This is a genomic window from Burkholderia sp. COPS, from assembly GCF_019425585.1.
Lineage (GTDB): Bacteria > Pseudomonadota > Gammaproteobacteria > Burkholderiales > Burkholderiaceae > Burkholderia > Burkholderia cepacia.
Genome location: NZ_WIXR01000035.1, coordinates 1 through 56,280 on the forward strand (window position 1 = coordinate 1; position 56,280 = coordinate 56,280).

The 56,280-nt window shown below is 67.5% G+C and carries 53 protein-coding genes and 2 tRNA genes (1 of these 55 only partly in view); 30 read left to right on the plus strand and 25 right to left on the minus strand.

All coding sequences use genetic code 11. The features are described 5' to 3' along the window. A partial coding sequence (locus tag FOZ70_RS26800; RefSeq protein WP_219707208.1) for a hypothetical protein occupies nt 1-267 on the minus strand: 267 nt, incomplete at its 3' end. A gap of 18 nt (nt 268-285) precedes the next feature. Between FOZ70_RS26800 and FOZ70_RS26805 the strand changes: the two genes are divergently transcribed. The 3 genes from FOZ70_RS26805 to FOZ70_RS26815 are packed head-to-tail and all read left to right on the plus strand — an operon-like array spanning nt 286 to nt 2,518. After that, nucleotides 286-1,068, plus strand: coding sequence for an amino acid ABC transporter substrate-binding protein (locus FOZ70_RS26805; RefSeq protein WP_059812464.1), 783 nt, complete (start codon nt 286-288; stop codon nt 1,066-1,068). A gap of 14 nt (nt 1,069-1,082) precedes the next feature. Next, complete coding sequence (locus FOZ70_RS26810) at nt 1,083-1,763, plus strand: amino acid ABC transporter permease (protein WP_027788824.1); 681 nt, start codon at nt 1,083-1,085, stop codon at nt 1,761-1,763. Continuing rightward, nucleotides 1,760-2,518 (plus strand): amino acid ABC transporter ATP-binding protein, encoded by a 759-nt coding sequence (locus FOZ70_RS26815; RefSeq protein ID WP_059554777.1) that lies wholly within the window; start codon nt 1,760-1,762, stop codon nt 2,516-2,518. Before FOZ70_RS26810 ends, FOZ70_RS26815 begins: the two co-directional genes overlap by 4 nt. A gap of 37 nt (nt 2,519-2,555) precedes the next feature. Here the strand turns inward: FOZ70_RS26815 and FOZ70_RS26820 are convergent, their stop codons facing one another. Continuing rightward, nucleotides 2,556-3,371 carry an alpha/beta hydrolase gene (locus FOZ70_RS26820; RefSeq protein ID WP_219707209.1) on the minus strand — a complete coding sequence of 272 codons (816 nt, stop codon included), beginning with the start codon at nt 3,369-3,371 and terminating at the stop codon, nt 2,556-2,558. Between the two features lie 81 nt (nt 3,372-3,452). Here FOZ70_RS26820 and FOZ70_RS26825 point away from each other — a divergent pair, with 81 nt between their 5' ends. Then, the gene (locus FOZ70_RS26825) at nt 3,453-4,067 is read left to right on the plus strand and encodes a CGNR zinc finger domain-containing protein (RefSeq protein WP_219707210.1); all 615 of its coding nucleotides are present in this window, start codon (nt 3,453-3,455) and stop codon (nt 4,065-4,067) included. A gap of 54 nt (nt 4,068-4,121) precedes the next feature. On the opposite strand, the gene FOZ70_RS26830 is transcribed toward FOZ70_RS26825, so the two are convergent. Both FOZ70_RS26830 and FOZ70_RS26835 read right to left on the minus strand, forming a co-directional pair. Then, on the minus strand, nt 4,122-5,027 hold the full coding sequence (locus FOZ70_RS26830) for a DUF3592 domain-containing protein (RefSeq protein ID WP_021158339.1): 906 nt from the start codon (nt 5,025-5,027) through the stop codon (nt 4,122-4,124). Between the two features lie 364 nt (nt 5,028-5,391). Then, nucleotides 5,392-5,467, minus strand: a tRNA-Lys gene (locus tag FOZ70_RS26835). A gap of 190 nt (nt 5,468-5,657) precedes the next feature. Here FOZ70_RS26835 and FOZ70_RS26840 point away from each other — a divergent pair. After that, a complete protein-coding gene (locus tag FOZ70_RS26840) occupies nt 5,658-6,062 on the plus strand; it encodes a PaaI family thioesterase (RefSeq protein WP_027785770.1) in 405 nt (134 codons plus the stop codon). An 8-nt stretch (nt 6,063-6,070) separates the two neighbouring features. Then, complete coding sequence (locus FOZ70_RS26845; protein ID WP_219707212.1) at nt 6,071-6,937, plus strand: patatin-like phospholipase family protein; 867 nt, start codon at nt 6,071-6,073, stop codon at nt 6,935-6,937. Nucleotides 6,938-6,984: 47 nt separating this feature from the next. Here FOZ70_RS26845 and FOZ70_RS26850 read toward each other — a convergent pair whose 3' ends face one another. Next, nucleotides 6,985-7,998 (minus strand): D-2-hydroxyacid dehydrogenase family protein, encoded by a 1,014-nt coding sequence (locus tag FOZ70_RS26850; RefSeq protein WP_021159860.1) that lies wholly within the window; start codon nt 7,996-7,998, stop codon nt 6,985-6,987. Between the two features lie 426 nt (nt 7,999-8,424). On the opposite strand from FOZ70_RS26850, the gene FOZ70_RS26855 reads away from it, so the two are divergent. After that, complete coding sequence (locus FOZ70_RS26855; protein WP_021159861.1) at nt 8,425-9,474, plus strand: LysR family transcriptional regulator; 1,050 nt, start codon at nt 8,425-8,427, stop codon at nt 9,472-9,474. A 139-nt stretch (nt 9,475-9,613) separates the two neighbouring features. Here the strand turns inward: FOZ70_RS26855 and FOZ70_RS26860 are convergent, their stop codons facing one another. The 3 genes from FOZ70_RS26860 to dprA all read right to left on the minus strand — a co-directional run bounded on the left by FOZ70_RS26860 (nt 9,614) and on the right by dprA (nt 14,177). Then, nucleotides 9,614-12,238 (minus strand): DNA topoisomerase III, encoded by a 2,625-nt coding sequence (locus FOZ70_RS26860; RefSeq protein ID WP_219707213.1) that lies wholly within the window; start codon nt 12,236-12,238, stop codon nt 9,614-9,616. 193 nt (nt 12,239-12,431) lie between these two features. Further along, nucleotides 12,432-12,812, minus strand: a complete 381-nt coding sequence (locus FOZ70_RS26865) for a thioredoxin family protein (RefSeq protein WP_021159864.1) — start codon at nt 12,810-12,812, stop codon at nt 12,432-12,434. A gap of 36 nt (nt 12,813-12,848) precedes the next feature. Further along, nucleotides 12,849-14,177 (minus strand): DNA-processing protein DprA, encoded by a 1,329-nt coding sequence (gene dprA, locus FOZ70_RS26870; RefSeq protein ID WP_258025734.1) that lies wholly within the window; start codon nt 14,175-14,177, stop codon nt 12,849-12,851. Between the two features lie 185 nt (nt 14,178-14,362). On the opposite strand from dprA, the gene def reads away from it, so the two are divergent. From def to FOZ70_RS26940, 14 genes are all read left to right on the plus strand, one after another. Continuing rightward, nucleotides 14,363-14,866 carry a peptide deformylase gene (gene def, locus FOZ70_RS26875; protein ID WP_011353573.1) on the plus strand — a complete coding sequence of 168 codons (504 nt, stop codon included), beginning with the start codon at nt 14,363-14,365 and terminating at the stop codon, nt 14,864-14,866. 34 nt (nt 14,867-14,900) lie between these two features. Then, nucleotides 14,901-15,884 (plus strand): methionyl-tRNA formyltransferase, encoded by a 984-nt coding sequence (fmt, locus tag FOZ70_RS26880; protein ID WP_059483960.1) that lies wholly within the window; start codon nt 14,901-14,903, stop codon nt 15,882-15,884. A gap of 120 nt (nt 15,885-16,004) precedes the next feature. Beyond that, on the plus strand, nt 16,005-16,640 hold the full coding sequence (locus tag FOZ70_RS26885; protein WP_021163983.1) for a LysE family translocator: 636 nt from the start codon (nt 16,005-16,007) through the stop codon (nt 16,638-16,640). A gap of 100 nt (nt 16,641-16,740) precedes the next feature. Continuing rightward, the gene (gene htpX / locus FOZ70_RS26890; protein WP_006485774.1) at nt 16,741-17,598 is read left to right on the plus strand and encodes a zinc metalloprotease HtpX; all 858 of its coding nucleotides are present in this window, start codon (nt 16,741-16,743) and stop codon (nt 17,596-17,598) included. 220 nt (nt 17,599-17,818) lie between these two features. Further along, on the plus strand, nt 17,819-19,210 hold the full coding sequence (gene rsmB, locus FOZ70_RS26895; protein WP_219707215.1) for a 16S rRNA (cytosine(967)-C(5))-methyltransferase RsmB: 1,392 nt from the start codon (nt 17,819-17,821) through the stop codon (nt 19,208-19,210). Further along, the gene (locus FOZ70_RS26900) at nt 19,207-19,797 is read left to right on the plus strand and encodes a DUF4390 domain-containing protein (protein ID WP_021163980.1); all 591 of its coding nucleotides are present in this window, start codon (nt 19,207-19,209) and stop codon (nt 19,795-19,797) included. Before rsmB ends, FOZ70_RS26900 begins: the two co-directional genes overlap by 4 nt. After that, nucleotides 19,787-22,201 (plus strand): sensor histidine kinase EsaS, encoded by a 2,415-nt coding sequence (esaS, locus tag FOZ70_RS26905; protein WP_042978240.1) that lies wholly within the window; start codon nt 19,787-19,789, stop codon nt 22,199-22,201. The genes FOZ70_RS26900 and esaS overlap by 11 nt, the downstream gene beginning before the upstream one ends. Then, entirely contained in the window at nt 22,202-22,903 is a 702-nt protein-coding gene (gene esaR / locus FOZ70_RS26910) for a response regulator transcription factor EsaR (protein WP_021163978.1), read from the plus strand. Between the two features lie 60 nt (nt 22,904-22,963). Continuing rightward, a tRNA-Phe gene (locus FOZ70_RS26915) sits at nt 22,964-23,039 on the plus strand. 350 nt (nt 23,040-23,389) lie between these two features. Then, nucleotides 23,390-24,124, plus strand: a complete 735-nt coding sequence (gene queC / locus FOZ70_RS26920; RefSeq protein WP_219707216.1) for a 7-cyano-7-deazaguanine synthase QueC — start codon at nt 23,390-23,392, stop codon at nt 24,122-24,124. 75 nt (nt 24,125-24,199) lie between these two features. Next, nucleotides 24,200-24,832: a 7-carboxy-7-deazaguanine synthase gene (gene queE / locus FOZ70_RS26925; RefSeq protein ID WP_219707217.1), complete on the plus strand. Its 633-nt coding sequence runs from the start codon at nt 24,200-24,202 to the stop codon at nt 24,830-24,832. Nucleotides 24,833-24,850: 18 nt separating this feature from the next. Further along, on the plus strand, nt 24,851-25,303 hold the full coding sequence (queD, locus tag FOZ70_RS26930; protein ID WP_021163975.1) for a 6-carboxytetrahydropterin synthase QueD: 453 nt from the start codon (nt 24,851-24,853) through the stop codon (nt 25,301-25,303). A gap of 293 nt (nt 25,304-25,596) precedes the next feature. Next, nucleotides 25,597-26,382, plus strand: a complete 786-nt coding sequence (locus FOZ70_RS26935) for an aldolase/citrate lyase family protein (protein WP_021163974.1) — start codon at nt 25,597-25,599, stop codon at nt 26,380-26,382. Then, a complete protein-coding gene (locus tag FOZ70_RS26940; RefSeq protein WP_059483958.1) occupies nt 26,379-27,182 on the plus strand; it encodes a tetratricopeptide repeat protein in 804 nt (267 codons plus the stop codon). The genes FOZ70_RS26935 and FOZ70_RS26940 overlap by 4 nt, the downstream gene beginning before the upstream one ends. A gap of 108 nt (nt 27,183-27,290) precedes the next feature. Here the strand turns inward: FOZ70_RS26940 and rodA are convergent, their stop codons facing one another. The 5 genes from rodA to FOZ70_RS26965 all read right to left on the minus strand — a co-directional run bounded on the left by rodA (nt 27,291) and on the right by FOZ70_RS26965 (nt 33,597). After that, complete coding sequence (rodA, locus tag FOZ70_RS26945) at nt 27,291-28,439, minus strand: rod shape-determining protein RodA (RefSeq protein ID WP_021163972.1); 1,149 nt, start codon at nt 28,437-28,439, stop codon at nt 27,291-27,293. An 11-nt stretch (nt 28,440-28,450) separates the two neighbouring features. After that, nucleotides 28,451-30,733 carry a penicillin-binding protein 2 gene (mrdA, locus tag FOZ70_RS26950; protein WP_048025629.1) on the minus strand — a complete coding sequence of 761 codons (2,283 nt, stop codon included), beginning with the start codon at nt 30,731-30,733 and terminating at the stop codon, nt 28,451-28,453. A gap of 108 nt (nt 30,734-30,841) precedes the next feature. Next, entirely contained in the window at nt 30,842-31,354 is a 513-nt protein-coding gene (gene mreD / locus FOZ70_RS26955) for a rod shape-determining protein MreD (protein ID WP_219707218.1), read from the minus strand. After that, on the minus strand, nt 31,351-32,427 hold the full coding sequence (gene mreC / locus FOZ70_RS26960) for a rod shape-determining protein MreC (protein ID WP_219707219.1): 1,077 nt from the start codon (nt 32,425-32,427) through the stop codon (nt 31,351-31,353). The genes mreD and mreC overlap by 4 nt, the downstream gene beginning before the upstream one ends. A gap of 126 nt (nt 32,428-32,553) precedes the next feature. Next, on the minus strand, nt 32,554-33,597 hold the full coding sequence (locus tag FOZ70_RS26965; protein WP_004189550.1) for a rod shape-determining protein: 1,044 nt from the start codon (nt 33,595-33,597) through the stop codon (nt 32,554-32,556). 367 nt (nt 33,598-33,964) lie between these two features. Here FOZ70_RS26965 and gatC point away from each other — a divergent pair, with 367 nt between their 5' ends. The 5 genes from gatC (at nt 33,965) to FOZ70_RS26990 (ending at nt 39,072) form a co-directional block, all read left to right on the plus strand. Beyond that, nucleotides 33,965-34,264 carry an Asp-tRNA(Asn)/Glu-tRNA(Gln) amidotransferase subunit GatC gene (gene gatC, locus FOZ70_RS26970; protein ID WP_021158568.1) on the plus strand — a complete coding sequence of 100 codons (300 nt, stop codon included), beginning with the start codon at nt 33,965-33,967 and terminating at the stop codon, nt 34,262-34,264. Between the two features lie 65 nt (nt 34,265-34,329). Continuing rightward, complete coding sequence (gene gatA, locus FOZ70_RS26975; protein ID WP_111998599.1) at nt 34,330-35,820, plus strand: Asp-tRNA(Asn)/Glu-tRNA(Gln) amidotransferase subunit GatA; 1,491 nt, start codon at nt 34,330-34,332, stop codon at nt 35,818-35,820. A gap of 4 nt (nt 35,821-35,824) precedes the next feature. Then, the gene (gene gatB, locus FOZ70_RS26980) at nt 35,825-37,300 is read left to right on the plus strand and encodes an Asp-tRNA(Asn)/Glu-tRNA(Gln) amidotransferase subunit GatB (RefSeq protein WP_021158566.1); all 1,476 of its coding nucleotides are present in this window, start codon (nt 35,825-35,827) and stop codon (nt 37,298-37,300) included. A 118-nt stretch (nt 37,301-37,418) separates the two neighbouring features. Then, the gene (locus tag FOZ70_RS26985) at nt 37,419-38,258 is read left to right on the plus strand and encodes a polyphosphate kinase 2 family protein (RefSeq protein WP_021158565.1); all 840 of its coding nucleotides are present in this window, start codon (nt 37,419-37,421) and stop codon (nt 38,256-38,258) included. A gap of 40 nt (nt 38,259-38,298) precedes the next feature. Then, the gene (locus tag FOZ70_RS26990; protein ID WP_021158564.1) at nt 38,299-39,072 is read left to right on the plus strand and encodes an exodeoxyribonuclease III; all 774 of its coding nucleotides are present in this window, start codon (nt 38,299-38,301) and stop codon (nt 39,070-39,072) included. Between the two features lie 128 nt (nt 39,073-39,200). On the opposite strand, the gene FOZ70_RS26995 is transcribed toward FOZ70_RS26990, so the two are convergent. After that, nucleotides 39,201-40,253 carry an NAD(P)-dependent alcohol dehydrogenase gene (locus FOZ70_RS26995; RefSeq protein ID WP_021158563.1) on the minus strand — a complete coding sequence of 351 codons (1,053 nt, stop codon included), beginning with the start codon at nt 40,251-40,253 and terminating at the stop codon, nt 39,201-39,203. A 228-nt stretch (nt 40,254-40,481) separates the two neighbouring features. On the opposite strand from FOZ70_RS26995, the gene FOZ70_RS27000 reads away from it, so the two are divergent. Continuing rightward, nucleotides 40,482-41,426: an AraC family transcriptional regulator gene (locus tag FOZ70_RS27000; protein WP_059496616.1), complete on the plus strand. Its 945-nt coding sequence runs from the start codon at nt 40,482-40,484 to the stop codon at nt 41,424-41,426. A gap of 9 nt (nt 41,427-41,435) precedes the next feature. On the opposite strand, the gene FOZ70_RS27005 is transcribed toward FOZ70_RS27000, so the two are convergent. The 8 genes from FOZ70_RS27005 to argB form a co-directional block, all read right to left on the minus strand. Beyond that, complete coding sequence (locus FOZ70_RS27005) at nt 41,436-42,512, minus strand: M48 family metallopeptidase (protein WP_059649491.1); 1,077 nt, start codon at nt 42,510-42,512, stop codon at nt 41,436-41,438. Continuing rightward, the gene (locus FOZ70_RS27010) at nt 42,502-43,923 is read right to left on the minus strand and encodes an AmpG family muropeptide MFS transporter (protein WP_021156286.1); all 1,422 of its coding nucleotides are present in this window, start codon (nt 43,921-43,923) and stop codon (nt 42,502-42,504) included. Before FOZ70_RS27010 ends, FOZ70_RS27005 begins: the two co-directional genes overlap by 11 nt. 119 nt (nt 43,924-44,042) lie before the next feature. Then, nucleotides 44,043-44,651 carry a methionine biosynthesis protein MetW gene (gene metW, locus FOZ70_RS27015; RefSeq protein WP_021156285.1) on the minus strand — a complete coding sequence of 203 codons (609 nt, stop codon included), beginning with the start codon at nt 44,649-44,651 and terminating at the stop codon, nt 44,043-44,045. Continuing rightward, complete coding sequence (locus tag FOZ70_RS27020) at nt 44,648-45,793, minus strand: homoserine O-acetyltransferase (RefSeq protein WP_048025622.1); 1,146 nt, start codon at nt 45,791-45,793, stop codon at nt 44,648-44,650. The genes metW and FOZ70_RS27020 overlap by 4 nt, the downstream gene beginning before the upstream one ends. Nucleotides 45,794-46,067: 274 nt before the next feature. Further along, the gene (locus FOZ70_RS27025) at nt 46,068-49,055 is read right to left on the minus strand and encodes an autotransporter outer membrane beta-barrel domain-containing protein (protein WP_346656414.1); all 2,988 of its coding nucleotides are present in this window, start codon (nt 49,053-49,055) and stop codon (nt 46,068-46,070) included. 133 nt (nt 49,056-49,188) lie between these two features. Next, nucleotides 49,189-49,857 carry a nucleoid occlusion factor SlmA gene (gene slmA, locus FOZ70_RS27030; RefSeq protein WP_048244654.1) on the minus strand — a complete coding sequence of 223 codons (669 nt, stop codon included), beginning with the start codon at nt 49,855-49,857 and terminating at the stop codon, nt 49,189-49,191. Further along, nucleotides 49,824-50,615 (minus strand): pyrimidine 5'-nucleotidase, encoded by a 792-nt coding sequence (locus FOZ70_RS27035; protein WP_021156281.1) that lies wholly within the window; start codon nt 50,613-50,615, stop codon nt 49,824-49,826. The genes slmA and FOZ70_RS27035 overlap by 34 nt, the downstream gene beginning before the upstream one ends. Then, nucleotides 50,612-51,511 carry an acetylglutamate kinase gene (gene argB / locus FOZ70_RS27040; RefSeq protein ID WP_006490510.1) on the minus strand — a complete coding sequence of 300 codons (900 nt, stop codon included), beginning with the start codon at nt 51,509-51,511 and terminating at the stop codon, nt 50,612-50,614. Before argB ends, FOZ70_RS27035 begins: the two co-directional genes overlap by 4 nt. 318 nt (nt 51,512-51,829) lie before the next feature. Here argB and FOZ70_RS27045 point away from each other — a divergent pair, with 318 nt between their 5' ends. The 3 genes from FOZ70_RS27045 (at nt 51,830) to FOZ70_RS27055 (ending at nt 54,119) form a co-directional block, all read left to right on the plus strand. After that, entirely contained in the window at nt 51,830-52,054 is a 225-nt protein-coding gene (locus FOZ70_RS27045) for a cysteine-rich CWC family protein (protein ID WP_021156280.1), read from the plus strand. A gap of 90 nt (nt 52,055-52,144) precedes the next feature. Continuing rightward, nucleotides 52,145-53,563 carry an ATP-binding protein gene (locus tag FOZ70_RS27050; RefSeq protein ID WP_059586853.1) on the plus strand — a complete coding sequence of 473 codons (1,419 nt, stop codon included), beginning with the start codon at nt 52,145-52,147 and terminating at the stop codon, nt 53,561-53,563. Nucleotides 53,564-53,576: 13 nt separating this feature from the next. Next, a complete protein-coding gene (locus FOZ70_RS27055) occupies nt 53,577-54,119 on the plus strand; it encodes a response regulator transcription factor (RefSeq protein WP_021156278.1) in 543 nt (180 codons plus the stop codon). Nucleotides 54,120-54,141: 22 nt separating this feature from the next. Here the strand turns inward: FOZ70_RS27055 and FOZ70_RS27060 are convergent, their stop codons facing one another. From FOZ70_RS27060 to hslV, 3 genes are all read right to left on the minus strand, one after another. After that, nucleotides 54,142-54,471, minus strand: coding sequence for a hypothetical protein (locus tag FOZ70_RS27060; RefSeq protein ID WP_225723197.1), 330 nt, complete (start codon nt 54,469-54,471; stop codon nt 54,142-54,144). A 211-nt stretch (nt 54,472-54,682) separates the two neighbouring features. Beyond that, a complete protein-coding gene (hslU, locus tag FOZ70_RS27065; protein WP_042972634.1) occupies nt 54,683-56,026 on the minus strand; it encodes an ATP-dependent protease ATPase subunit HslU in 1,344 nt (447 codons plus the stop codon). A 10-nt stretch (nt 56,027-56,036) separates the two neighbouring features. Continuing rightward, nucleotides 56,037-56,280, minus strand: partial view of an ATP-dependent protease subunit HslV gene (gene hslV / locus FOZ70_RS27070; RefSeq protein WP_021156275.1) — the final stretch only. The gene runs 293 nt beyond the window's last position; 244 of the gene's 537 nt are visible here — the last part of the coding sequence; its start codon lies off the right edge, out of view; its stop codon occupies nt 56,037-56,039.

A 56,280-nucleotide genomic window follows, 5' to 3' on the forward strand; every position in this document is an offset into this window, starting at 1 on the left:
TTCGGGGCTGGGGTACAAGGAGGGCGTGCAGGAAGCGATGAAGAGCTTCACGAATACGAAGACGTATTCGCTGCCGTGGTAAGCGTTGTGTAATCCGCGCGCACCGGTTTCGCGGCCGGTGCGCGCGTCAGTCCGAGCGTTGATCGACGCGTTATTCGATCGGCTCATATCGATAGCCGATTTGCGTTTTTGCCGTGCCTCGACGCGTCGGTAGAATTCGCGGACTTCTCGAACGGCACGCGCGTGCCGCGGGATCATTCCCTCCAATCATTCGGGGTCCGCACCATGAAAATCCTTCGCTCCATCCTGGTCGTCGCCATGCTGCAGGCCGTTTCGGTCACGAGCGCACTGGCTGCCGACGACCTGTCGCAGATCAAGTCGTCCGGCGTGTTCCGGGTCGGCACCGAAGGGACGTACGCGCCGTTCACGTACCACGACGAGACCGGCAAGCTGACGGGCTTCGACGTCGACATCGCGACCGCGATCGCGCAGCGTCTCGGCGTGAAACCGCAGTTCGTCGAAGGCAAGTGGGACGGGTTGATCGCCGGCCTCGACGTGAACCGCTACGACGCGGTCGTCAACGAAGTGTCGATCACCGACGCGCGCAAGGCGAAATACGATTTCTCCACGCCGTACATCACGTCGCGCGCGGTGCTGATCGTGCGCGCGGACAACACGACGATCCGCTCGTTCGACGACCTGAAGGGCAAGAAGTCCGCGAACACGCTCACCAGCAATTTCGGCAAGCTCGCGGCCGCGCATGGCGCGGACGTCGTGCCGGTGCAGGGTTTCAACGAATCGATCGACCTGCTGAGCTCGGGCCGCGTCGATGCGACGATCAACGATTCGCTGTCGTACCTCGATTTCCGCAAGCACAAGCCCGACGCGAAACTGAAGATCGCGGCGACCGACACGAGCGGCGCGGGCGACGCGTCCGGCGTGCTGCTGCGCAAGGGCAGCCCCGCGCTGGTGGCCGCGATCGACAAGGCGCTCGCGGACATCAAGGCCGACGGCACCTACGCGAAGATCTCGCAGAAGTATTTCGGCCGCGACGTGTCGCAGCCGTAACGCGAGGCTGAACGATGCCGGCCTGGCTTCACCTGATGGCGGAATCGCTGAAGCCCCTGCTCGTCGCGGGGCTCGTGTTCACGGTTCCGCTCACGCTCGCGTCGTTCGCGATCGGCCTGCTGCTCGCGTTCGGCGCGGCGCTCGTGCGGCTGTTCGGGCCGCGCTGGGCGCAGGCCGCCGTGCGGTTCTACATCTGGCTGTTTCGCGGCTCGCCGCTGCTCGTGCAGCTGTTCGTGATCTTCTACGGCCTGCCGAGCGTCGGCATCGTGCTCGATCCGCTGACGGCCGCCGTGATCGGCTTCTCGCTGAACGTCGGCGCGTACAACGCGGAGGTGATCCGCGGCGTGATCGAATCGATTCCGAAGGGGCAGTGGGAGGCCGCGTACTCGATGGCGATGACGCGCCCGCAGGCGCTGCGCCGCGCGATCCTGCCGCAGGCCGCGCGCGTCGCGCTGCCGGCTTTGTCGAATTCGTTCATTTCGCTGGTGAAGGACACGTCGCTCGCGGCCGTGCTGACCGTGCCGGAGATCTTCCAGGCCGCGCAGCGGATCGCGGCCGTGACCTACGAACCGATGATCCTCTATACGGAGGCCGCGCTGATCTATCTGCTGCTCAGTTCGGTGCTGTCCACGCTGCAGCGTCGCCTCGAAACCCGCTTCGGCCGTCACGCACTGTTCCAGGCGGAGTTGCGATGATCCGGCTCGAACGCATCGACAAGTCGTTCGGCACGCAGCGCGTGTTGCACGGGATCGACCTCGCCTTGCAGCCCGGCAGCGTGACGGCGCTGATCGGGCCGTCCGGCAGCGGCAAGAGCACGCTGCTGCGTTGCGTGAACCTGCTCGAAGTACCCGAGGCAGGTGCGCTGACGGTCGGCGACGCCCGCATCGACTTCTCGCCGGCGCACCGGCCGGCGCGCGACGCCGTGTTCGCGGTGCGTCGACAGACCGGCATGGTGTTCCAGAACTTTCAGCTGTTTCCGCACCTGAGCGTCGTGCAGAACGTGATGGAAGGGCTCGTCACCGTGCAGCGCTGGTCGCGCGAGCGGGCCCGCGAACGCGCGCTCGCGCTGCTCGAGAAGGTCGGCATCGCGAACAAGGCCGACGCGTGGCCCGGCACGCTGTCGGGCGGCCAGCAGCAACGCGTCGCGATCGCACGTGCGCTTGCACCGTCGCCGCAGGTGCTGCTGTGCGACGAGCCGACGTCGGCACTCGATCCGGAGCTGTCCGTCGAAGTCGTCGAGGTGCTGCGCCAGCTCGCGCGCGAAGGCACGACGATGCTGATGGCGACGCACGACCTGCGCCTGGCCGCGTCGATCGCGCACGACGCGGTGTTTCTCGCGGAAGGGCGCGTGGTCGAGGCCGGTGCATCACGCGACCTGTTCGGCGGCCCGCGCGATCCGCGCACCGCGAAGTTCATCTCGACGCTCGCGCAGGGCGTGCCGGTGTTCTGACGCGGCACGCGACAAGCGGCACCCGGTACAGGCGGCGTCAACCTTTCCCGGGCCGGTCGAGCACCGCCGCGACGATCGCTTCCGGCGCATCTTCCTGCACCAGGTGGCCCGCGCGCGGCACCGTGATCAGCTGGCCGCCGGCGATGCGATCGGCCAGCGCCTGCCCCTGTTCGAGCGGAATCCACGCGTCGTCCTCGCCCCACACGATGCGCACCGGAAAGTCCGGCGGCGCGTAACGGGCCTCGGCTTCCTCGATGTAGTGCTGGCGCATCTGCGCGATCTGGCGATAGAACGCGGCCTGGCCGGCTGGCGTGAGCCACGGCGCGCGGTAGATCGACAGCGCGTCGTCGCTCAGCGGCCGGGCGACGGCGTTGCCGAGATAGGCCGACACGAGTGCGTGATGCGCATACGCGGGCAATCCGGTGAAGGCGGCTTCGTGCTGCGCGACGTGGCGCACGAACGGCGAACCCTGCGGCGCGATCGCGACCGGGTTCACGAGCGTGAGATCCGCATAGGCGACGCCGTCGAGGAAGTGCGCGCGCAGCACGGTGGCGCCGCCGTAGTCGTGCGCGAGCACGCGCGGTCGCGAAATGTTCCACTCGTCGAGCATCGCGCCGAACAGCGCGTTCTGGCGGCCGAGCGACACGTCCGCATCCGGCATGTCGGATTGACCGTAGCCGAGCAGGTCGTAGAAGAACACGCGATGACGGCGCGCGAGCCACGGTGCAATCCGCCGCCACACCTGCGACGAAAACGGCGTGCCGTGCACGAGCACGAGCGGCGGCCCTTCGCCGAACGTTCCCCAGGCAATCCGGTGGCCTTCGAAGGTGAAGCGGTTGGCGAGTTCGAGCATCGGCATCTCCGTGCTAACCTGTTTTGGTTGTTAACAGGTTACTCCGGATCGTCCGGGTGTGAAACCGATAGGTGAAAATAAATGGTTACTCGACACGAACCCGTGCGACATGCGCATGAATGGGGGGCAGCCGATTTCGTCGGCGGCCATCCGGCGCTCGACTTCCTCAACACGGTGGCCGACACGGGCAAGACGCGCGACGCGGACAAGTTCGTCGACTGGCCGGCCGTGCATGCGTGGGCGGAGCGCTCGGGGTTGCTGGCGCCGGCCGATCTGGCGCGGCTTCGGCGTCATGCGCGGCAGGACGACGCCGACGCGCTGATCGCGCTGCATCGCTTTCGCGAGGAGGCTTACAGCGCGATCGCGCACCTGACGGCCGGCGGCGGCGGCACTGCCGGCGCGCGCGCGGCGGGCCGGCTCGCCGTTGCGATCCGCGAGGCGATCGGGCGCAGCGCGTTCGATGCGGTCGACGGCCGGTTCGCGTGGCGGCCCGACGCGCGCGTCGCGTCGCGCTGGGTCGACGCGGCCGCACTCGGGTTCGAGCATCTGCTGCGCAGCGACGATTTTGCGCGCGTGCGCCAGTGCGGCCGTTGCACGTGGTTCTTCGTCGATCGCGGGCGCGGCGTCGGGCGGCGCTGGTGCGACATGCGCACCTGCGGGAACCGCGCGAAAGTGGAGGCGTTCAGGGAGCGGTGACGTGCGCGCCGAGCCGGTCGTCTTGCCGCGCGGTGCACGGGCGGCACGCGAACGTCATGGCGCGGTTTCGTGCGGCGGATGTTCCGGCCACAGCGTCGCGGCGATGAACAGCCCGGCCGCGAGGAACGGCGCGCCGATCGCGAACAGGATGGCCGTGAGGCCCCAGTGATCCCAGAAGCGGTCGACCACCGCGCGCTCGGGTGTGACGGGGTCGTACAGCACGTTGACCGCTTCGCCTTCGTGCAGGCCCGGATGCGACGACGCCGAACCCTGCGCGAACCTGATCTGGCGTCCGCTGTCGGTCGTGAACGCGACGATCGCCGAATACAGCGACGTGCGCGCGCGGGGCGAGTGCGCGTTTTTCGCGATCTCGACGACATGGCCGGTGGAACGCGCATAGTGGTGGATGACCTGCCACTGGCGCAGGCCGGCCGCACCGGCGCCGGCGATGAAGCCCGTGCCGATCGCGATCGGAATCAGCACGATCGCGATATCCCAGCGGCTGCGCACGTGCTTGCGGGCGCGGCGGACCGGCGGCGGGGCGGACGACCGGCGGCGGCGCTCGCCGGCGATCAGCAGGCCGCCGATCGCGAACGATGCGATGGCGAGCAGCGCCGGCACGATCGCCGGAAACCAGCGTTGCGCGAAATCGTCGATCAGCGCGGGGCGTTCGGGGTGGCCGGGGTCGAGCCATACCTCGACGTTCTCGCCGATGTCGTAGGCGGGGACGGTCGATGCGGTATTGCCGGCGACTTCGCGGCGCTGGCCGTCGTTCGCGAGGTACGCGACGATCGGCCGGTACGCGCGCATCGCGTCGCTGTCCTGCACGATGCGCACGACCGTGCCCGGTGCGCGGACCAGCTGGCCGGTCGCCTGCCCGGCCGTCACGGCGAGCATGCCGGCCAGTACGAGCAGCACGACGCCGAGCGCCATCGCGACGAGTGCGTCCCTACCCGGCATGACCGGATCCGTTTCGTTGTGCTGCGCACCGCGGATTCCGGCTTGATCGGGGGGATGGCGCGACCCGCCGAACCGGCCGATATCGGCGCAACCAGGCCCTCTGAATGGTCGCGTCCCGTTCACATGCTTCCATGTCTGACGTCCCATGCTCTCTCAGTGCCGGCGGGCGAACGACAGTGCCTGCGCCGGTCGTGTGATATTTGTCGGACGATTCTAGCGGAAACGATGCGGAAGATGGGTGCGCTCGCGTACCGCGAGGGGCGCGCAACGCGAAGCGACGCGGCGTGAATGAAAAACGGCAGGAAAGCGGCAGGTGTAAACGGAAAAGGCCGGTCAGCTTGCGCTGACCGGCCTTTGAAATTCCTGGTGGGGCGTGAGTGACTCGAACACTCGACCTACGGATTAAGAGTCCGCTGCTCTACCAACTGAGCTAACGCCCCCAACAGAAGAAAGATTATGCACGAGCATTTCAGGCTTGGCAAGTCCTTTCTGCAAATTTCCTGAGAATATTTCGTCACGCCAACGGTGGCTGCCGGTCCGATAACGAGCGATCGCAGTTTTCGTGCTCCCGGTATGATGACGCCACACGTGTTGCGCGGCGGTCGCGCAACGCTTTCTGGGCTTTCGAAGATGGACGAAAACGCAGTCCGCGAATTGCTGGATCGCCTGCTGGCCCCCTGGGTCCGCTCGCTCGGTCTGGTCCCCGTGTCGATCGGCGACGACAGCGTCACGCTGCGCCTGCCGTTTTCCGGCGAATTCCGCCATTCCGGCGGTGTGATCTGCGGCCAGGTGTTCACGGCGGCCGCCGATACCGCGATGGTGGTCGCGATCTCGGCCGCGCTCGGCGAGTTCCGGCCGATGACGACCGTATCGTTGAACACGAACTTCATGCGTCCCGTGCGCAAGGGCGACGTGCTCGTCACCGCGCGCGTGCTGCGGATGGGCCGCAATCTCGTATTCGGCGAAGTCGAGCTGTTCGACGAAGACGGCAAGATGGCCGTTCACGCGACGTCGACCTACGCGCTCGTCAGCTGAGCGGCGCGATGTTCGACCAGCTCGTCTTTGCGGGTGGCGGCAATCGCTGCTGGTGGCAGGCCGGCTTCTGGGACGTCGCACAGCCGGCGCTCGGCCTGCGCCCGCGCGTGATCACCGGTATCTCGGCCGGCGCGGCAACTGCCTGCATGCTGTATACACGCGACGCCGCCTGGGTGATGCGCTATTACGAAGAGGCGCTGCGCCACAACCGGAAGAACGCGTACTGGGGCAACCTGTTCGGGCGCGAGCCCGTGTTTCCGCATTACCGGATTTACCGTCAGGCGCTGCTCGACATCTACGGCGAACCGTTCGCGAAGCTTGCCGCGGCGCCGGAGATTCGCATCGGCGTGTCGCATGTGCCGCGCTGGCTCGGTGCGCGCAGCGCAGTCGCCGCCGGTCTCGTCGCGTACAACATCGAGAAGTACGTGCGCAAGACGCTGCACCCGACGCTCGGGCGCACGCTCGGCTTTCGGCCCGAATTCGTGCGTGCGCAGGCCTGCACGCAAGTCGAGGAACTCGCCGACCTGATCCTGCAGTCGTCCTGCACGCCGCCGTTCACGCCGGTGCTGCGCCGCGGCGGCCGGCCGGTGCTCGACGGCGGGATGGTCGACAACGTGCCGGTCGACGCGCTCGACCCGACGCCGGGCGACGTGCTGGTGCTCGTCACGCGGCTGTATCCGCGCCCGCAGATGTTCACGGTCGCGCATGGCGAGCAGCGTCGGCTGTACGTCCAGCCTTCGAGCAAGGTGCCGATTTCGAGTTGGGATTACACGAGCCCGTCGCAGATGCGGCATGCGTACGATCTCGGTCGGCGCGACGGCGAGCATTTCCTTACGCGCGTCGATGCGATGACGGGCGGCCGCGTGGCCGCCTGACGATCGGGAATGGAGGAGCGGGGCTGCGGCGTGCGCAGCCCGCGCGGTCAGCGCTTGCGGATCGGCGTCAGCGCTTCCGGGTTGGCGACGCTCGACATGTCGCCGTCGTCGAACGCGAGGATGTTGCGGAACGCCGCGCTGAAGTAGAGCTCGTAGCTTTCGCGCTCGACGTAGCCGATGTGCGGCGTGCAGATCACGTTTTCCATTCGCAGCAGGCTGTAGCCCTGCAGGATCGGCTCGCTCTCGAACACGTCGATCGCGACCATCCCCGGACGGTTGTGCGACAGCGCGTTGACCAGTGCGTTGTCCTCGAGCAGTTCGGCGCGGCTCGTGTTGACGAGCAGCGACGTCGGCTTCATCCGCATCAGGTCTTCCTGCTTCACGATCCCGCGCGTGTCGTCATGCATGCGCAGGTGCAGCGACAGCACGTCGCTCTGCTCGAACAGCGCTTCGCGGCTTTCGGCGGCCGTATAGCCGTCGGCGCGCGCGGCCTCGAGCGAATGCTCGCGGCCCCAGATCAGCACGTTCATCCCGAACGCCTTGCCGTAGCCGGCGACGAGCCGGCCGATCTTGCCGTAGCCCCAGATGCCGAGCGTCTGGCCGCGCAGTACCTGGCCGAGGCCGAAGTTCGGCGGCATGGCCGACGTCTTCAGGCCCGACTGCTGCCAGGCGCCCTGCTTCAGGTTCGCGACGTACTGAGGAATGCGGCGCTGGGCGGCCATCACGAGCGCCCAGGTCAGCTCGGCGGGGGCGACCGGCGAGCCCGTGCCTTCGAGCACCGCGATGCCGCGGTCGGTACAGGCTTCGAGGTCGATGTGGCTCGACACGCGGCCGGTCTGGCTGATCATGCGCAGGTTCGGCAGCTTTGCGAGCAGTTGCGACGAAATCGGGGTCCGTTCGCGAATCAGCACGAGCGCCTCGACTTCCGCCAGACGGCTGGCGAGTTGTCCCAATCCGCGCACCGTATTGTTGAAGACCTTCACGTCGTGGCCGGCAAGCATCTCGAAGCAGTTCAGCTTGCGGACGGCGTCCTGGTAGTCGTCGAGGATGGCAATTTTCATGATGAGCGGGTGTCGCGCGTTGAAAGCGGCGGCGGCGGCGGCGCACCTCGCGCACCCGTCCCGCCCGGCCGGGGCCGACATGATGCTATGTCAGCCGCCTTCGTGGTGTCTTTTTAACAGGTTGTTACGCTCCGCCGCAATTGGCGGCGGCCTGACCCGGCGCCGCTCGCGGGCAGGGCAGAAGGGTGCGCTGTTGTGTCGCATCAAATACGTCCTTCCTGATTCGGCCGCTTACACGACGAGGTTCACCCAATTGTTGTCCCAATCGGAATAATTGGATCAACTATCCGCAGGGGGCGAGGATTTTTGACTATTTTTATCGTCAACCGGGGCCTTGTTGAGCAACTCTGCATCATTTCCGCTGTCGTAGGAGAATTACGCATTTGCTTCATCTTTTTGAAGTTGTAACAGCGGCAGGAGTCGTTTATGGATCATTTGCAGTCGATGCGCGTGTTCGTCAAGGTTGCAGATCTCGGCAGTTTCGCGCGGGCCGCGAGTGCAATGGATATCTCCAACGCGGTCGCGACGCGTCACGTCGCCGATCTGGAGGGCAGGCTCGGCACGCGTTTGCTGAACCGCACCACGCGCAGCCTTTCCCTGACCGAGTCAGGTCAGGTCTATCTGGAGCGTGCCCGCCAGATCCTCGATGAGCTGGAAGACGTCGAGCAGATGGTCGTCGCACGCAATCACGAGCCGGTCGGCACGCTGCGCATCGTCGCGCCGGTCGTGTTCGGCCTGCATAACCTCGCGCCCGTGTTGCAGTCGTACACGGAGAATTTCCCGAAAGTGGTGCCGGATCTCACGCTGGTCGACCGGCAGGTCGATCTGGTCGAGGAAGGTTTCGATGTCGGCATCGTCGTCACGCGCCAGATGCGCAGCGCGAGCATCGTCACGCGGCGCCTGACCACCGGCTGCATGACCGTGTGCGCAACGCCGAGCTATCTGGAGAAGCACGGCGTGCCGACTCATCCGGAGCATCTCGCCGAGCATCCGAGCCTGAGCCTGCCGACCGAATACTGGGGCGACGAGCGTGTGTTCACGGGGCCGGACGGCGAAGTGCGCGTGCGCCCGACCAACGTGATCGTTGCGAACAACACCGCGATGCTGCGCCAGTTCGCGCTGCTCGGGATGGGTGTCGCGATCCTGCCGAGCTACTTGATCGGCAGCGATATCGCGCGCGGTGCGCTCGTGCGGTTGCTGCCGGATTTCCGGCTGCCGCAGGTCGAGATCAACATCGCTTACCCGAGCCGGCGCCATCTGCCCGCGAAGGTGCGCACGTTCATCGACCACCTCGTCGAGCACTTCAGCCACTCGACCGACGCGACGATGGGTGAGCAATGGGCCGCGCAGAGCTCCGCGCTCGCGCCGATCGGTGTCGAGACGCGTGCCGAGCAACCGGAATCGGCCGACCCGAACCTGTCGCCGCGCCTGCCGCGTTCGCCGCGCACGCGCGTCGCGGCGCCGTCGCCGCTGTAACGGCGCGACGGCCCGGCGTCGGTTACCGCCGGCACAAAGAAAAAACGCGGATCGAGCAGTCGATCCGCGTTTTTTTATGGCTGCCTGCCGAAGCAGGACGCGCCGGGAGAAAGCCCGCCCGGGCGTCCAGTCCAGGCTGTTACGAGCCCGTCTTGCGGGTCGTCGTCTTGCGAGTCGCCGTCTTGGTGGCGGCAGTCTTCGCGGCGGTCTTGCGAGCCGGTGCCGGTTTCTCTTCTGCACCCTCCGTCACGGTTTCGGCATCCTTCGTCGCCGATTTCGCAGTCTTCTTCGCAGCGGCGGCTTTCGGTTCCTTCTTCTCGAACTCGAAGCCGATCTTGCCGTCCGGCTGCTTCACGAGGAACGCCTTGAAGTTGCGGCCGGTGCGCGACGACTTGAAGTTCGGCAGCAGATCCGTGCGGCCGTCGGCCAACAGCTTGCCCATCTGCTCGCGCGAGATTTCCTGCTGCAGGATCACCTTGCCCGAGCGGAAGTCGCACGTCTTCGGGTTGGCCACCGAGTGCTCGCACACGTAGCTCATCCCGTGCTCGAACACGCGGCCCTTGCACTTCGGGCACGCGCCGACCGGTTCCTGCGTGGAGAAGTCGGGCGCCTCGCCTTCCTCGCCGCCCGTATCCTGGCCGAAATCGAACTCGAGCTTGTAGTTCTTCGTCTCGTCATCGAACGAGAGCTTCAGGATCGCCGAGAACGGGCGACCCATCTTGCTGCGGAATCCGGAAAGCGGGCCGATCGTCTTTTCCCGCAGCAGTTCCTCGACTTCCGCGATCTCGAACTGCCGGCTGCCCGGGATCTTCGAGATCGAGAACTCGCACTTCGTGCACGCGAAGCGGCGGTAGTTTTCCTTCACCTGGCCGCCGCAGTTCGGGCACGGCGTCTCGAGCGTCGCGTAATCGCCGGGGATCGTGTCGGAATCGTATTCCTTCGCGCGCTTGACGATCTGCTGCGTCATGCGGGCGATTTCCTGCATGAAGGCGTCGCGCCCGAGGTTGCCGCGCTCCATCTGCGACAGCTTGTATTCCCATTCGCCGGTGAGCTCCGGCGCGGTCAGTTCCTTCACGCCGAGGCCGCGCAGCAGCGTCATCAGCTGGAACGCCTTCGCGGTCGGGATCAGTTCGCGGCCTTCACGCACGAGGTACTTTTCGCCGAGCAGGCCTTCGATGATCGCCGCACGCGTGGCCGGCGTGCCGAGGCCCTTCGCGGCCATGGCTTCGCGCAGTTCGTCGTCCTCGACGAGCTTGCCCGCGCCTTCCATCGCGGACAGCAGCGTCGCTTCCGAATAGCGTGCGGGCGGCTTCGTGACGAGCGCGACGGCGGCGATTTCGTCCGTCTTCACCTTCTCGTCCTTCTGCACCGGCACGAGGTTCGCATCCGCGCCTTCGGCGTCGCGGCCGTACACCTGCAGCCAGCCCGGCTCGACGAGCACCTTGCCCTCGGTCTTGAAGTGATGGCCGGCGACTTCGGTGATCCGCGTCGTGACACGGAATTCGGCGGCCGGGAAGAACACGGCGAGGAAGCGCTTCACGACCATGTCGTACAGCTTCTGCTCCGGCTCGGACAGAGACTTCGGCGCCTGCAGCGTCGGGATGATTGCGAAGTGGTCGCTGATCTTCGAGTTGTCGAAGATGCGCTTGTTCGGCTTCACCCAGCCCTTGTCGAGCACCTGCTTCGCATGCGGCAGGTAGTTGTTGCTCTCCTTGAGCATCTCGAGCGTGGACTGGACCGTCGACAGATAGTCTTCCGGCAGCGCGCGCGCGTCGGTACGCGGGTAGGTCAGCACCTTGTGCTTTTCATACAGCGCCTGCGCGAGACCGAGCGTGTTCTTCGCGGAGAATCCGAAGCGGCTGTTCGCTTCGCGCTGCAGGCTCGTCAGGTCGAACAGCAGCGGCGACAGTTGTGTCGACGGCTTCGATTCCTCCGAGACCGTGCCGACCTGGTCGCGGCACGCGGCGACGATCGTTTCGGCAGCCGGCAGGCTCCACAGGCGGGAGTCGCGCTTTTCCGGATCGAATTCGTCGCGCTTGAATTTCGGGTCGAACCACTTGCCTTCGTAGAAGCCGCCCGCGCACGCGAATTCCGCCTTCACTTCCCAGTAGTCGCGCGGGATGAAGCGGCGGATTTTCTCTTCGCGTTCGACGACGATCGACAGCGTTGGCGTCTGTACGCGGCCAACTGTCGTCAGGAAGAAGCCGCCGCCCTTGCTGTTGAACGCGGTCATCGCGCGGGTGCCGTTGATCCCGACGAGCCAGTCGGCTTCCGAGCGGCAGCGTGCGGCGTCGGCGAGCGGTTGCATGTCGGTGTCGCTGCGCAGGTTCGCGAAGCCGTCGCGGATCGCCTGCGGGGTCATCGACTGCAGCCACAGGCGCTGAACCGGCTGCTTCGCCTTCGCGTGCTGCGCGATCAGTCGGAAAATCAGCTCGCCCTCGCGCCCCGCGTCACATGCGTTGATCAGGCGGTCGACGTCCTTGCGCTTCATCAGCTTCGTGAGCACCTTGAGGCGCGACTCGCTTTTTGCGATCGGGTTCAGGTCGAAATGCGGGGGGATGACGGGCAGATGCGCGAAGCTCCATTTCCCGCGCTTGACCTCGTACTCTTCCGGGGCGGCGATTTCCAGCAAGTGGCCGACAGCGGACGAAAGGACGAAATCGTCGCTCTCGTAATACTCGTCATGCTTGGTAAAGCCGCCCAAAGCGCGTGCGATGTCGTTCGCGACAGAAGGCTTTTCCGCAATGATCAGTGCTTTGGACATGACAGGTGTGTGTTGGTAGACCGGGTTCGCCGGTTGTGGGGCCCTTTAACGACCGCTTTATAGCACACGCCGACGCGACGGCGGCTCGGCGTGCAAAAAGCGGCTCATCATAGAGGGGGCCTGCAACGGCGGCAAGCGCCCGGCGCGGCGGCGCGCGCAAACGGGCGCAAAACCGCCGGGCCGGCTCGCGAATTCAGGCTTCGACGGTCAGGACGTTGCGCAATTTCGGTGCGTGCGGCGCACCGGGTACCGCACTCAGGTCGGACAGCATCCGCTCGACGATTGCCGCATGCGGCAGCACCGTGCCGAAGAAACGTGCGGTATGGGTATCTTCGATCAGGATCGTCGGGAAATTCTCGACGTCGAGATCGTCGAGCTGGTCGGCATGCGTTTCGATGTCGATCCAGGCGAAGCAGGCGTCCGGATGCGCGTCGGCGAGCTGGTCGAAGGCCGTCCGGTAGTCGCGGCACGTGCCGCACCACTCGGCGCACAGGCAGGCGACGAGCAACGTGCCGGGATCGGCGAGGCGCTCGGCGATCCGATCCGCATCGGTGTCGAGGTTCAGCGCGGGCATGGATTTCCTTGGATATCGTCGGCGGCTTGGCCGCCCCTATGCGGGGGAATGTAGCACGCCGTGCGCGGCCGGGGTGGGCGCTGCGTCAAGGCGCGCGAAGCGTCCGCCGGGGACGCTCGCGACGCGACCGGCCAGCTCGAGCGCAAGCAGCGCGCCGTGCAGCACGTCGTCGGCCAGGCCGCTGTGTTCGGCGAGCCATTCGTAGGTGACGGGGCCGTATCCCAGCGCGGCGAGTACGGCCTGTTCGGACGGGCTGCAGGGTAGCGCCGGCGATGCCTCGACTCGCGCCGGCGGGCCGGCTGCAACGAGCGGATCGGCCCGATCGGCCTGTGTGACGCCGGCGGCCCCGGTTCCGCGGAGGCTGGCGGCGCTGGCGAGCTGATTTCCGGTGCACGATGCATCGCCCGCCGCGCGAACCGCCGGTTCGCCCAGCCCGTACTCCTCGAGCACGTCGAGCGGCGCCGCCGTCAGCTTCGCGCCGTCGTGGATCAGTGCGTGGCAGCCCTGCGCGAGCGGCGCGTGGATCGAGCCCGGCATCGCGAACACATCGCGCCCCAGTTCGTTCGCGAGCCGCGCGGTGATCAGCGAGCCGGAGCGCGGGGCGGCCTCGACGACGAGTACGCCGATCGCGAGCGCGGCGATCAGCCGGTTGCGTTGCGGGAAGTGTGCGGCGCGGGCTGGTGTGCCGAGCGGCCACTCCGACACGATCGCGCCGTGAGCGGCAATTTCGTGGGCGAGCGCACGGTGTCGCGCCGGATAGACGAGATCGGCGCCGGTCGCGATCACCGCGACCGTGCCTGACCGGCCGTCGAGCCCGCCGCGATGCGCGGCGCCGTCGATTCCGAGTGCGAGGCCCGACACGATCGGCAGCCCGGCGTCGGACAGCTCGCGGGCGAAGCGCGTCGCGTCGGCGAGACCCTGCGGCGTCGCGTGGCGGCTGCCGACCACGGCGAGACCGCGCGCGTGCAGCAGGTCGAGACGGCCCTTTACATATAGCAGCGGCGGCGGATCGTGCAGGTCGCGCAGCCGCGGCGGGTAGGCCGGATCGTTGAGCGTGACGAGCGCGTTGCCCGGCGCGTCGAGCCAGGCGAGCACGGCGTCGGTGCGCGCGTCGAGGTCGCCGCGCTCGCTCGCATGCACGGCCTGGGCCGCGGCGGGGCTGGTTGCGGCGGCGATCGCGTCGCCGGACGCGCGCAGCAGCGCATCCGGCGAGCCGAACGCGTCGAGCAGTGCCTGCAGCACGGCGGGTGCGAGGCCGGGCGCATGTGCGAGCTGCAGCCACGCGCGCAGCGCGGAGGCGGTCAGCACTTGCGGCGACATGAGGCGCTCCTCGAATGCGGCGGCCAGCGGACCGCGTGGCGCCATGATAAAATTTTCATCATCCGAAATACTCGACAGGGCCGCGCGCGCAGGCGCCCGGCCAATTGCAGGAGGCGTGATGTGCGGCATTGATTCGCCGCGCGTCCGCCTCATCTTCATTGCATCCCGGCGGCACCGCCAGCTGGCCGGATGGCCGATGCGGCATGCCGCCCCACCGAATACCGAACGCCATGGCTTTACTCAATATTCTTCATTACCCCGACAAGCGGCTGCACAAGGTCGCAAAGCCCGTCGACAAGGTCGACGACCGGATCCGCAAGCTCGTCGCCGACATGGCCGAAACCATGTACGCGGCGCCCGGCATCGGCCTGGCGGCTACGCAGGTCGACGTGCACGAGCGCGTGATCGTGATCGACGTCTCCGAGGAGAAGAACGAGCTGCGCGCGTTCATCAACCCCGAGATCGTGTGGTCGAGCGACGAGAAGCAGATCTACGAAGAGGGTTGCCTGTCGGTGCCCGGCATCTACGACGAAGTCGAGCGTCCCGATCATGTGCGCGTGCGTGCGCTCAACGAGCAGGGCGAGACCTTCGAGCTCGACTGCGAGGGCCTGCTGGCCGTGTGCGTCCAGCACGAGATGGATCACCTGATGGGGCGCGTGTTCGTCGAATACCTGTCGCCGCTCAAGCAGACGCGCATCAAGACGAAGATGAAGAAACTCGAACGCGCGATGTGACGCGCGTTCGCCCTGCCCGACCCCGAAAGCTGTCATGACCCATACGTTGCGCGTGATTTTTGCCGGCACGCCGGAATTTGCCGCGGCTGCCCTGGCCGCGATCCACGAGGCCGGTTTTCCGGTGCCGCTCGTGCTGACCCAGCCCGATCGCCCTGCCGGGCGCGGGATGAAGCTGCAGGCAAGCGCGGTGAAGCGCTACGCCGTCGAGCACGGGATGCCCGTCGCGCAGCCGCCGTCGCTGCGGCGCACGGGCAAGTACCCGGCGGAGGCGGCCGACGCGATCGAGCTGCTGCGCTCGACTCCGCATGACGTGATGGTGGTCGCCGCATACGGCCTGCTGCTGCCGCAGGAGGTGCTCGACATTCCGCGTGGCGGCTGCATCAACATTCATGCATCGCTGCTGCCGCGCTGGCGCGGCGCCGCGCCGATCCACCGCGCGATCGAGGCCGGCGACGCCGAGACGGGCGTCACGCTGATGCAGATGGACATCGGCCTCGACACCGGCGCGATGATCGAGGAGGCGCGCATCGCGATCGCGCCGGACGAGACGACCGCGACCCTGCACGACCGGCTCGCTGCCGAAGGTGCGCGACTGATCGTCGACGCGCTCGTGCAGCTCGAGCGCGACGGTGTGCTGCCGGCCACGCCGCAACCGGCCGACGGCGTGACTTACGCGGAAAAGATCGGCAAGCACGAAGCGGCGCTCGACTGGCGCAAGCCGGCCGACGTGCTCGCGCGCCAGGTGCGTGCGTTCGATCCGTTCCCGGGCGGCGTCGCGACGCTCGATGGCGCGGCGATCAAGCTGTGGGCGGCCGAGCCCGTGGCGGCGCGCGGCGACGCGCTGCCCGGCACGATCGTCGAAGCCGCGCCGGAAGGCGTGGTCGTCGCGTGCGGCAGCGGTGCGCTGCGCATCACGCAGTTGCAGAAGCCGGGCGGCAAGCGGCTGCCCGCCCGCGAGTTCCTGGCCGGTTCGCCGCTCGCCGCGGGCCAGCGTTTTGCGCCGACCGACGTTGCCTGAGGCGGCCTGACCGCCATTCGACACGGCCTGCCGGGCATGCGCAATCGGCCGGACGGCCGAGTCGCACGGTGCGGCAGGCGCGCGTAGAATTTCCCTGCGCTCTCCGGTTTCGAGGTTTTCATGTTCGGCATCACCCATTTCGGCTTCTTCGTGCTGGCAGTCTTCCTGCTGAACGTCACGCCCGGCCCCGATACGGCCTATATCGTCGGCCGCAGTGTCGCGCAGGGCCGCGGCGCGGGGCTGATGTCGGCGTTGGGCATTTCGGCCGGCTGCTGCGTGCACGCGCTCGCCTGCGCATTCGGCCTGACCGCGCTGCTCGCGGCATCGGCTGCCGCGTTCACGGTGATCAAGCTGGTGGGTGCCGCCTACCTGATCTACCTCGGCGTGCGGATGATCATCGCGAAGCAGGCGGCCGAGCCGTCGGGCAAGGCGGCCGCGCAAGCCGCGAAGCCGCTGCGCCAGCTGTTCATGCAGGGTTTCTGGACCAACGTGCTGAACCCGAAGGTGGTGCTGTTCTTCGTGTCGTTCTTCCCGCAATTCGTGTCGGCCGACAGCCCGCACAAGGCATTGGCGTTCCTGACCCTCGGCGGCGTGTTCGTCGCGATGAGCACGGTATGGACCAGCTTCGTCGCCTGGGTCGCGGGCAGTGTCACGGCGCGCTTTTCCGGCAAGCCGGGTGTCAGGAAGTGGCTCGACCGCACGGTCGGCAGCGCTTTCGTCGGCCTCGGCCTTCGTCTTGCGGCATCGCAACGCTGAGATTGAATTTTTCCGGCAAGACCTTATCTAACAAATCGCTTACAATTTTCCGCCGTGCCTTGTGACGTGCGGCGGGTCCCCTGACGGATAAGGAGTGGGTATGTTCAATTGGGTCAAAACGGCGATGCTGATGGCCGCGATCACGGCCCTGTTCATCGTGATCGGCGGGATGATCGGCGGCTCGCGCGGCATGACGATCGCGCTGCTGTTCGCGCTCGGCATGAATTTCTTCTCGTACTGGTTCTCCGACAAGATGGTGCTGCGCATGTACAACGCGCAGGAAGTCGACGAGAACACGGCGCCGCAGTTCTACCGGATGGTGCGCGAGCTGGCCACGCGCGCGAACCTGCCGATGCCGCGCGTCTACCTGATCAACGAGGATGCACCGAACGCGTTCGCGACGGGCCGCAACCCCGAGCACGCGGCGGTCGCCGCGACGACGGGCATCCTGCGCGTACTGTCGGAGCGCGAGATGCGCGGCGTGATGGCGCACGAGCTTGCACACGTGAAGCATCGCGACATCCTGATCTCGACGATCACCGCGACGATGGCGGGCGCGATCTCGGCGCTCGCGAACTTCGCGATGTTCTTCGGCGGGCGCGACGAGAACGGGCGGCCGGCCAATCCGATCGCGGGTATCGCGGTCGCGCTGCTCGCGCCGATCGCCGGCGCGCTGATCCAGATGGCGATCTCGCGGGCACGCGAGTTCGAGGCCGACCGCGGCGGCGCGCAGATTTCCGGCGATCCGCAGTCACTCGCGACCGCGCTCGACAAGATCCATCGTTATGCGGCAGGCATTCCGTTCCAGGCGGCGGAAGCGCATCCGGCCACGGCGCAGATGATGATCATGAATCCGTTGCATGGTGGCGGATTGCAGAACCTGTTCTCGACGCACCCGGCCACCGAGGAGCGCATCGCGCGCCTGATGGAGATGGCGCGTACCGGCCGCTTCGATTGAGCCACGGCAACCCCGTGCGGCAGTTGCCGCTCGGGGGCCGCTACGCCACCCCGCACGCTTCGCGCTGCGGGGTTTTCATTTGTGCGTGCCGTAAAGGGGCCAAAGGGGCGGCAACGTCGCACGCTACAATGCCCGGTTTGGGATCGCGGGGCCACGCGAGTGCCGCGATCCCGCCGTTTGCCGTATTGGCTTGCCGCGCTTGTTTGCCGAATTTGCTCCGATGACACGAACCCGTTCTACCGCTCCGTCTTCTTCCGGCCGCCCGGCGCGCCTGTCCGCGCTGCATCTCGCGCCCGATTCGCTCGGCTTCGCGCTCGACGCGGCCGCGCAGGCGGTCGATGCGGTACGACGCGGCACCGCGCTGCCGGCGGCACTCTCGGCGGTTTTCGCGCAGATGGCGTCCGGTACGCAGGCCCTTGCGCGCGGTGCGACGCAGGACGTGGCCTACCGGACGATGCGCCGCCTTGGCAGTGCGGACTGGCTGATCGGCCGGCTCGTCAGCAAGGCGCCGCCCGCGCACGTGCACGCAGTCCTTGCCGGCGCGCTCGCGCTGTTGCTCGATCCGGCGGACGAGGCCGCGTATCCGCCGTTCACGGTGGTCGACCAGGCCGTGACCGTGATCGGCGCCCGCCGCGAGTGCGCGTTCGCGAAGGGGATGGTCAATGCGGTGTTGCGCCGTTTCCTGCGCGAGCGCGACGCGCTCGTCGCGGCGCTGCAGGACGATGTCGTCGCGCGCTGGAATTACCGCGCGTGGTGGGTCGATTCGGTGAAGCGCGCGTGGCCCGACGCATGGCAGGCGATCCTCGCGGCCGGCGAGCGCCAGGGGCCGCTCACGCTGCGCGTGAATGCGCGCCGCGCGAGCGTCGACGCGTATCTCGATACGCTGCGGGCGAGCGGAATCGAAGCGACCGCGATCGGCAAGCATGCCGTGCGGCTCGCGTCGGCGCTGCCGGTCGATCGCATTCCGGGGTTTGCCGACGGCGTCGTGTCGGTGCAGGATGCCGGTGCGCAGCTCGCAGCCGAATGGCTTGGCGCGCGTAGCGGCATGCGCGTGCTCGACGCATGCGCGGCACCCGGCGGCAAGACCGGTCATATCCTCGAACTCGCCGATGCGGAAGTCGTTGCGCTGGAAAGCGACGCCGCGCGCGCGGCGCGGATCGGCGAGAACCTCGTGCGGCTGTCGCTCACGGCGGACGTGCGCGTCGGCGATGCGGGTGCGCCCGACGCGTGGTACGACGGGCGCCCGTTCGATCGTATCCTGGCCGACGTGCCGTGCTCGGCGTCCGGTATCGTGCGTCGTCACCCGGACATCCGCTGGCTGCGCCGCGAGGCCGACATCCCGGCGCTCGTCGCGGAACAGCGTCGCATCCTGTCGGCGTTGTGGCCGCTCGTGAAGCCGGGCGGCGAACTGCTTTACGTGACCTGTTCGGTCTTCCCCGAAGAAGGCGAATTGCAGGCCCGCTGGTTTGAAGCGGCCTGTGAAGATGCGGTACGATTGGACGCCCCCGGCCAACTGCTGCCGGGCGGAGTGCAGGGAGGGGCGGCCGCCGGCCCACTCGACCAGAACACCGATCACGACGGATTTTTCTACGCGCGGTTTCAGAAACGGTGACGATCAAACACCTTTTTCCACTTCGGCTCGCGGCCGTCCTGATGGTCGCGTTGACGCTGTGCCTGGCTGTCGTGCGGCCGGCGCATGCCGAGTCGATCGCCGTGCAGCGCGCGTCGCTCCAGGCCGACGGAAGCGGCTGGAGCCTCGACGCCCGCTTCGATTTCGAACTGAACCCGAGCCTCGAGGATGCCGTCAACAAAGGCATTCCGGTGTATTTCACGACGGATTTCGAGTTGAGCCGCGCGCGCTGGTACTGGCTTGACGAACAGCCGGTATCGGTGTCGCAGACGATCCGCCTGTCGTTCCAGCCGCTCACGCGCGAGTACCGCGTGTCGACGGGCGGCCTGCAGCTCGGTTTCCCGTCGCTGAAGGATGCGCTCGCGGTCGTCAGGCACATCACGTCGTGGCACGTGATCGACCGCAGCCAGGTGCGCTCGGGCGAAACCTACACGGCATCGGTGCGGATGCAGCTCGATACGGCGCTGATGCCGAAGCCGTTCCAGGTCGATGCGGTGAACAACCGCGACTGGACGCTCGGGTCGGACTGGAAGCGCTTCAACTTCACGGTGACCGAACGTGCTAAATAAAGTGCGCCGCGCGGCCAGCGGGAAGAGCCTCCTCGTTCGCGTGATCGTCTCGACCGTCGCGCTCACCGCGCTGCTGCTGCTCGTGCTGCTCGCGGCCGCGAGCGCGAACACCGAATTCTTCGATCGCTACTACTCGTGGCTGTACGCGACGAACATCGTCGTCGCGCTCGTGTTCCTGCTCGTGGTCCTCGGGCTGATCGGGATGATCGTCGTGCGCCTGAGGAAGGGCAAGTTCGGCACGCGGCTGCTCGCGAAGCTCGCGGTGTTCTTCGCGCTCGTCGGCGTGGTGCCGGGCGGGATCATCTACATCGTGTCGTACCAGTTCGTGTCGCGCAGCATCGAGTCGTGGTTCGACGTGAACGTCGAGACGGCGCTGACGGCCGGCCTGAATCTCGGCCGCGGGATGCTCGATGCGTCGCTGTCCGATCTGCAGACGAAGGCGCGGCTGATGTCCGACCAGCTCGCGAGCGCCGACGCGAACACGAACGGCACGACGCTCACGCTGCTGCGGCTGCGCGACCAGTTCGGCGTGCAGGACGCGACGATCGTCGAGCCGAGCCGCGGCGGCTCGGGTGCGGCGCCCGACCTGCACATCGTCGCGCAGGCGTCGGGCAATTTCGCGGCGCTGATTCCGGACGACCTGCCGACGCCGCTGATGCTGAGCCAGGCGCGCGAACACGGCGCGTACGCGGCCATCGAAGGCGAAGTCGACGGCGACCCGCGTGCGCACGGCGCGAAGGGCGCGCTGCGGCTGCGCGTCGTGCGGCCGATTCCCGATGCGACGACATCGCTGCTGCAGCCGGCGGAGCGTTTCCTGCAACTCACGCAGCCGGTGCCGCCAACGCTCGCGCACAACGCGGATGCCGTGCAGCGCGCGTATCGCGAGTACCAGGAAAAGGCGCTCGGCCGCACGGGGCTGCGCAAGATGTACATCGGCACGCTGACGCTCGCGCTGTTCCTCGCGACCTTCATCGCGATGATGCTCGCGCTTGCGCTCGGCCAGCAGCTCGCGCGGCCGCTGTTCCTGCTCGCACAGGGCACGAAGGAGATCACGGAAGGCGACTACACGCCGAAGCGCGAGATCAAGACGCGCGACGAGCTCGGCTTCCTCACGCAGTCGTTCAACGCGATGACGCGCCAGTTGTCCGAGGCGCGGCTCGCGGTCGAGAAGAACCGCATCGCGCTCGAGCATTCGAAGACGTATCTCGAGAGCATCCTCGCGAACCTGACGGCCGGCGTGTTCGTGCTCGACCGCCAGTTCCGGCTGACGACGGCCAATCGCGGCGCCGAGCGGATCTTCCGGCAGCCGTTCAACGCGCTGATCGGCACGACGCTCGACCGGATCGGCGTGGCCGCCGGGTTCGGCGCGATGGTGCGCAAGGCGTTCGCCGATCGCGAGGCGGCGTCTGACGGCGGCAGCGGCGATCGCGGCCACTGGCAGCAGCAGTTCGCGATCGAGATGCCGGGCGAAACCGAACCGCTGACGCTGCTCGTGCGCGGCGCGCGCCTCGTGTCGACGGTCGAGGGGCAGGCCGACGATCCGCAGACGTCCGGCTACGTTGTCGTGTTCGACGACATCTCCGACGTGATCTCCGCGCAGCGTTCGGTCGCGTGGGGCGAGGTCGCGCGGCGGCTCGCGCACGAGATCAAGAATCCGCTGACGCCGATCCAGCTGTCGGCCGAGCGGTTGCAGATGAAGCTGTCCGACAAGCTCTCGCCGTCCGACGCGGATGTGCTCAAGCGCGGCGCGACGATGATCGTCAACCAGGTGGCCGCGATGAAGCGGATGGTCGACGATTTCCGCGAATACGCGCGCACGCCGCCGGCGGTGCTCGCGAACCTGCAGTTGAACGAACTGGCGAGCGAGGTGCTCGGGCTGTACGGGGTGGGCGAAGGCAAGAGCGCGATCGTCGCCGAGCTCGCGCCGTCGCTGCCGGTGATTCGCGGCGACGCGACGCAATTGCGCCAGGTGATTCACAACCTGCTGCAGAATGCGCAGGATTCGGTCGCGGAGTCGGCGCATCCGCGTGTGTTGATCGAAACCAAGACAGTAGAATATGGCGATCCCGACGCCGAGGGCAAAACACGCGTCGCGGTACGTCTTACCGTGTCCGACAACGGGCCCGGTTTTCCGGCGCGCATCCTGACCCGTGCGTTCGAGCCTTATGTGACGACGAAGGCGAAGGGCACGGGGCTGGGGTTGGCCACGGTCAAGAAAATCGTCGATGAGCACGGTGCGCGGATCGATCTGCGCAATCGCATGCACGGCGAGACCGTCGAGGGTGCGCAGGTGTCGATTCTGTTCCTGCAGATGGCGAGCGATGCGCCAGGCGCCGAATCGGGCGTGCAGGACGGGACGGCTCCCGCCAAGACAAAAGCAAGTGAGCAGACAAAGGCAGCGTAAATGGCAACCATCCTGGTGGTAGATGATGAAATGGGCATCCGGGAATTGCTCTCGGAGATCCTCAGCGATGAAGGACATGTCGTCGAGGCAGCGGAGAACGCGCAGGCCGCGCGGGAATACCGGTTGAATCAGGCGCCCGATCTCGTGCTGCTCGATATCTGGATGCCCGATACCGACGGCGTGACGTTGCTCAAGGAGTGGGCGGCGCAAGGGCTGCTGACGATGCCCGTGATCATGATGTCCGGGCACGCGACGATCGATACGGCCGTCGAGGCAACGAAGATCGGCGCGCTCGATTTCCTCGAGAAGCCCATCGCGCTGCAGAAGCTGCTGAAGTCCGTCGAGCACGGCCTCGCACGCGGTGCGGCGCCGGTGTCCGCGAACGCGGCGGCGAAGGCCGGTGCGGGGCAGGCGGCGGGCCCAGCGGCGGTCGCATCCGCGGCCGCGCTGCCGACGCTCGGCGACGACATGGCTTCGGCACTCGGCCTCGCGGGCCAGACGGCCGCGATCCCGTTCGACATCCCGTTGCGTGAAGCGCGCGATGCGTTCGAGCGCGCGTACTTCGAATATCACCTCGCGCGCGAAAACGGCAGCATGACGCGCGTCGCGGAGAAGACGGGCCTCGAGCGCACGCACCTGTATCGCAAGCTCAAGCAGCTCGGTGTCGAGCTCGGCAAGAAACCGTCCGAAGGCGCCGTATAAAATATTTTGCGAAAACACTTGCTCAGGTACGAATAGCTCGATATACTTTCATTCTTCGTTGGCCCGGTAGCTCAGTTGGTAGAGCAGCGGATTGAAAATCCGCGTGTCGATGGTTCGATTCCGTCCCAGGCCACCAGAATTAAAACCCCAAGAATCGGAAGGTTCTTGGGGTTTTTCGTTTGTGGTGGGGTTGGCGTGATGGGGCCCGCGTGCCCGGCAGTATTCGTGAGGGCATGATAAAATCCGTGTCCGCTCAATAACTTAGCGCATCGCTTCATGCGCACGGCAGGCTGCCAGCGTGGCGCCGCCGTGGCGCGCGGCAACGATGCCGCGCGATGGGCGGTATAAGCGCTCCGCCGCGTTCGCGGCCGATTGCGCTGCCTATACTGGTCGAGCCGGCCCAGGCCGGCACGCGTCGGGCCGCCCGGCGGCAGCCGGCCCCGGGGCGCAGCGCGACGCGAGCCTACACATTCACGGAGTATCACGGTGATTCGGACAGACGCTAAAGACGGCGCGCTCGTGTTGTTTTCCGGCGGGCAGGATTCCGCCACGTGCGTGGCATGGGCCCTCGAACGCTACCAGACGGTCGAGACGCTCGGCTTCGATTACGGCCAGCGCCACCGCGTCGAGCTCGAATGTCGCGAAGGTGTGCGCGAAGCACTGAAGCGCGATTTTCCCGCATGGTCGGACCGGCTCTGCGACGATCACATGATCGACCTGTCGGTGCTCGGCGCGATCAGCGATACCGCGATGACGCGCACGATCGAGATCGAGACGGCGGCGAACGGCTTGCCGAACACGTTCGTGCCGGGCCGCAACCTGATGTTCATGACGATCGCCGCGGCGATCGCCTATCGCCGCGGGTTGCGTGTGCTGGTCGGCGGAATGTGCGAGACCGATTTCTCGGGCTACCCGGATTGCCGCGACGACACGATGAAGGCGCTGCAGGTCGCGCTGAACCTCGGGATGGACACGCGCATCGTGCTCGAGACGCCGCTGATGTGGCTCGACAAGGCGCAGACGTGGCAGCTCGCCGAGCAGCTCGGCGGCGAAGCGCTCGTCGAACTGATCCGCGTCGAGACGCACACGTGCTACGTGGGCGAGCGCGCGGAATTGCACGAATGGGGCTTCGGCTGCGGCGAATGCCCCGCCTGCAAGCTGCGCAAGCGCGGCTACGAGGCTTACCTGAAGGGCGAGCGGGTGACCGAAGCGCCGCTGTGACGCGGGTGCGCCGGCAGCGCTGGATGAATAACGGATTCTGATCGACAACGAGCGGCGCGAGCCGGACGAAGCACGATGACTTACGCGGTCAAGGAAATTTTCTACACGTTGCAGGGCGAGGGCGCGAACGCGGGCCGGCCGGCCGTGTTCTGCCGGTTCGCCGGCTGCAACCTGTGGTCGGGCCGCGAAGAGGATCGTGCGGAGGCCGTGTGCCGCTTCTGCGATACCGACTTCGTCGGCACCGACGGCGAGAACGGCGGCAAGTTCAAGGACGCCGGGGCACTCGTCGCGACGATCGCCGGCCTGTGGCCGGAGGGCGAGGCGCACCGCTTCGTCGTCTGCACGGGCGGCGAGCCGATGCTGCAACTCGACCAGCCGCTCGTCGACGCGTTGCACGCGGCCGGCTTCGAGATCGCGATCGAGACCAACGGTTCGCTGCCGGTGCTCGAATCGATCGACTGGATCTGCGTGAGCCCGAAGGCCGACGCGCCGCTCGTCGTCACGAAGGGCAACGAACTGAAGGTCGTGATCCCGCAGGACAACCAGCGGCTGGCCGACTACGCGAAGCTCGACTTCGAGTATTTTCTCGTCCAGCCGATGGACGGCCCGTCGCGCGACCTCAATACGAAGCTCGCGATCGACTGGTGCAAGCGTCATCCGCAGTGGCGGCTGTCGATGCAGACCCACAAATATCTGAACATTCCCTGAGCCACGGCTTTTGACATCGTGCTGATTACCCGAAAACTCGAATTCGACGCGGGCCACCGCATTCCCGATCACCGCAGCCAGTGCCGGAACCTGCATGGTCATCGTTACGTGCTCGAAGTCACGCTGCGCGGCGATCTCGTCGATACCGAGGGGGCGCCCGACCGCGGCATGGTGATGGATTTCGCCGACGTGAAGGCGCTCGCGATGGAGCACCTGGTCGGCAAGTGGGACCACGCGTTCCTGGTCTACGCCCGCGACGAGGTCGTGCGCTCGTTCCTCGAGCAGATGGCCGACCACAAGACGGTCGTGATCGACCGGATCCCGACCGTCGAGAACCTCGCGGCGATCGCGTTCGACATCCTCGCGAACGTGTACGACGCGCACTACGGCGTGAACCTGCGGCTCGAGCGCGTGCGCCTGTACGAAACACCGAACTGCTGGGCCGACGTCGAACGCCAGCCCGGCCGCTGATCCCGCCTTCCCGGCAGCCCCGCCAGCTGGCGCGGGCTGCCTGACGCCGCACCCCGCGGCTTCGTCCCGCTCCCCGTCCGTTCCCACATTCCGCGTAACGCCGCGCTATGATCGTTGCGTGGCGCCGGAAAACGCGGCCGTGCGGCCGGCGCTGTCAGATCGGCCGTCCACGGCCGACCAACGATCCAGGGCCCGGTCCTGGCGCCGCCGTGCTTCGCTGCCCGGCGTGTCGCGCTCCGCTTTGCCCGTTGCTTGTCCCGTTCGATTGCCGTTCCGTCCAGGAGGCCGTATCGATGAGCACGCTCACCAATTCCCTCAAACAACGCCTGCACGACGGCGACGACCCGTTGTACGGCCTGTGGCTGTCGCTCGGCAGCGACTCGGCCGCGGAAGCGCTCGCGCATGCCGGCTACGACTGGCTCTGCATCGACATGGAGCACGCGCCGAACGACAGCCGCGATGTTGCATCGCAGTTGCGCGCGATCGCGGCCGCCCATCTGCCGAGCGAACCCGTCGTGCGCGTGCCGGCGCGCGAGCCGTGGCTCGTGAAGCGGGCGCTCGATGCCGGCGCGCGCACGCTGATGTTTCCATGCATCGAGACGGTCGACGACGCCGCGCACGCGGTGCGGCTGACGCGCTATCCGTCGCCCGAGTCGCCGGACGGGCTGCGCGGTGTCGCGGGCATGGTGCGCGCGGCGGCGTTCGGGATGCGCCGCGATTACGTGCAGACGGCGAACGCGCAGGTCGCGGTGATCGTGCAGATCGAATCGGCGCGCGGCGTCGACGAAGTCGAGCGGATTGCGGCGCTGCCCGGCGTCGACTGCCTGTTCGTCGGCCCGGCCGATCTCGCGGCGAGCCTCGGGCATCTCGGCGACATCCGCCACCCGGACGTCGAAACCGCGATGGCGCGCGTGCTCGCGGCCGGCCGGCAGGCCGGCGTCGCGGTCGGCATCTTCGCGGGCGATACGGCGGCCGCGCGCCAGTATCGCGAGGCCGGCTACCGGATGATCACGCTGTCGGCCGACGTCAGCTGGCTGTTGCGCGCCACGCGGCAGGCGCTGCAGGAGGTACGGTCATGAACGATGGCGACGGCGCGCGCCGTGGGCGCGTGCAGGGTGGGGCCGGGGCGCGCAGGCGGATCGGCGCGATGCTCGGCCGGTGGTGCGTGTGTGGCGTCTATGGCGTGTATGGCGTATGTATGGCAGCCGGCACACCGGGCGCGCCGCAAGCGAAGTCCGATCCATCGCGCGAGACGCAATCGGCGGTCGCCGACTACAACGCCGGCGACTATCGCGCGGCGCTGGTGCAGTTCCACGACGCGGCCGAGCGCGGCGACCGTCTCGCGCAATTCAACTACGCGATGATGCTGCTGACGGGCGAAGGCGTGACGGCGAACGTCGACGAAGGGCTGCGCTGGCTGAAGCGCGCGGCCGACGCGAACATGTCGCATGCGCAGTACGTGTACGGGCGGATGCTCGACGACGGCGAGTTCGTCGCGCGCAATCCGGCCGAAGCGCATCGCTGGTTCCTGCGGGCGGCGAAGCAGGGGCACGTGCAGGCCGCGCTGTCGCTCGCGAACCAGTTCCTCGACGGGCGCGGCACGCCGCGCGACAACCGGCAGGCGTTCACGTGGTACAAGCAGGCCGCCGACGCGGGCGAGCCGACCGCGCAGTACGTGACCGCGTCGTTCTACGAGCGTGGGGGCGACGGTGTCGCGCAGAACCTGAACATCGCGCGGGCCTATTACGCGGCGGCGGCCGCGCAGGGCGACGAGACGGCCGGGCTGAAATTCAAGGAGCTGAGTGCGCGGCTGAAAGTGCAGGGGCCGGCGTCGGGTGCCGGCGCGGAGCCGGGCGGCCCGCGCGCGCCGGCGCCGTGAACGGAGGTCGCGCCGCACCGCGCTGCGCGGCCGCGTTCGGCATGGACGGTCGAAAAAAACGGCGCCGGGGCGCCGTTTTTCTTTCCGCGATGCGTGCATGCCGCGCGGTCAGCTCTTCATCAACCGCCGCTGCCGCCCGACGCTCATGATCATCCCGATCGCGATGCCGAGCGTCGTGAGCGCCGTGCCGCCATAACTCATGAACGGCAGCGGCACGCCGACGACCGGCAGCACGCCGCTCACCATCCCGATGTTGACGAACGCATAGACGAAGAACGCGAGCGTGAGCGAGCCCGCGAGCAGGCGGCCGAACAGCGTCGCGCCCTGCGCGGCGATATAGAGCCCGCGTGCGATCAGCGCCATGTAAAGCGTCAGCAGCACGAGCCCGCCGACGAGCCCCCATTCCTCGGAGAACACCGCGAAGATGAAGTCGGTGTGCTTCTCCGGAATGAACTCGAGGTGCGCCTGCGTGCCTTTCAGGTAGCCCTTGCCGAGCACGCCGCCCGAGCCGATCGCGATCACGGCCTGGATCGTGTGGAAGCCCTTGCCGAGCGGGTCGGAAGTCGGGTCGAGCAGCGTGCACACGCGGTGCTTCTGGTAGTCGTGCATCAGCGGCCACTGCACTTCGGGCTGGCAGATGCGCTCCTCGAACACGGCGATCGAGCCGACCGCGATCACGCCCGCGACGAGCACCGGCACGATCAGCTTGAACGACAGGCCGGCGAGGTAGATCACGAAGAAGCCGGCCGCGAACACGAGCAGGCCCGTGCCGAGGTCGGGCTGCTTGGCGATCAGCCCGACCGGCACCATCAGGATCCCGAACGCGGCGATGAAGTCGTACCAGCGCAGCCCGCCTTCGCGGCGCTGGTAGTACCACGCGAGCATCAGCGGGGTCGCGATCTTGAGGATCTCCGACGGCTGGATCACGACGCCGACGTTCAGCCAGCGCTTCGCGCCTTTCTTGGTCATCCCGAACAGCGCGACCGCGACCAGTAGCGCGACCCCGAACGTGTAGAGCGGGACCGCGAAGCGCATCAGCGTCGTGGGCGGGATGTTGGCGATCACCCACATCAGCACGAACGTCAGCAGGATGTTGCGCAACTGGTCCTCGACGCGGCCCGGCATGTCGATCGCCGCGCTGTACAGCGTGACGATGCCGACGCACAGCAGCAGGAACACGATGAGGGCGAGCGGGCGGTCGAAACCCGCGAACATCTGCTTGATCTTGTCGAGCCAGGCGCGCTTGTCGAATTGCATGCCTTTCTCCGTTAATGAGCGGTGCCGGCGTCCGCCGCCTTCGCGGGGGCCGTCGCACGGTGGTTGTCGTCGCGCGGCGTGGCGACGAGCGGCTGCGCGTCACTGGCGGGCCGGCGCGGCCGGTGCGGGCGCCGGATCGGCGGCAGGCTCGCGGCCCGCGGCGCATCGGCACCGGCGCTCGCCGGCGAGGCGGCGCTTGCACCGGCGGCCGACGCTTCGGAGGCCGCGGCGGCCGATGCCGCTTCCGCCGCACTGGCCGCGCTCGGCACGACCGGCTGCGGCAGCGCCGTGAAGCCGGCCGCGACGGCGGCGGGCCGGTTCGCGTCGCCGATCACCGGCGCGTTGACGGGTTCGGTCGCCGACGCCGCGGCAGCCACGGCCGCGGCCTCGTTCTGCGGGTTCTGGCGGTCGACGAGATAGAAGTCGAGCACGCGGCGCGCGATCGGGCCCGCGGCCTGCGCCCCCCAGCCGCCGTTCTCGACGACCAGCGCGACGGCGATCTGCGGATGGTCGACCGGTGCGTACGCGATGAACAGCGCGTGGTCGCGCAGGTGCTCGGCGAGCAGGTGGCCCTTGTAGTTGGAGCCTTGCAGCGAGAACACCTGCGCGGTGCCGGTCTTGCCGGCGGCGAGGTACGGCGCGCCGCGGAACACCTTGTACGCGGTGCCGGACGGGTTCTCGATCACGTTCTCCATCCCGCGCTTCACGACGTCGATGTCGGCCTGCTTGAGCGGGATCACTTCGCTTTCCTTCGGCACGGTCAGGCGGCGCCCGCGCGTGATCGGATCCTCGATTTCCTTCACCAGGTGAGGCTTCATCACGACGCCGTTGTTCGCGAGCGTCGCGGTCGCGTGCGCGAGCTGCAGGATCGTGAACGAGTTGTAGCCCTGGCCGATCCCGAGGCTGATCGTCTCGCCGTCGAACCACTTCTGCTGCGCGGCCTTCTTGAACGCCTTCTTCTTCCAGTCGGTCGACGGCAGGATCCCGCGCGCCTCGCCCTGGATGTCGATCCCGGTGATCTGGCCGAAGCCGAACGGCTTCATGAAGTTCGCGATCGCGTTCACGCCGAGGTCGCGTGCGAGCATGTAGAAGTAGGTGTCGTTCGACACCATGATCGCCTTGTTCATGTCGACCCAGCCCTGGCCCGAGCGCACGTCGTTGCGGAACGTGTGGCCGCCGAACGTGAAGTAGCCGGGATCCTGGAAGCCCCAGCCCGGCGTGCGCTTGCCGAGCGTCAGGCCGGCGAGCGCCATGAACGGCTTGTACGTCGAGCCGGGCGGGTAGGTGCCGTGCAGCGGGCGGTTCAGCAGCGGCTTGTCGGTCGAGTTGTTCAGCTCGTCCCAGGTCTGCTGGTCGATGCCGTCGACGAACGAGTTCGGGTCGAAACTCGGCGACGACACGAACGCGAGCACGTCGCCCGTCTTCGGCTCGATCGCGACCAGCGCGCCGCGCTTGCCGGCGAACGCCTGCTCGGCGACCTGCTGCAGCCCGATGTCGAGCGACAGCACGAGGTTGTTGCCGGGCGTCGCCTGCGTGCGCGACAGCGTGCGCACCGGCCGGCCGCCGGCCGTCACCTCGACTTCCTCGAAGCCCGTCAGCCCGTGCAGCTCGGTTTCGTAGCTCTGCTCGACGCCGATCTTGCCGATGTAGTCGGTGCCCTTGTAGTTGTTCGCGTCGCGGCGCGGATCGTAGTTTTCCTGGTCGCTGTCGTTGTCGTCGCTCATCGCGTCGATACGATCCTGGTCGCGCTTCGAGATCCGGCCGATGTAGCCGATCACGTGCGCGGCCGTCGTGCCGAGCGGATATTGGCGGAACAGCCGCGCGCGCACGTCGACGCCGGGGAAGCGGAAGCGCTGCGCGGTGAAGCGCGCGACTTCCTCGTCGGTGAGCCGGGTGCGGATCGGCAGGCTCTCGAAGTTCTTCGAGTCTTCCTGCAGCTTCTTGAAGCGGCGGCGGTCGCGCGCGTCGATCGGGATGATCTCGGACAGCTTGTCGATCGTGTTCTCGAGCGTGTCGTCGAGCTTCGACGGCGTGATCTCGAGCGTATAGGCCGAATAGTTCTTCGCGAGGATCACGCCGTTGCGGTCTGTGATGATCCCGCGGTTCGGCACGATCGGCGCGACCGAGATGCGGTTTTCCTCGGCCTGCAGTGCGTATTTGCCGTGCTGCATCAACTGCAGGTAGAAAAAGCGGCTCGCGAGCAGCCCGAAGCAGACGAACACGAACACGCCCGCCGCCGCGACGCGCAGGCGGAACTTCGAGAGCTGCTGTTGGGTGTCGTTGAATTCGGTCATGCGGTTACGATCGATCTGACCCGCAGCACGGTGTGCGGCTGCGGGCGAGGGGCCGCCCCGGAGCGCGGCGGGCGTGGAGGCGGCGGGTAGTCAAGGCAGGCCCCGGGTTCAGATGGGGCGCGTATCGTCCGGATCGACCGGGCGGCGTTGCGGCATCAGCAGCAGGTGGCTCGCGATCGGCCACAGCGCCGCCTCGACGAAGCCGTCGACCAGGTAGCGCCAGCCCGGGAACGCGGCGCCCATCACGAGGCGGATCACGAACGGGACGAGCTGCGCGACGACCAGCAGCGGCGTGACGTACAGCACCTGCACGCCGATCGGCATCCACAGCACGCGACGGTGGATCGTGATCGCGCCGTACGACAGCAGCGTATAGGCGAGCGCATGCTCGCCGAGCAGCCCCGCGTCATGCACGTCCATCAGGATGCCGAGCGAGAACGCGACGCCCATCCCGACCTTGCGCGGCTGGTGGATGTTCCAGAACAGCAGCACGAGCGCGACGAAGTCGGGCACGCCGGGCAGGCGGCCCCACGGCATCAGGTTCAGCAGGAACGCGGCGGCGAGGCTGAAGACGATGAAGTACGGATTGACCGGCTGCAGGATGTATTGCGGGCGATTCATCGCTGGGCTCCTGGTTGCCCGGCCGCGGGCTTCGCGGGCGCGGCGGCGGGCTTGGCCGCAGGCGCCGGCGCGGCAGGTGCCGGCCTGGCGCCGGGCTGGGCCGCGGCGGCCGGCTTCGCGCCGGCGTCGCCCTTGTCGCCCTTCTCGCCCTTCTCGCCTTTCGCGGCGGCTTTCGCGCCTTTCTTGCCCTTCGCGTTCTTGTCGGCGGCCGGATCGGGCTCGGCCGGGCGCGGCGGGATGTCGTTCTGGTAATGCAGCACGAGCATCTGGCGCGCGCCGCGCACGGCGGCGATCGGCGCGCAGGTCACGCGCGCGAATGCGGTATCGGCGAGCTTGTCGACGCGTACGACCTTCGCGACCGGCAGGCCGGGCGGATAGACGCCGTCGAGGCCGCTCGTGACGAGCTCGTCGCCGACGACGAGATCCGCGCTCGTCGGCACGAAGCGCAGGTCGAGCGAATCGCCCTTCGGCGTGCCGTAGATCACGCTGCGCAGGCCGGTGCGCAGCACCTGCACGGGAATCGCGAGATCGCGGTCGGTGACCAGCGTGACTTCGGACTGCAGCGGGAACACGCGCGTGACCTGGCCGACCACGCCGTTCTCGCTGACGACGGGCGCACCGTTCTGGATGCCCTGCTGCGAACCCTGGCCGATCACGATCTTCTGCGTGAACGGATCGCTCGTGTCGTACTGGATCTCGGCCGGCGTCGATTGCGTCGCGATGTGCTGGCGCAGCTCGAGCACGGCGCGCAGGTGCGCGTTCTCCTGCGCGAGCACGGCGGCCTGGTTGGCCTGCGTGGACAGCTGCAGGTTGCGCTTGCGGAGATCGTCGTTGTCGTGGCGCAGCGACGCGCCGGTGACGGCGATGTCGGCCGCGCCCATGAACAGGTCGCGCGGCACGAGCGCGGCGCGCTGCAGCGGATAGAGCACGGTGCCGAGCACGCCGCGGACGATTTCGAGCGTGTTGAAGCGCGCGTCCGACACCAGCAGTGCGATCGCGACGGCGACGAAGAAGATGAGCCGCGCGAGCGCGGGCGGGCCTTGCTTGAAGAGGGGCGGCGGACTGTATTCCATGGTCGGCGCCGGGCGCGAACGATCGGTTAAATGAAGCTCAGACGCGCAAACGGCGCGGCGGTTCGTTCTGAATGAGCGAGCCGGCCACGCCGCGGGTGCGTCATGTCAGGAAGACTGCCTAGACGATCACTCGTACGAGAAGATGCTGCCCAGCTTGTCCATGCGTTCGAGCGCCATGCCCGAACCGCGCACGACGCAGGTGAGCGGATCTTCCGCGACGAGCACCGGCAGGCCGGTTTCTTCCGCGAGCAGGCGATCGAGGTCGCGCAGCAGCGCGCCGCCGCCCGTCAGCATCATCCCGCGTTCGGCGATGTCGGCGCCGAGTTCCGGCGGCGTCTGTTCGAGCGCGATCTTCACCGACGACACGATCTGGTTCAGCGGATCGGTCAGCGCTTCGAGGATTTCGTTGCTGGAGATCGTGAAGCTGCGCGGAATGCCTTCCGACAGGTTGCGGCCCTTCACTTCCATTTCCTTGACTTCGGAACCCGGGAACGCGGAGCCGATTTCCTTCTTGATCGCCTCGGCGGTCTGCTCGCCGATCAGCATCCCGTAGTTGCGGCGGATGTAGTTGACGATCGCCTCGTCGAACTTGTCGCCGCCGACGCGCACCGAGCCCTTATAGACGATGCCGCCGAGCGAGATCACGCCGACTTCCGTCGTGCCGCCGCCGATGTCGACGACCATCGAGCCGGTGGCTTCCGACACCGGCAGGCCCGCGCCGATCGCGGCCGCCATCGGCTCCTCGATCAGGTAGACCTGCGATGCGCCGGCGCCGTGCGCGGCTTCCTTGATCGCGCGGCGCTCGACCTGGGTCGAGCCGCACGGTACGCAGATGATGATGCGCGGCGACGGCGAGAACATGCGCGACTCGTGGGCCGTCTTGATGAACTGCTTGATCATCTGCTCGGTGACGGTGAAGTCGGCGATCACGCCGTCCTTCATCGGGCGGATCGCCTCGATGTTGCCCGGTACCTTGCCGAGCATCTGCTTGGCTTCCTTGCCGACTGCCTGGATCGTCTTCTTGCCGTTGGGGCCGCCTTCCTGGCGGATCGACACGACGGACGGCTCATCGAGCACGATGCCCTTGCCGCGCATGTAGATCAGGGTGTTTGCGGTGCCGAGGTCGATCGCGAGATCGTTGGAGAAGTAGCTGCGCAAAAAACCGAACATTCAGAATCCTGTTTCGCTCTGGGCCGGCCCTGCATAGCGAGCGCTGAGGGCGGCAGCGGAAAAAATAACAGCCTCGGGAAGCGTGGCGGAAGCGGCCGCCGCGGCGCACGAAGCTGCGAGTGATGTCTACCGGGGATCGCACGAAGCACGCACGGCTTGCCGAAGCGGGGCGAAACGGTGCGGGAAAAGGCTGCCGGGTTTGGGTCGAACGCGTAATGATACCTTATAATTTCACGGTATTTGAATCGAAACGGGCGGTATTTTTGCCGCTTCGGCCCCGATTTTTGAGGGTGGGATCGCACCCTCCAACCCCCCGCCGCAGTGCTGCTTTCGATGCATTGCGCAGTCTTGTTTTTCCGGTGATCGCATGGCCCTGACCCTGACCGATGTGAAACGCATCGCGCACCTGGCGCGACTCGAAATGGCCGACGCCGACGCCGAGCACATGCTCGGCCAGCTCAATGATCTCTTCGGCCTCGTCGAGCAGATGCAGGCGGTCGACACCGCCGGCATCGCGCCGCTCGCCCACCCGATCGAACAGATCCAGGAAGTCGCGCAGCGCCTGCGCGACGACGTCGTGACGGAAGTCGTCAATCGCGACGACAACCAGCGTCCGGCGCCGGCCGTCCAGGACGGCCTCTATCTCGTGCCGAAGGTGATCGAGTAAGCATTCGACGACAAGCGCGCCGGCCAGCGCCGCGCGCCACCCAGAATTCCCAGGAAAACCACTCAATGCACGCAAAAAGCCTGACCGAACTGCGCGCCGCGCTCGCCGCCAAGGAATGCTCGGCCGTCGAGCTCGCGCAGCTCTACCTGAAACGGATCGACGCCGCGCGCGACCTGAACGCGTTCGTCCACGTCGATGCCGACCTGACCCTTGCGCAGGCGAAAGCTGCCGACGCGGAACTCGCGCGCGGCGCGGGCGGCGCGCTCACCGGCCTGCCGATCGCGCACAAGGATGTGTTCGTCACGCGCGGCTGGCACTCGACCGCCGGCTCGAAGATGCTCGCGAACTACGCGAGCCCGTTCGACGCGACCGTCGTCGCCCGCCTGCAGGCGGCCGGCATGGTCACGCTCGGCAAGACCAACATGGACGAGTTCGCGATGGGCTCGTCCAACGAGAACTCGGCGTTCGGCGCGGTGAAGAACCCGTGGGACACGAACGCGGTGCCGGGCGGCAGCTCGGGCGGCAGCTCGGCCGCCGTCGCCGCGCGCCTCGCGCCGGCGGCAACCGGCACCGACACCGGCGGCTCGATCCGCCAGCCCGCGTCGTTCGCGGGCGTGACGGGCATCAAGCCGACCTACGGCCGCGTGTCGCGCTACGGGATGATCGCGTTCGCGTCGTCGCTCGACCAGGGCGGCCCGATGGCGCAGAGCGCGTCCGACTGCGCGCTGCTGCTGAATGCGATGGCCGGCTTCGACGAGCGCGACTCGACGAGCCTCGACCGCGACGACGAAGACTTCACGCGCCACCTCGGCCAGCCGTGGGCGGCCGGCAACGATGCGGGCAAGCCGCTCGCGGGCCTGCGCATCGGCCTGCCGAACGAGTATTTCGGCGACGGCCTGGCCGACGACGTACGCGCGACGATCGACGCGGCACTGAAGCAGTATGAAGCGCTCGGCGCGACGCTCGTGCCCGTGTCGCTGCCGAAGACGGAGCTGTCGATCCCCGTGTATTACGTGATCGCGCCGGCCGAGGCGTCGTCGAACCTGTCGCGGTTCGACGGTGTGCGTTTCGGCCACCGCGCCGCGCAATACGGCGACCTGCTCGACATGTACAAGAAGTCGCGCGCGGAAGGCTTCGGCGCCGAGGTGAAGCGCCGGATCCTGGTCGGCACGTACGTGCTGTCGCACGGCTACTACGACGCGTACTACCTGCAGGCGCAGAAGATCCGCCGCATCATCGCGAACGATTTCCAGGAAGCGTTCAGGACCTGCGACGTGATCATGGGCCCGGCCTCGCCGACGGTCGCATGGGATCTCGGTTCGAAGGGCGACGATCCGGTGCAGATGTATCTCGCGGATATCTACACGCTGTCGGTGAGCCTCGCGGGCCTGCCCGGCATGAGCGTGCCGTGCGGCTTCGGCGCCGGCGCGAACGCGAAGCGCCCGGTCGGCCTGCAGATCATCGGCAACTATTTCAACGAAGCCCGGATGCTGCAGGTCGCCGACGCGTTCCAGCGCGCGACCGACTGGCACAAGCAAGTTCCGGCAGGGGTGTAAGCACATGGCTACTCAGTGGGAAGTCGTTATCGGTCTCGAGACGCACGCGCAACTGTCGACCGTCTCGAAGATTTTCTCGGGCGCGTCGACGCAGTTCGGCGCCGAGCCGAACACGCAGGCGTGCCCGGTCGACCTGGCGCTGCCGGGCGTGCTGCCGGTGTTGAACCGCGGTGCGGTCGAGCGGGCAATCCGCTTCGGCCTCGCGATCGGCTCGACCATCGCGCCGCGCAGCATCTTCGCGCGCAAGAATTATTTCTACCCCGATCTGCCGAAGGGCTATCAGATCAGCCAGTACGAGATTCCGGTCGTGCAGGGCGGCCAGATCACGATCCAGGTGCCCGCCAACGAAAAGGCCGGCAAGGAAGCGTACGAGAAGACGGTCAACCTGACCCGCGCGCACCTCGAGGAAGACGCGGGCAAGTCGCTGCATGAAGACTTCGCCGGGATGACCGGGATCGACCTGAACCGCGCAGGCACGCCGCTGCTCGAGATCGTCACCGAGCCGGAAATGCGCAGCGCGGCCGAGGCCGTGGCCTATGCGAAGGCGCTGCACGGGCTCGTCGTGTGGCTCGGCATCTGCGACGGCAACATGCAGGAAGGCTCGTTCCGCTGCGACGCGAACGTGTCGGTGCGCCCGGTCGGCCAGGAGAAGTTCGGCACGCGCGCGGAAATCAAGAACCTGAACTCGTTCCGGTTCCTCGAGGAAGCGATCAACTACGAAGTGCGTCGCCAGATCGAACTGATCGAGGACGGCGGCGAAGTCGTGCAGGAAACGCGCCTCTACGATCCGGACAAGCGCGAGACGCGCTCGATGCGCAGCAAGGAAGACGCGCACGACTACCGTTACTTCCCCGACCCCGACCTGATGCCGCTCGTGATCGGCCAGGACTGGATCGAGCGCGTGCAGTCCGGGATGCCCGAGCTGCCGGCCGCGATGCAGCAGCGTTTCGCCGAGCAGTACGGTGTGTCCGCGTACGACGCCGGCGTGCTGACGTCGAGCAAGGCGATGGCCGCGTATTTCGAGTCGGTGGTCGCGAAGGCCGGCGCCGCGAACGCGAAGATCGCCGCGAACTGGCTGATGGGCGACGTATCGTCGCAACTGAACCGCGACGGCATCGAGATCGACGCGATCCCCGTGTCGGCCGCGCAGCTCGCGCTGCTGCTGCAGCGCATCGCCGACGGCACGATCTCGAACAAGATCGCGAAGGAGATCTTCGCGACGATCTGGGACGAGAAGCCGGACGACGAAGGCGCGGCCGACCGCATCATCGACGCGAAGGGCCTGAAGCAGATCTCCGACACCGGCGCGCTGGAAGCGATCATCGATGAAGTGCTCGCGGCGAACGCGAAGTCGGTCGAGGAATTCCGCGCGGGCAAGGAAAAGGCGTTCAACGCGCTGATCGGCCAGGCGATGAAGGCGACCAAGGGCAAGGCCAACCCGCAGCAGGTCAACGAACTGCTGAAGAAGAAGCTCGGCTGAGCATGACCGCGCGCCTGAACCGCGCTTGACGACGGGCCGCCTCGAACCAGTTCGGGGCGGCCCGTTGCGTTTGGCGGATGCGTTATCGTATGCGTCACACCGTCCAACGGAGGAACGAATGGCGAAACAACCCGCGCTCGACGATTTCCGCGTGCCTTATTTCACGCGCGAGAAGGAAGCCGCCGCATTCAAGCTCGATGCGTTCGACCCGGCCGCGAAGCCGTTTTCGTCCGGCTCGAAGGACGACGACCGCGAACGGCTGTCGGCCGTGTCGACCGAACTCGACGTGCAGCAGGAGCGCCTGCACACGCAGCAGAAGAAGCGCGTGCTGCTCGTGCTGCAGGGGATGGACACCAGCGGCAAGGACGGCACCGTGCGCGCGGTGTTCCGCGAGGTCGATCCGCTCGGCCTGCGCGTCGTGCCGTTCAAGGCGCCGACGCCGATCGAGGCCGCGCACGACTTCCTGTGGCGCGTGCATGCGCAGGTGCCGGCCGCGGGCGAGCTCGCGATCTTCAACCGCAGCCACTACGAAGACGTGCTCGTGCCGCGCGTGCTCGACCTGATCGACGCGAAGGAATGCGAGCGCCGCTACCGGCAGATCCGCGATTTCGAGACGATGCTGGTCGAGAACGGCACGACGATCATCAAGTGCTTCCTGCACATCTCGAAGGACGAGCAGCGCGCGCGGCTGCAGGCGCGCATCGACGATCCGACCAAGCACTGGAAGTTCGACATCTCGGATCTCGACGCGCGCAAGCACTGGGACGCGTACCAGTCCGCGTACCGCGACGCGCTTGCCGCGACGTCCGCCGAGCATGCGCCGTGGTACGTGATCCCGGCCAACTCGAAGACGCACCGCAACGTGATGATCGCCGAGCTGCTGCTGCGCACGATGACCGACATGAAGCTGGAATTCCCGCCGCCGAAGCCCGAGCTCGAAGGCGTGAAGATCCGTTAAGCTGCCACCCTGTAAAACATCGAACTGAACGGAATCCGACATGATGCGAGTGATTACCGCCAACCTGAACGGCATCCGCTCCGCCGCGAAGAAGGGCTTCTTCGAGTGGCTCGGCGAACAGAACGCCGATTGCGTGTGCGTGCAGGAAATCAAGGTCTCGGCCGACGACCTGCCGGCCGAATTCGTCGAGCCGCACGGCTTCAAGAGCTATTTTCACCACGCCGAGAAGAAGGGCTACAGCGGCGCGGGCGTGTACAGCCGCCGCGAGCCCGACGACGTGATCATCGGCTTCGGCAGCAGCGAATTCGATGCCGAGGGTCGTTATGTCGAGGCGCGCTACGGCAAGCTGTCGGTCGTGTCGGTGTACGTGCCGTCCGGCTCGAGCGGCGAGGAGCGCCAGCAGGCGAAGTACCGCTTCATGGACGAGTTCATGCCGCACCTTGCCCAGCTCAAGAAGAAGCGCGAGGTGATTCTGTGCGGCGACGTGAACATCGTCCACAAGGAAATCGACATCAAGAACTGGAAGAGCAACCAGAAGAACTCGGGCTGCCTGCCGGAAGAGCGCGAGTGGCTCACGAAGCTGTTCGACGATGTCGGCTACGTCGACGTGTTCCGCACGCTCGACCCGCGCGCCGAGCAGTACACGTGGTGGAGCAACCGCGGCCAGGCGTATGCGAAGAACGTCGGGTGGCGGATCGATTACCAGATCGCGACGCCGGGCGTCGCCGGCACCGCGAAAAGCACGTCGATCTTCAAGGACATCAAGTTCAGCGACCACGCGCCGCTGACGGTGGACTACGACTACAAGAAGTGATTGCCGGCGCTGCGCCGCGCGCGTAGCGCCCGAACCCGCCGGTCGCCGGATGCAGAACGGGCCGCATGTCGAACATGCGGCCCGTTTCATTTGGGGCGGCGATCGTGCGGGCTGCCCGGCGGCGGCATTTACTGCTTAATCGATGCCATGTCGATCACGAACCGGTACTTCACGTCGCTCTTCAGCATCCGCTCGTAAGCGGCGTTGATCTGCTGCATCGGAATCGTCTCGATATCCGACGTGATCCCGTGCTCCGCGCAGAAGTCGAGCATTTCCTGCGTTTCCGCGATCCCGCCGATCAGCGAGCCCGCGAGGCGGCGGCGCTTGAAGATCAGGTTGAACACCTGCGGCGACGGATGGTCATGCTCCGGCGCGCCGACGAGCGTCATCGTGCCGTCGCGCTTCAGCAGGTGCAGGAACGGGTTCAGGTCGTGCTGCGCGGCGACCGTGTTCAGGATGAAGTCGAAGCTGTTCAGGTGCGCGTTCATCTGCGCTTCGTCCTTCGAGATCACGACTTCATGCGCGCCGACGCGCTTGCCGTCCTCGATCTTCGACGGCGACGTCGTGAACAGCACGACGTGCGCGCCCATCGCGCGCGCCAGCTTCACGCCCATGTGGCCGAGGCCGCCGAGCCCGACGATGCCGACCTTCTTGCCGGGGCCGACGTTCCACTGCCGCAGCGGCGAGTACGTCGTGATCCCCGCGCACAGCAGCGGCGCGGCGCCGGCCGGGTCGAGCGTCTCGGGCACGCGCAGCACGAACGCCTCGTCGACGACGAGCTGCGTCGAGTAGCCGCCGTACGTGACGTCGCCCGTCACGCGATCCTGGCCGTTGTAGGTACCGACGAAGCCGTTCTCGCAATACTGCTCGAGCCCTTCGGCGCAGCTCGGGCAGGTGCGGCACGAATCGACGAGACAGCCGACGCCGACCAGCTCGCCGACCTTGAAGCGCGATACCTGCGGGCCGGTCGCGGTCACGCGGCCGACGATTTCATGGCCCGGCACGACCGGGTAGATCGTGTTGCGCCATTCGTTGCGCGCCTGGTGCAGGTCCGAGTGGCAGACGCCGCAGTAGAGGACGTCGATCTGGACGTCGAGGTCGCGCAGCGCGCGACGCTGGAATTCGAACGGGGCGAGCGGCGACTGCGAATCGGTTGCCGCGTAAGCGTAGGTGGTGCTCATGCAGGGGGCTCCTTGGCCGGGAAAACATCCGGCGAAACGAACTGCCGTCGCACCCTGTGGCGATGCGGCGAGGCAGGACGTCATCGTAAGGAGCACGGCGCCGCGACGAAATACACGAAGGTCTGGAAGATTTGCCTATTCCTCTCGAACTGCGTGCAAACGGCCGCCAAAACGCATTCAAGATGCTACATTGCGAGCCAGATTCTCTTGCCGGACAGGATGACGCAGATGAGCTTCGAGCCCCTTTTCGCCGACACGGGCGACCGCGTGCAGCGCCGCATGATCGAGCTGCACACGCGCCTCGCGCCGAACGAGGGCGACACGCTGGCGGCGCTCGACGGCGTGCGTTTGATTCGCGTGAGCCGTCCCGCGCCGCGCATGCCCGTGCTGTACGAACCGAACATCATCGTCGTGTGCCAGGGGCGCAAGCTCGGTTATCTCGGCGATCGCTCGTTCGTCTACGACGCGCAGCAGTATCTCGTGCTGTCGGTGCCGCTGCCGTTCGAATGCGAGACTTTCGCGAGCATGGACGAGCCGTTTCTCGCGATCTCGATCCGCGTCGATCTCGCGGTGATCGCCGAGCTCGCGCTCCTGCTCGACGAGACGCTCGGCGCGGCCGCGAGCGAGCCGCTCGGCGTCTATTCGACGCCGCTCGACGCGCCGCTGGCCGATGCGGTCGTGCGGCTGCTCGAAGTGCTGGCTTCGCCGCACGACACGCGCGTGCTGGGGCCCGCGATCATGCGCGAGATCGCGTATCGCGTGCTGACGGGCGCGCAGGGCGACGCGATCCGCGCGGCGCTCGTGCAGCAGCATCACTTCGGTCGCATCGCGAGGGCGTTGCGGCGCATCCATGCGGAGCTGAAGGCCGACCTCGATGTCGAGACCCTGGCGCGCGAGGCCGGGATGAGCCTCGCGGTGTTCCACGCGCACTTCAAGCACGTGACGGCGACGTCGCCGATGCAGTACGTGAAGGCCGCGCGCCTGCATCAGGCGCGGCTGATGATGGTGCAGGACGGCGTCGGCGCCGGTACGGCGGCCGCGCGTGTCGGTTATGCGAGCGCGTCGCAGTTCAGCCGCGAGTTCAAGCGGCTGTTCGGCCGCAGCCCCGGTGACGAAGTGCGCTGGATGCGTGAAATCGGGATTCGCCCGGCCGTGGCCGATACGGACGCGTAACGGCCGGCGTCATCCGGTGGCGCCGCGCCGCACGACCTTGCGCCGCTGCGCGCTGATGCCCGCGTAGTCGGGCAGTGAGTCGACCCGCTTGCCGATCGCCTTCGCGTACAGCGGCATCAGGTCCGGCAGCCGGTTCAGCAGATCCTGGCGCCGCGCGGTGCTGTACGGGTGCGTGTAGATGAATCCCGTGGCCTTGTTCGCGCGCGTCGCGGCCGCGAGCTTGTCCCACAGCGTGATCGCCGCGCGCGGATCGAAGCCCGCGCGGGCGGCGATGTCGCCGCCGATCACGTCGGCTTCGGTCTCGTCGGTCGGGTCGTAGTGGAGCGACTGCAGGCGCTCGCCGAGGTTCAGCGCCTGCGGCAGCGGATCGCCGACGCCGAACAGCGGCGGCAGCGCGGCGGCGCGCAGCGAAGTTTGCGATGCCGCGCTGAAATTGCTGCGCGCATGCTCGCGCAGCGCGTGCGCGATGCCGTGCGCGGCCAGCACGCCGAGTTCGTCGTCGTTCAGCCGGATGCGCTCGAGCAGGCCGCCGTACACGAGCACCTTGCCGCCCGGCAGGCAGGTCAGGCGGATGTCGCGCGAGCGGATCACGTTCACGTCCCACGCCCAGTTCTTCACGCGATCGTTCCACTTCACCGAATACGGCGCGAGTTTCGTGACGATCGCGCGCAGGCGTTTCACGCGCGGCTGGTTTGCCGGCAGCAGGCGGTTGCTGTCGGCGGCCGCCTGCACGATCTGCGCGTATTCGCTCGCGGTGAGCTGCTCGAGCAGCGGCGACGGGATCAGTGTGCGGAATGCGATCGCATTGCCGTAGCGGACCTGCTGCGGTGTCGGCGTATAAGCCTTCGTCGACGCGGCGCCGCCGGTCGGCTGTGCGGGTTCGGCGGTGGCCGGCTGGGCGGGGGCGGCGGAAGTCGACGTTGCCGGCGGTGAAGCCGGTGCGGCGGCCGGCGCGGAGCCCGCGGCGGTTGCAGCGGTCGCGCCGGTGTCGGACGCATGGGCGGCGAACCCGGCGGCGAGCGCCGCGGCACCGACGCTCCACGAAGCCGCAACGCGCGCGAGGCGGTGCAGGCGGTTACTGCGCACGGCTGGCCTCGCCGTTGCGTGCGGCGCCGTTCCACGGCGCGATCCTGAACAGCAGCAGCATGCCGGGAATCGCGAGCGCGGTGCACACGATGAAGTAGTCGAACCAGCCGATCTTCGCGACGATGAAGCCGCTCGCGGCCGACGCGAGCGTGCGCGGTACCGACGCGAGGCTCGTGAACAGCGCGAACTGCGTGGCCGTATAGCGCGGGTCGGTCGTGCTCGCGATGTACGCGACGAACGCGGCCATCGTCAGGCCGGTCGTGAAGGTTTCGAAGCCGTAGACGAGCGCGAGCGCGACGGTCATCGGGCTCAGATGCGGCGTGACCTCGAAGCCGAAGATCGACAGGAACGACGCGAGCGCATGGCTGGCCGCGACCGTGAAGTCGTAGAGCGCCGCCAGCACCGGCGAGCCGGGGCCGACCTGCGCAAGCCACGCGAAGCCGAGCGTCGACACCATCTGCAGCGCGCCGAAGACCCACAGCCCGCGGCCGATGCCGATCTTCACGAGCCAGACGCCGCCGATGATGCCGCCGGCGACGCTCGCGACGAGCGCGGTGGTTTTCGCGACGATGCCGATCTCGGTGCGCGAGAAGCCGATGTCGAGGAAGAACGACGTCGACAGCGTGGTGGCCATCGTGTCGCCGATCTTGAACAGGAAGATGAACGCGATGACGAGCAGCGCGCCGGCCCAGCCGTCACGCTGGATGAATTCGCGGAACGGCAGCACGATCGCGTCGCGCAGGTTGCGCGGCGGCGCGCCGACCACTTCGGGCTCGCGCACCAGCAGCGTCATCAGGATGCCCGGCAGCATGAACGCGCCGGTGAGCGCGAACACGGCGTCCCACGGCATGTGATCGGACAGGATCAGCGCGAGCGAACCGGGGATCAGCGCGGCGAGCTTGTACGCGTTCACGTGCACCGCGTTGCCGAGGCCCTGCTCGGTATCGCGCAGCAGCTCGCGGCGGTATGCGTCGATCACGATGTCGGAACTCGCGCCGAAGAACGCGACGAGCGTGGTGAGCGCGGCGACCGTCCAGATCGAATCGCGCGGCGACACGAAGCCGAGCGCGGCGATCGCGCCCGCGACCAGCACCTGCGTGAGCAGCATCCAGCCGCGCCGGCGGCCCGGCCGCCAGCCGGGCAGGCGCGGGATGTAGCGGTCCATCAGCGGCGCCCACAGGAACTTCCACGTATACGGGAACTGGATCAGCGCGAACAGGCCGATTTCCTTCAGGTTCACGCCCTCGGAGCGCAGCCATGCCTGCACGAGATAGACGAGCGTGAACAGGGGCAGGCCCGACGTGAAGCCCAGGAACACGCAGATCAGCATGTGCGTGTTCAGATAGGCTCGCCAGCCGGGGTGATCCTCGTGAGCGGTGAGTGCGGGCGCCTCGTGTGGCGTTTTCGACATGGACAGAAACTGGGTAGCGTTGACTGATGGCGGCGGCAGCGCAGGCGGCGGTGCGAGCGACGCGAGAGGGGCGGCCGCACGCTCGTGCGGGCCGGATCTTCCGTCAACGGCCCCCCGGCTCAGCTGCGCTTGACGCGGTAGACAGCAAGACTACCACGCCAGTTCGCTCCCCATCGAATCGGCTGGCCTTCGTGCAGCACGACGCGGTCGAGGATCGTGACGCCGACTTCCGGCGCGAGCGCCTCGAAATCCTTGATCGTCAGCACCCGGACGTTCGGCGTGTTGTGCCACTGGTAGGGCAGCGATTTCGACACGGGCATCCGGCCGTGCAGCACCGACAGCCGGTGCGACCAGTAGCCGAAGTTCGGGAACGACACGATGCACTCGCGGCCGACGCGCGCCGTTTCGCGCAGGATCGCGGCGGTCTGGTGGATCGTCTGCAGGGTTTGCGACAGGATCGCGATGTCGAAGCTGTGGTCCTCGAACAGGCGCAGGCCGTCCTCGAGATTCTGCTGGATCACGTTGATGCCGTTCTTCGCGCTCGCGAGCACGCCGGCGTCGTTCAGTTCGATGCCGTAACCGGTGACGTCCAGTTCCTCCATCAGCAGCGCGAGCAGCGAGCCGTCGCCGCAGCCGAGGTCGAGCACGGTCGAGCGCGGCTCGACCCAGCGGGCGATCGTGCGGAAGTCCGCGCGCGCGGACAGGGAATTCAGCGCTTGCTGGTTCATACACCCACCTCGATGGCGATTCGTTCGTAGTACGCGCGGAGCAGGTTGTGATAGCGCGCGTCGTCGAGCAGGAACGCGTCGTGGCCGTGCGGCGCGTCGATTTCCGCGTAGCTGACCGTGCGCTTGTTGTCGAGCAGCGCCTTCACGATCTCGCGCGAACGCGCCGGCGCGAAGCGCCAGTCGGTCGAGAAGCTCGCGATCAGGTATTTCGCCTGCGTGTGCGCGAGCGCGGCCGTCAGGTTGCCGTCGAACGCCTTCGCCGGGTCGAAGTAGTCGAGCGCGCGCGTGATCAGCAGGTAGGTGTTCGCGTCGAAGTAGTCGGCGAACTTGTCGCCCTGGTAGCGCAGGTACGACTCGACCTCGAACTCGACGTCGAAGCTGAAGTTGTACGCGTCGAGCGCGCCGTCCGCGCGGCGCAGCGCCCGGCCGAATTTCTCGGCCATGTCGTCGTCGGACAGGTACGTGATGTGGCCGATCATCCGCGCGACGCGCAGGCCGCGCTTCGGCTTCACGCCGTGCGCGTAGTAGTCGCCGCCGTGGAAGTCGGGATCGGACAGGATCGCCGAGCGCGCGACCTCGTTGAACGCGATGTTCTGCGCGGACAGCTTCGGCGTCGACGCGATGTCGATGCAGTGCGCGACGCGCTCCGGATACATCAGGCTCCACGCGAGCGCCTGCATGCCGCCGAGGCTGCCGCCCATCACCGCGGCGAAGCGCTCGATGCCGAACGCGTCGGCGACGCGCGCCTGTGCGTGCACCCAGTCCTCGACGGTGACCACCGGAAAGCGCGCGCCGTACGGCTTGCCGGTCGACGGATCGATGCTCATCGGGCCGGTCGAGCCGAAGCACGAGCCGAGGTTGTTCACGCCGATCACGAAGAAGCGGTTGGTGTCGAGCGGCTTGCCGGGGCCGACCATGTTGTCCCACCAGCCGGTGCTGCGCGGATCGTCCGCGTAGACGCCGGCGACGTGATGCGACGCGTTGAGCGCGTGGCAGACGAGCACCGCGTTCGAGCGCGCGGCGTTGAGCTCGCCGTACGTCTCGACGACGAGCTGATAGTTGCCGAGCGCGCTGCCGCTTTGCAAGCGCAGCGGTTCGGCGAAGTGCATGGTCTGTGGAGCGACGATGCCGATCGATTCCATTCGTTCCGCCTTATGCCTTATGACTGGGCGGCTAAATGGTGTCGGCGGGGCGCGGAGTCGAAGGTGCGCGGCTGACGACCTCTTTAGCCGCATTTGTAGTGAACCGCCGGGACGAAGACGCATCAACGTTCCGGCCGGTTCGCGCGCCCGCAATCGAGTCAGCAAATCGGCGCGCTTCCGACCTGCCGCCCGTAGGGCGACAGTCGGCAAAGTATAGCGGAATTTGCGGCAAGCGGATGTCGGGGCGGCCGCGGCACGCCGCCGGCGCATGGTGTCACCACCGGTACTTCGCCGCCAGCTCGCCCTTGACGACCGCATAGTCGGACAGGTTCGACTCCAGCCCGAGGCCGGCCGATACCGCGAAGCGTTTCGACCACTGCCCGGTCGCGCCGATCCGGAATGCCGCCCGATCGCGCGGCACGTCGAACGAGAACGCATTGCCGTCGAGCGTGAGCGTGCGCGACCCGGGGCCGTGCCACCAGTTCGCGTCGATGAACGGCCGAAGTTCACGTCCGGACGGCGTGATCGTCACGCCATGCACGCGTACGCCGACGCGGGTCAGCACGTCGGTCGAGCCCTGCCCGTCGAGACGGCCGCCGACAACGCGATGGGCGTCCGCGCGATAGTCCGACACGACGAGCTGCGCTTCGGGCTCGACATGGAAACGCGTGTCGCCGCGCTCGTAGAAACGGAACGAATAACCGCCTTCCAGCGAACCCGTCACGGTGCGCGATCGGTACGAGTCGGCCGCGAGACTGCCGCCGACGCTGTTCGCATAGGCGCCGACCAGTGCCCATGCATCGACGTACGGGCCGGTCAGGATGTCGCGGTTGCCGTACCAGGTGCCGTACAGGCCGATGTTGTAACCGGACACGCTGCCGCGCGCGGTGGCATCGGCGACGCGCTGCTCGATGGCATTCCACAGCGGGCGAGTCGACCAGCTCGTCTGGCTGCCGTACATGCCCATCGCGCCGACCCGGAAGTGGCCGCCGCGACCGTCGTCGAAACGGAACAGGTCGGCGCCCGCGTGAATCAGGCGGCCGTTTCCGGACACGCTGCGGTTGCCGCCCGATATCGATGTGATCTGCCCCTCTGCGCGCAGCCAGACAACGCCATCGAGCGGGCGTGATGCGGTATCGCCGGTGCGCAGCGTGCGATCTTCCCGTTGATGCAGCGTGTGGATCGCCATCGTCGCGGCGGCGTTGGCATTGGCCAGATACGCGTCGGGCTCGGGTGCGACGGCGCGCGGAGGCGGCGGCTGAATTTCGGGTTGGACAGGCGGCTCGGGATCGACCGGGCCAGGCGGCACCGGCGGCTCGGGCCGTGCGGCGGAAACGAGATACCAGTCGTGTTCCTTTCCGCCGTTCCCGCTGCGCGCGAGCATGTAGTCGTAGCCGCCGGCGGACACCGTGCCGAAGCTGCGGCGATAACCGTCCGATCCGGTGTCGAGCGTGAATGCGGCGGGGTCCGTCGTGCCGCCGTTGCGGGTCTCGACGATCGGGATGCCGACGGTGGTCTGCGCGCCGTTGCCGCCGGCACGCCGGACGACGATGCCGGTATGGCCGGACGCGTGCCCGCCGTCGATCACGATCCGGTCGGACGGCGATGCGTCGTCGTTCAGCGTCGTGTTGACGACGAGCCTGCCGTCGCGCGCCGCATAGTCGCCCGAGACGACGAGCGTGCGCGGCGCGCCCGTATCGGAAGGCGCGAATGCGATGGTCGAGCCGTTCAGCGCGACGGAGCCGACCGACGAATCCGCGGTGACGGTCCACCGGCTGTTCGTGTCGAGCGACAGCGCGCGTACCGCATCGGTCGCGCCCGTCCACGCGGCGCCATGGGACAGCGCGACATCGGTCACGGCGGGCGACGGCGGGGCGCCGTTGTCCGCCGGTCGGTTCACGATGTCGCCGGCGGCCTGCGCGTCCGTATCGAGCGTCAGCCGCACCGGCGCACCCGAGCGTGCGTCGACGAACAGCAGCGTGCCGTTGCCGCCGGCGACGCGCGCGCCGTTTTGCAGCGAGACGTGTGCGTCCGAAACGTCGATCGCGCCGTGCCGATCGCTGACGAGCGAGCCGCCATCGACGGTCAGCGTGCCGCCGTGAATGCCGGCGGCCCACGCGCCGTCGCCGGTCGTGTGCACGTCGGTGCGTGACAGGCCGATCGTGCCGCCGGCGCTTGCCCGCAGCGCGGTGCCGTCCACGCCGCTCGTCGTCACCGTGGCGTCCGTGAGCGACGCGACCGAGCCGGCGCCGCTGGCGAGCACGCCATACGCGCGTTCGCCGCCCGTCGCGATCCCGCCGCGCGTCATGGCGACCTGGCCGCCGAGCCGCGCGACGGCACCGACCGAACGGTCGCCGGCTGTCGTCACGTCGGTGTCCGTTGCAAGCACGACCGGCGTCTCGCTGCCTTCCTGCGAGGCATACAGCCCGTGCGCGTTGATGCCTTGCGTGTGCACGTGCGTGCGCGCGAGTTCGACACGGCCGCTGCGCGTGTCGATGCCGAGCGCCTGGTCGCCGTCGGTGGCCACGCGCGCGTCGCTGAACGTGACCGAGGACGCGCCGGGCATGAACAGCCCGGACGCGTAGTCTCCGCTCGTCCGGATGTCGGTGCGAGCAAGCGTTGCATGGATGTCGCCGTAGCTGACGAACGTGCCGTATGCGAAGTCGCCGCTGGTGCGGACGATCGTATCGGTGGCGTTCACGATCGCACCGGGTGCGTTGTTCACCGCGATGCCGTGCGCTTCGCGGCCGCGCGTGACGATCGCGCTGCCGGTGATGTCGACGCGGTTGCCGCTGACGTCGACATAGACGCCGTGTGCACTTCTTCCGTCGGTGTCGATCGAGATGTTTTCGGCTGTCGCGCTGCTGCCTGCGCGAACGTCGATGCCCGTCCCGATGAACCCGCGGGTGCGGATTTCGGTGTCGCGCAGCGCGATGCGCGACCCGTCGCCGAAAGCGGAAGCCCCCGACGAATAGGTGCCGGTCGCGAACAGCCGCGTCTTGCCGGTGGTGGTCAGCACGCCGCCGTTGACTGCGGAAAACACCGGGCTGGCGAAGTTGCTCGTCGAATAGTCGCCGGGAGCGGTTTCCAGCGTGACGCCGTCGGCGAGTTGTGCGCCGCCGTCGGTGACCTGGGCCGATGACGGCCACGGGATGATCGCGCCGGCAAGCAGTGCGGCACGCGCAAGCAGCGGCGCGCGCGGCGCGGCCGCGGCGCGCTGTCGGCCGGAGGACGTCTGACAATGCGGAAACTCGCGATTCACCGGATCACTCCCGTTGTATTGAAAACAGGAGAAAATTAACCCGATCAGGCGAAATGCGATATTGGACGAGTTCGAATTGCGACGCAGCGTCGGCCGCATCGCGAGCGCGCCGGACGCGCGCGTCCGGCGCCGGTCACTGCAGGATCAACCGCAAATGCGCGTCGGCCTGCTCGCCGGGCGGCTTCTGGAACCCGCCTTTCGCGAAGCGGTGCCACCGGCCGATCACATAGCTGACGAGCAGGCTCGCCCGAGCGGCCGGGTCGTAGTCGGCCGGCAGCGCGAACGGCGCCGCGCCGTCGGGCGCATTCGCCTCCGTGCGTGCGACCCGCAGGCACTGCTTGACGGTTGCTTCGATGCGGTCGAGCAGCTGGTTCACGCGTTCGGTGAGCCGTTCGTCCTCGCCGACCAGCGCTTCGCCCGTCAGCACGCGCGTCATGCCGGGGTTCTTCGCGGCGAAACTGAGCATCGTCAGCGCGATCGTGCGGGCCTGCAGCACGCCGTTCGGCTCCTTCTCGACGATCTGGTTGACGAGGCCGAACAGCGACTGCTCGATGAACTCGATCAGCCCTTCGTACATCTTCGCCTTGCTGGGGAAATGGCGGTACAGCGCGGCTTCCGACACGTCGAGCCGGGCCGCCAGCGAGGCCGTCGTGATCTTCTCGCGCTTCGGCGCCTCGAGCATCGTCGCAAGCGTCTGCAGGATGTGCACGCGACGCTCGCCCGGTTTCGGACGTGTACGGGTGCGGGTGGGTGATGCCTGATCGTCCGTTACGGCTTGGTCCTGCGGGTGAGTCGGCTGCATTTCTGTCGCCCCGATCGAGTGCCCAGTCGCAGCGATTTTAGCGAACGAATGCGCTGGTCGACATAAAGTGGGCGTCCGGTGCCTGGCAGGTGGCCGGGCAGGTGGCCGGTGATCCACACCGTGCCGATGCCGAGGCGCTTGTAGCGCTTCAGGTGGCCGAGCGTATCCTCGACGAGGATCGCGTCGGACGCACGGGCATGCACGGTGCGCAGCGTCCGGCGCAGCATCGTGTGATCGGGCTTCGCGCGCCACGTGCGGCGGTCGCGCATGTGCTCGATCGCGATCACGCGTTCGAACAGCCGCTCGATGCGCAATTCGCGCAGCACCGCGCGCGCATAGTTCTCGGGCGCATTGGTCAGCACGAACTTGCGGCCCGGCAGCGCGGCGATGATGTGCGCGAGGCCGCGCTCGGCGCGCACCATCGCGGGAAGATCGGCGAACGTGTGGACCACGCGCAGGAAGTCGTGCGGATCGATCGGGTGATGGCGCGCGAGGCCGAGAAGCGCGGCGCCGTAGCGCTGCGTGTAGCCGGTGCGCAGGCGGTCGGCTTCGGTGCGCTCGACCTGCAGCGCGTCGATGATGTACTGCGTCATCGCGCGGTTGATCTCCGGAAAGATCGCGTGCGATGCGTGGTGCAGCGTGTTGTCGAGATCGAACAGCCAGACGGGCGAGCCGGCGTGCGGCCGGCTGCGGGAGATGCGCCGGCGTCGCAGCGACGCCGGCAGGTCGGGGCTGGATGGTTTGCGGCGCGCGCTCAATGCGAGCGGATCATCGTACCGAACGGCTGCTCGGTCAGGATTTCCAGCAGCACCGAATGCTCGATCCGGCCGTCGACGATGTGCACCGACTTCACGCCGCTCTTCGCCGCGTCGAGCGCCGACGAGATCTTCGGCAGCATGCCGCCCGAGATCGTGCCGTCCTCGAACAGCGCGTCGATCTCGCGCGCCGACAGGTCGGTCAGCAGGTTGCCGTCCTTGTCCATCACGCCCGGGATGTTGGTCATCATCAGCAGCTTTTCGGCGTTCAGCACCGTGGCGAGCTTGCCCGCGACGAGGTCGGCGTTGATGTTGTACGACAGGCCGTCCTCGCCGAAGCCGATCGGCGAGATCACCGGGATGAACGCGTCGTCCTGCAGCGCCTTCACGACCGCCGGGTTGATCGCCTCGACTTCGCCGACCTGGCCGATGTCGATGTACTGGCCCGGGTTGTCGCGATCCGGCATCAGCAGCTTGCGTGCGTGGATCAGGCCGCCGTCCTTGCCCGTCAGGCCCACCGCGTGGCCGCCGAAGTGGTTGATCAGCATCACGATGTCCTGCTGCACTTCGCCGCCCAGCACCCATTCGACGACTTCCATCGTCTCTTCGTCGGTGACGCGCATGCCCTGGATGAAGGTGCCGGCCTTGCCGATCTTCTTCAGCGCGTGATCGATCTGCGGACCGCCGCCGTGGACGATCACCGGGTTGATGCCGACCAGTTTCAGCAGGATCACGTCGCGCGCGAAACCTTGCTTGAGCCGCTCTTCCGTCATCGCGTTGCCGCCGTATTTGATGACCACGGTTTTCCCGTGGTAACGGCGGATATACGGCAGTGCCTCGGCGAGGATTTCTGCTTTCAGCGTGGGGGCGATCTGCGAGAGGTCGATGGGCTCGGACATGGCGGCGGCTCTGGCTGGGAACGGTTGAAACACGGCGAATTGTACAGGAGTGGCGCAGCGCAGCATCGGGTTTTTGGACGGGCCGGAACACGCGCGGCGCGGCTCGGGTACCACGCGCGGCGGCCCGCCGGCTATGGCGCGGCACGATGCGGGCGGCCATTCGGGCGGGGGTGTGCGCAACGGTGCGCAGGTAGCGGCGCCGAGGTGGCTCGCGAGCGTTGACGACGGTCATCGGCCGGATGGACGGCGTGCAAAATCCGTTCGCCGCGCTATGCTTGTCGCGTAGGGCGGTGTCACGCCCGCTTCCGCGCTTCCGCCATGACCGATCCCGCCGCCGACGCCCGTTCCGCCCCGCGCCGCGCGCGCTGCCCGCACTGCGGGCGCAGCTTCGACTGCGGCGCCCGCTCGCAGCCGTTCGAATGCTGGTGCGCGTCGATGCCGGTCTTGCCCGGCGGTACGCCGCCGGCAACCGGCGCGCGCTGCCGGTGCCCCGAATGCCTGGCCGACGAGATCGCGCAGCGGATGGCCGGCGCGGCCGGCTGACGGCACCGGCCGTGCACCCAGCGCATCCCGCACCACGTTCCGATCCGGCCCCGCTAGAGGCGCTGCCCGCTAAACGGGTAAACTGCCCGGATGCAACGAATCACCACCACCGGGCGCGTCAACCTCAGTCACCTGTTCTGGCTCCGCAATCTCGCGATCATCGGCCAGCTCGTGACGATCGGCGTCGTGCAGACCTATTTCGGCGTGCATCTGCCGTTGCCGGCGATGCTGATGGTCATCGCGCTCGAAATTGTTTTCAACGCGCTGACCTGGGTGCGCGTGCTGCGCGCGCGGCCCGAGACCAATTTCGAGCTGCTCGGCCAGCTGTGGGTCGACCTCGGCGCGCTGTCCGCGCTGCTGTTCCTGTCGGGCGGCACGACCAACCCGTTCGTGTCGCTGTACCTGCCTTCGCTCGCGATCGCGGCGGCCGTGCTGCCGTGGCACCTGATGATCTGGCTCGCGGCGTTCGCGGTCGCGTGCTACGCGGCGCTCGGCTTCGACTCGGTGCCGCTCAACATGGATAACCCGGCCAACCTGTTCGACTACTACCGTACCGGGATGTGGGCGAACTTCATGGTCAGCGTCGGGCTGATCGCGTGGTTCGTCGCGCGTATGTCGAATGCGCTGCGCCAGCGCGACGCGGCGCTCGGCGAAGCGCAGGCGCACCTGCTGCGCGACGAGCGGGCGGTCGCGCTCGGCGTGCAGGCCGCCACCGTCGCGCACGAGATGGGTACGCCGCTGTCGACGATCGCGATGCTCGCCGAGGAACTGCGCGACGCGGCGCGCGCCGATCCGGGGCTGGCCCGCTACGAAGCCGACCTGAAGGTGCTCGAGGAGCAGATGACGCTCTGCACGTCGGCGCTCGCGCGCCTGCGCAGCCGCGCGAGCGCACCCGCGAGCCGCCAGCCGGTGGACGACTGGCTCGACACGTTCGTCGAGCACTGGCGCCTGCGGCATCCGCACGTGCAGTTCGAACTGCTCGGTGCGCGCCCGGCGGGCGTCGCGCTCGACGACACGGTCGCAGCCGGCCAGATCCTGACGATCCTGCTCGACAACGCCGCGCGCGCGAGCCCGCAGCGCGTGACGCTGGCCGCGAAGGTCGCGCACGCCGGCACGGCCGACGAGATCGAATTCGAGGTGTGCGACGACGGGCCCGGCATTCCGGCCGCGCTGCGCGAGTCGCTCGGCGCGATGCCGGTCGACAGCACGCAGGGCGGGCACGGGGTCGGCCTGTATCTCGCGTTCAGCGCGGCCGCGCGGCTCGGCGGCGAGATCGAACTGTCCGATGTCGTCCCGCGCGCGGCGGGCGGCAACGGGCGGGCCGGCGGGGCGGCGAATGGTCACGCCGCGGCCGGCTCGGGACAGCGCGCGGGCCAGCGCGCGTCCGAACGGACAACCGGCACGCCGGACAGCCGCGCGGCCGGCACATCCGCCGCGCGCGGCACGCGGGCCGTGCTGCGCCTGCCGGCGGTGCGCGTCGCGGCGCCGGCCGCCTCAACCAACACGTAGACGGAGAAACCACATGAGCGAGAACAATTTCCTGGTGATCGACGACAACGAGGTGTTCGCGGGAACGCTCGCGCGCGGCCTCGAGCGCCGCGGTTATGCGGTCCAGCAGGCGCACGACAAGGAGGCGGCGCTGCGGCTCGCTGCGGGCGGCAAGTTCCAGTTCATCACCGTCGACCTGCATCTCGGCGAGGATTCGGGGCTGAGCCTGATTGCGCCGCTGTGCGACCTGCAGCCCGATGCGCGGATCCTGGTGCTGACCGGCTACGCGAGCATCGCGACCGCCGTGCAGGCGGTGAAGGAAGGCGCCGACAACTATCTCGCGAAACCCGCGAACGTCGAGTCGATCCTGGCCGCGCTGCAGACCAACGCGACCGAAGTGCAGGCCGACGAGGCGCTCGAGAATCCGGTCGTGCTGTCGGTCGACCGGCTCGAATGGGAGCACATCCAGCGCGTGCTCGCGGAGAACAACAACAACATCTCGGCGACGGCGCGCGCGCTGAACATGCACCGCCGCACGCTGCAGCGCAAGCTCGCGAAGAAGCCGGTGCGGCAGTAAGCGGGCACTGGCGCCCGGCGCGTCAGCCGGGTGCGCCCGGGGCGCGCGACAGGCTGGCGACGATCTCGCGTTTCAGCAGGAGCGTGAGCAGCGCCGAGTAGAAGACGTTGGCGAGCAGCGGCGCGCATCCGCCGATGACGATGGCGTTGGCCAGCGGCCACGGCGTTGCCGATACGCCACGCGCGACGAACTGGATGCCGAGGCTGAACGCCACGCTGGCGAGTGCGATGCCCGCCAGCGTGCCCAGCCACGCGAGTACGAACGCGACGTTGTAGCGCCGCAGCGAATCCCGCCTGATCCGGCGCATGAGCGACAGGATGTCGGCGCGCGTGAGCGCGAGCAAGGCCGGCACGATTCGGCCGGCGACGGAAGGGTAGATGGTCATTCGAAGGTAGTGACGAATGCGTCGGTACTTGGCCGGAGGAGTCCGGATTATAGGGACGCACCAGCGTGCTTGCCATCAGCCGCATTCGAGGGGCAGGCACGGGCGCCGCATCGCCTGACCATGAAAAAACGGGCGACCCCGCAAGGGGCCGCCCGTTTTTCGTCGGACGCCGCGCGCGTTACAGCACGTAGCGCGACAGGTCTTCGTCCTGCGAGACTTCGCCGAGCGCACGGTCGACATACTTCGCGTCGATCGTCACGCGCTCGCCGGCATGGTTGCCGGCCGAGAACGACACTTCCTCGAGCAGTTTCTCGATCACCGTGTACAGCCGGCGCGCACCGATGTTCTCGGTCTTCTCGTTGACCGCATACGCGATCTCCGCGAGACGGCGGATGCCGTCGTCGGCGAATTCGAGCTGCACGTCTTCGGTCGCGAGCAGCGCCTGGTACTGCTTGACGAGGCTGGCGTCGGTGGCGACGAGGATCGCCTCGAAATCGTTCACCGACAGCGAGTCGAGCTCGACGCGGATCGGGAAGCGGCCCTGCAGTTCGGGAATCAGGTCGCTCGGCTTCGCGAGGTGGAATGCGCCGCTCGCGATGAACAGGATGTGATCGGTCTTCACCATCCCGTACTTCGTGTTGACCGTCGTGCCTTCGACGAGCGGCAGCAGGTCGCGCTGCACGCCCTGGCGCGACACTTCGCCGCCGCTGCCTTCGTTGTTGCGCGACGTGATCTTGTCGATCTCGTCGAGGAACACGATGCCGTTCTGCTCGACGTTCTGCACGGCCTTCGTCTTCACTTCCTCGTCGTTCAGCATCTTCGCCGCTTCCTCGTCGGTCAGCAGCTTCAGCGCTTCCTTGATCTTCACCTTGCGACGCTGCTTCTTGCCGCTGCCGAGGTTCGAGAACATCGAGCGGATCTGCTCGGTCATCTCTTCCATCCCCGGCGGCGCCATGATGTCCATGCCGGCCGACGGCTGCTCGAGGTCGAGCTCGACTTCCTTGTCGTCGAGCTGGCCTTCGCGCAGGCGCTTGCGGAAGGTCTGGCGCGTCGCGTTGTTGTCGTCGTTCGCGTGGTCGGCATTGCCGCCGAAGCCCACTGCGCGCGGCTGCGGCAGCAGGATGTCGAGGATGCGGTCTTCCGCCTGGTCGGTGGCCTTGCTGCGCACCTTGCGCATCTCGGATTCGCGCGTCTGCTTGACCGAGATCTCGATCAGGTCGCGCACGATGCTGTCGACGTCGCGGCCGACGTAGCCGACCTCGGTGAACTTGGTCGCCTCGATCTTGATGAACGGCGCGTCGGCGAGCTTCGCGAGGCGGCGTGCGATTTCGGTCTTGCCGACGCCCGTCGGCCCGATCATCAGGATGTTCTTCGGCGTGATTTCCTGGCGCAGCGGATCGGCGACCTGCTGGCGGCGCCAGCGGTTGCGCAGCGCGACCGCGACGGCCTTCTTCGCCTTGGCCTGGCCGATGATGTGCTTGTCGAGTTCCGAGACGATCTCGGCAGGGGTCATGGTGCTCATGGTGCGGTCCTTACTCGATCGTTTCGATGATGCGGTTGTGGTTCGTGTAGATGCACATGTCGCCGGCAATCTTCAGCGACTTCTCGACGATCTCGCGCGGCGACAGCTCGGTGTTCTCCGCGAGCGCGCGGGCCGCGGCCTGCGCATATGCACCGCCCGAGCCGATCGCGCAGATGCCTTCCTCGGGGTCGAGCACGTCGCCGTTGCCGGTGATCACGAGCGTGGTGGTGGCATCGGCCGTGATCAGCATCGCC

Coding starts and splice junctions, on each gene's coding strand:
- FOZ70_RS26805 (WP_059812464.1), top strand. CDS start 286: ATGAAAATCCTTCGCTCCATCCTGGTCGTCGCCATGCTGCAGGCCGTT.
- FOZ70_RS26810 (WP_027788824.1), top strand. CDS start 1,083: ATGCCGGCCTGGCTTCACCTGATGGCGGAATCGCTGAAGCCCCTGCTC.
- FOZ70_RS26815 (WP_059554777.1), top strand. CDS start 1,760: ATGATCCGGCTCGAACGCATCGACAAGTCGTTCGGCACGCAGCGCGTG.
- FOZ70_RS26820 (WP_219707209.1), bottom strand. CDS start 3,371: ATGCTCGAACTCGCCAACCGCTTCACCTTCGAAGGCCACCGGATTGCC.
- FOZ70_RS26825 (WP_219707210.1), top strand. CDS start 3,453: ATGGTTACTCGACACGAACCCGTGCGACATGCGCATGAATGGGGGGCA.
- FOZ70_RS26830 (WP_021158339.1), bottom strand. CDS start 5,027: ATGCCGGGTAGGGACGCACTCGTCGCGATGGCGCTCGGCGTCGTGCTG.
- FOZ70_RS26840 (WP_027785770.1), top strand. CDS start 5,658: ATGGACGAAAACGCAGTCCGCGAATTGCTGGATCGCCTGCTGGCCCCC.
- FOZ70_RS26845 (WP_219707212.1), top strand. CDS start 6,071: ATGTTCGACCAGCTCGTCTTTGCGGGTGGCGGCAATCGCTGCTGGTGG.
- FOZ70_RS26850 (WP_021159860.1), bottom strand. CDS start 7,998: ATGAAAATTGCCATCCTCGACGACTACCAGGACGCCGTCCGCAAGCTG.
- FOZ70_RS26855 (WP_021159861.1), top strand. CDS start 8,425: ATGGATCATTTGCAGTCGATGCGCGTGTTCGTCAAGGTTGCAGATCTC.
- FOZ70_RS26860 (WP_219707213.1), bottom strand. CDS start 12,238: ATGTCCAAAGCACTGATCATTGCGGAAAAGCCTTCTGTCGCGAACGAC.
- FOZ70_RS26865 (WP_021159864.1), bottom strand. CDS start 12,812: ATGCCCGCGCTGAACCTCGACACCGATGCGGATCGGATCGCCGAGCGC.
- dprA (WP_258025734.1), bottom strand. CDS start 14,177: ATGGCGCCACGCGGTCCGCTGGCCGCCGCATTCGAGGAGCGCCTCATG.
- def (WP_011353573.1), top strand. CDS start 14,363: ATGGCTTTACTCAATATTCTTCATTACCCCGACAAGCGGCTGCACAAG.
- fmt (WP_059483960.1), top strand. CDS start 14,901: ATGACCCATACGTTGCGCGTGATTTTTGCCGGCACGCCGGAATTTGCC.
- FOZ70_RS26885 (WP_021163983.1), top strand. CDS start 16,005: ATGTTCGGCATCACCCATTTCGGCTTCTTCGTGCTGGCAGTCTTCCTG.
- htpX (WP_006485774.1), top strand. CDS start 16,741: ATGTTCAATTGGGTCAAAACGGCGATGCTGATGGCCGCGATCACGGCC.
- rsmB (WP_219707215.1), top strand. CDS start 17,819: ATGACACGAACCCGTTCTACCGCTCCGTCTTCTTCCGGCCGCCCGGCG.
- esaR (WP_021163978.1), top strand. CDS start 22,202: ATGGCAACCATCCTGGTGGTAGATGATGAAATGGGCATCCGGGAATTG.
- queE (WP_219707217.1), top strand. CDS start 24,200: ATGACTTACGCGGTCAAGGAAATTTTCTACACGTTGCAGGGCGAGGGC.
- FOZ70_RS26935 (WP_021163974.1), top strand. CDS start 25,597: ATGAGCACGCTCACCAATTCCCTCAAACAACGCCTGCACGACGGCGAC.
- FOZ70_RS26940 (WP_059483958.1), top strand. CDS start 26,379: ATGAACGATGGCGACGGCGCGCGCCGTGGGCGCGTGCAGGGTGGGGCC.
- rodA (WP_021163972.1), bottom strand. CDS start 28,439: ATGCAATTCGACAAGCGCGCCTGGCTCGACAAGATCAAGCAGATGTTC.
- mrdA (WP_048025629.1), bottom strand. CDS start 30,733: ATGACCGAATTCAACGACACCCAACAGCAGCTCTCGAAGTTCCGCCTG.
- mreD (WP_219707218.1), bottom strand. CDS start 31,354: ATGAATCGCCCGCAATACATCCTGCAGCCGGTCAATCCGTACTTCATC.
- mreC (WP_219707219.1), bottom strand. CDS start 32,427: ATGGAATACAGTCCGCCGCCCCTCTTCAAGCAAGGCCCGCCCGCGCTC.
- FOZ70_RS26965 (WP_004189550.1), bottom strand. CDS start 33,597: ATGTTCGGTTTTTTGCGCAGCTACTTCTCCAACGATCTCGCGATCGAC.
- gatC (WP_021158568.1), top strand. CDS start 33,965: ATGGCCCTGACCCTGACCGATGTGAAACGCATCGCGCACCTGGCGCGA.
- gatA (WP_111998599.1), top strand. CDS start 34,330: ATGCACGCAAAAAGCCTGACCGAACTGCGCGCCGCGCTCGCCGCCAAG.
- gatB (WP_021158566.1), top strand. CDS start 35,825: ATGGCTACTCAGTGGGAAGTCGTTATCGGTCTCGAGACGCACGCGCAA.
- FOZ70_RS26985 (WP_021158565.1), top strand. CDS start 37,419: ATGGCGAAACAACCCGCGCTCGACGATTTCCGCGTGCCTTATTTCACG.
- FOZ70_RS26990 (WP_021158564.1), top strand. CDS start 38,299: ATGATGCGAGTGATTACCGCCAACCTGAACGGCATCCGCTCCGCCGCG.
- FOZ70_RS26995 (WP_021158563.1), bottom strand. CDS start 40,253: ATGAGCACCACCTACGCTTACGCGGCAACCGATTCGCAGTCGCCGCTC.
- FOZ70_RS27000 (WP_059496616.1), top strand. CDS start 40,482: ATGAGCTTCGAGCCCCTTTTCGCCGACACGGGCGACCGCGTGCAGCGC.
- FOZ70_RS27010 (WP_021156286.1), bottom strand. CDS start 43,923: ATGTCGAAAACGCCACACGAGGCGCCCGCACTCACCGCTCACGAGGAT.
- metW (WP_021156285.1), bottom strand. CDS start 44,651: ATGAACCAGCAAGCGCTGAATTCCCTGTCCGCGCGCGCGGACTTCCGC.
- FOZ70_RS27020 (WP_048025622.1), bottom strand. CDS start 45,793: ATGGAATCGATCGGCATCGTCGCTCCACAGACCATGCACTTCGCCGAA.
- slmA (WP_048244654.1), bottom strand. CDS start 49,857: ATGCAGCCGACTCACCCGCAGGACCAAGCCGTAACGGACGATCAGGCA.
- argB (WP_006490510.1), bottom strand. CDS start 51,511: ATGTCCGAGCCCATCGACCTCTCGCAGATCGCCCCCACGCTGAAAGCA.
- FOZ70_RS27045 (WP_021156280.1), top strand. CDS start 51,830: ATGACCGATCCCGCCGCCGACGCCCGTTCCGCCCCGCGCCGCGCGCGC.
- FOZ70_RS27050 (WP_059586853.1), top strand. CDS start 52,145: ATGCAACGAATCACCACCACCGGGCGCGTCAACCTCAGTCACCTGTTC.
- FOZ70_RS27055 (WP_021156278.1), top strand. CDS start 53,577: ATGAGCGAGAACAATTTCCTGGTGATCGACGACAACGAGGTGTTCGCG.
- hslU (WP_042972634.1), bottom strand. CDS start 56,026: ATGAGCACCATGACCCCTGCCGAGATCGTCTCGGAACTCGACAAGCAC.